Genomic DNA, 55,429 nt, shown 5'->3' with positions numbered 1-55,429 from the left:
GGCGCTCATGACCCGGTCCAGGTGGTCGTTGCCGACGCGGTCCAGCCGCGAGCCGTAGTCTTCCTTCAGGATGCGGGCAAAGCCTTCCACGACGCGCAGCGGCGCGCGCAGGTCGTGCGACACCGAATAGCTGAAGGACTCCTGCTCCACAGCCAGATCCTGCGGCATCGGGGCCGGCGCGGGCGCCGGCGCGACCTCGTCGGGCCGCGCCGTGCCCACGTAGCCGGCGAAATGCCCCTGCGAATCGATGCACGGCAGCCCGCGCAGCCGCCAGCGCGTGACGCCGTCGACGGCCGGGACGAGCAGCTCGGCGAACGGCTGGTGGGCCTGCACGCGCTCGCGCAGTTCCTGCCCCGGCTCAGTGGCCGCGAAGCGCTCCCACAGCAGCTGCGTGCTCAGGCTGGCGCCCACCCAACTGGAGGCCGGCCCACCCTGAGGCGCCTGCCAGCGCACGAGCCGGTGGGTGGCGTCCGTGGCCCATTGCCAGTCGCGCTGCAGCTGGGCCTGCATCAGCAACTGCTGGCGCGCCTCGCGCAGCGGCTCGGCCAGGCGCTGCCGCGTCAGGCGCACGCCGGCATGCCAGCCCAGCGCGGCGGCCACCAGCACCAGGACACCGGTGAAGAATGCCGTCAGCACGAGGGCTGCATGCACGAGGCCGACCTCGCCGCCCCACACCCGCATCAGCGCCAGCACGACCAGCGCGCCGAGCAGCAGCATCAGCAGCGCAGCACCGGCCAGCCCCGCCACCACCAGCCGCATCGACGGTCGCCGCTCCAGGCGGCGCGAAAGCGCGCTGTGGTCGCTCAGGCTGTTCATGCGCGAGATTGTAGGCAGCGGCCCACCGTGCCCCGGTGCAGATGCACCACGGTGTTTGCCCCGCCGAATCTGTGCATTCCTTCGCGTCAGCCCCCCCACCCGCCCGCGCTACATTTGCGGGATACCCCGTGTCCAGTTCTCCATGACCGCGCAACCACCCGCCGACCTGCTCGATCCCGAGGCGATACGACGCCTGCGCGAGCTCGACCCGAGCGGCGGCAACAAGCTGCTGGAACGGGTCGTTGCCGCCTTCGGCAGCTCGCTGGAGCGGCTGCTGCCCGATCTGGCCCGGGCGCGCGAGGGCGACACGCTGGATCTCGTCGCCATCCGGCACGTCAGCCACACGTTGAAGTCGTCTTCCGCCAGCCTGGGCGCGATGGCGCTGTCGGCGCGTTGCGCAGACATCGAAACCCTGGCCCGCGAAGGCCGCAGCGAGGGCATGCAGGAACAGTTGGACGCTATGCTCCAGGACATCCAACGGGTACGCGCGGCGCTGGCCGCGCTGCTCTGACTCGCCGCCCATGCTGCCCACCGGTCAAGCCCTCGACGATCTGCCGTCAAGCCCGCGCGTGCTGCTGGTGGATGACGACGAGGTCAACCTGCTGCTGACGGCAGCCGCCCTGCGTGAACGCGGCTTCGAGGTGACCGAGGCGTCCAGCGGCAGCCAGGCGCTGGCCCAGCTGTCCGTGCGTGCGCCCGACGTCGTCGTGCTGGACGCGCTGATGCCCGAGCTGGACGGCTTCGAGACCTGCTCGCTGCTGCGTGCCACGCCCGGCTTCGAATCCCTGCCGGTGCTGATGCTGACCGGCCTGGACGACGAGGCCTCCATCAACCGCGCCTACCAGGCCGGCGCCACCGACTTCTTCGTCAAGTCCTCGCAGTGGAGCCTGCTGGACGGCCGGCTGCGCTACCTGCTGCGCAGCTCGCGCACGCGCCACGAGCTGGAGCGCAGCAAGGCCAAGCTGGCCCGCGCCCAGGACCTGGCGCGCATGGGCAGCTTCGAGTGGCGGCGCGACGTACCCGGCAGCTTCACGATTTCGGCCGAGGGCCTACGCGTGTTCGGCCGCGGCCCGCAGGACCGGCTGGATTTCCTCAGCGTGCTGCGCATGGTGCCGTCGGACGACCGCCACGTGTTCCTGCGGCTGCTGCGCGACGTCATCGCCCATACCTCCGTCCTGATCACCGATCTGCCGCTGACGTTGCCTGACGGCCGCCAGCGGGTCGTGCACATCGAAGCCGAGCCCGAGTTCAGCGACCAGGGCATCGTCAGCGGCTACACGGGCATCCTGCAGGATGTGACGGACCGCCGCCAGGCCGAGGATCGCATCCGCCAGCTGGCGCATTTCGACGCCCTCACCGGCCTGCCCAACCGCCGCCAGCTGATCTGGCGCGTCGAGCGCGCCATCGAGAGCGCGCGCCGTGGCGGCCACGAGGTGGGCCTGCTGCTGATCGACCTGGACCGCTTCAAGGTCATCAACGACACGCTGGGCCATGCGGCCGGCGACGAGCTGCTGATCGAGGTCGGCCGGCGCCTGCGCAGCTGCGTGCGCCATTCCGACCAGATCATGGAAGGCGTGCTCGAAGGCCTGGGCAACCGCAGCCACCGCGGCCTGGAGGCCGTGGGGCGCCTGGGCGGCGACGAGTTCGTCGCGCTGCTGCCGGAGGTCGCGGATGAGCGCGACGCCGAGCGCGTCGCCCAGCGCGTGCTGGATGCGCTGCGCGAGCCCATCTTCGTCGGCGGCCAGGAATGCTTCGTCACGGCCAGCGTGGGCATCGCCATCTACCCGCGCGACGGCCAGACCATGGCCGACCTGCTGCGCAACTCCGACGTCGCGATGTACGCCGTCAAGAGCCAGGGCCGCAACGCCTCGGCCGTCTACTCGCCGCAGCTGGCCGGCCACGGCAAGCAGAAGCTGGAGCTGGAGAGCGCGCTGCACAAGGCGCTGGAGCGCAACGAGATCGTGCTGCACTACCAGCCCAAGATCGACGTGCGCGCTGCGCGCATGGTGGGCGCCGAGGCGCTGATGCGCTGGCAGCGCGGCAACGTGCTGGTGCCGCCGGCCGACTTCATTCCGCTGGCCGAGGAAACCGGCCTCATCGTGCCGCTGTCCGAATGGGCGCTGAAGGAAGCGGCGCGCCAGGCCAAGCTGTGGTCGCTGCAGTTCGGCTTCGCCGATTCCATCGCCGTCAACCTGCCCAGCCGCCTGTTCGAGCGCACCGATCTGGTCGAGCACATCCATCAGTGCGTCAGCGCCTACGGCGTGCCGCACCGGTCCATCCAGCTCGAAATCACAGAAAACAACCTGATGAAGGACCTGCAGAACGTCATCCCGTCTCTGCACCGGCTCAACGAGGTGGGCGTCGAGATCTCCATCGACGATTTCGGCACCGGCTACTCGTCCCTCGCCTACCTGACCACGCTGCCCATTTCCGAGGTCAAGGTGGACCGCACCTTCGTGCGCGACCTGGGCATCACGCCGCAGAGCTCGGCCGTTGTCACCGCCATCATTGCGCTGGCGCGGGCCCTGGGCCTGCGCGTCATCGCCGAGGGCGTGGAGACGCTGCGGCAGATGGAAGTGCTGCACCGTCTGGGCTGCTCGCTGATGCAGGGCTTCCTGTTCAGCAAGGCGCTGCCCGCGGACGAGCTGGAGCGCTGGATCGCCCAGACCGTGCTGCCGCGCAAGGCGCCGTGGATCACCCAGGCCGACAGCACCGCGGACCTCGCCCGCGGCCAACGCTAACAACCAACCGACTCACCGATGCGCTCTACCCTTGCGCCAGCCCAGCTCGCCAAGGCGGCGCTGCAACGCCTGGCCCAGGCCCGGCTTGAACCCACGCCCGAGAACTACGCCCGCGCCTATGCCATCGAGGCAGGCGGCGAACCTGCCTCGGCCGCCAGCAGCGCGATCCCGGAGAAGCTGCAGCAGCTGATGTTCCGGCTCATCAGCCTGGCGCTGCCGTCGGGCGCCACGCGCCAGGAACTGCAGACGGCGCTGCGCGAGCAGCGCCTGGACGAGTTGCAGCGCCAGGTCGACCGGCTGCTGGACACCGCGAGCCCCGGCGCGCAGGCCGAGGCGCTGGCGCAGGCCATCGAGCGCCTCGTGCGCGGGCTGGAGCGCGGCGGCCGGCACTGGACGCTGGCGCGCAAGAAGGACGGCATCAACCGCGTGCTGGAGCTCAGCCGCGCCGACAGCGGCAAGCTCGTCAAGCGCCTGTCGCAGCTCATCACCAGCTGGGACAAGGACGGCGACGGCAGCGAGGTCGAGACCGATGACGACGGCGGCACGTCCAGCCAGCTGTTCGCCGACAGCGCCTTCGTGGACTCGGACTTCCGCGACAGCAGCGGCTTCGGCGAGGCCAGCCGCACCGGCCTGCGCGACGCGCCCGCCACCGATCTCACCCCGTGGCACGACGTCAGCGGCGAGCTCAACGGCACCGTGCGCCACGCGCTGCGCTCGGCGCAGACCGAGGCCACGCCGGCCGACGCGTTGATGCGCGACCTGGAGGCTGCGCAGGACGAACTCAGGCTCGGCGGCGCCAGCCCCGAGCGCGTCACGCAGATGGCCGCGCTGTGCCTGCGCGCCCGCCACCTGCTGGACCACCGCCGCCACCTGTTCGACGAGCTGGGCGGCCTGTGCCGCGAGCTGTCGTCCAGCCTCGTGGACCTGGCTGAGGACGACTCCTGGGCGCTGGGCCAGGCCGAGGCCATGAGGAACACGCTGGCGCAGGGCCTGTCGGGACGCGGCGTGCGCACGGTGTCCGAGCTGCTGGCCGGCACGCGCGATCGCCAGCGCACGCTGCGCGACGAGCGCTCCAAGGCGCGCGACGCGCTCAAGGGGCTGATCCAGCGGATGCTGTCCGAGCTGGGCGAGCTGGGCCAGCACACCGACCGCTTCCAGAACAGTGTCGGTCGCTACGCCGACGCCATCGAGCGGGCCGACTCGCTGGAAAGCCTGGCCGGCACCGTGCGCGAGATGGTGGAGGAGAGCCGCAGCGTGCAGGGCCTCGTCGCACAGACTCAGCAGCGGCTGACGCTGGAGCATGACCGCGCCACCGCACTGACACAGCGCGTGGAGGAGCTGGAGGGCGAGCTGCGCCGGCTGTCCAACGAGGTGCACACCGACCAGCTCACGCAGGTGGCCAACCGCCGCGGGCTGATCCAGGCTTTCGGCATCGAGCAGGCCAAGGCCGAGCGCGAGGCCACGCGCGTGGCGCTGGCGCTGCTGGACATCGACAACTTCAAGAAACTCAACGACAGCCTGGGCCACCACGCCGGCGACATCGCGCTGAAATCGCTGGCCGAGCGCACGCAGGCCTCGCTGCGGCCCGGCGACATGGTGGCGCGCTACGGCGGCGAGGAGTTCGTGCTGATGCTGCCCAACACGCCACTGGACGAAGCCCAGCAGGTGCTCGTGCGGCTGCAGCGCTCGCTGTCGTCGGCGCTGTTCAACCATGATGGCAAGGACGTGTTCGTCACGTTCTCGGCCGGCGTGACGCTGTACCGGCCCGGCGAGACGCTGGAGGCTGCGCTGGATCGCGCCGACGTGGCGCTGTACGAGGCCAAGCACACCGGCAAGAACCGGGCTTGCATCGCCGAATGACCGGCGCAGGGCCTGGCTGGCTGCCACCCGCCGGCGTGCTGGCCGCGCTGTTGGCAGCGCCTGGCGCCGCTCATGCCCAGGCCGCCACCATGGTGCCGCTGTGCTTCACCGACTTCCCGCCCTACGTCAGCGCCGATCTGCCCGACGGTGGCAGCCTGGGCGCGCTGGCGCGGCGCGCCTTCACGGCCGCCGGGCTGACGGTGCAGACCATCAAGGCGCCATGGGCACGGGCCTACACGATGGCGCGCAACGGCGAATGCCTGCTGATGGCCGTGTGGCGAAATGACGAGCGGGATGCGCTGCTGCGCTACTCACTGCCCGTGGCGCGCATGCAGCTGGGCTTCTTCGTGCGCGCCGAGCGCGGCACCGAGCCACTGGCCGCGGACGCGCAGGTGGCGGTGGAGCGCGGGGCCTACCTGCCTGCCGAACTGGCCGGCGGCAGCTACCGCCTCCACCCTGTCGTCGACCGGCGCCCGGCGCTGCAGTTGCTGAAGCTGGGCCGTGTCGACGCCGTGTTCTCCGAACGCGCGTCCTTCGAGTACCTGCTGGCGCGCGATGCGATGACGGAGCTGCGCTGGCTGCCCCCGGCCGTCGAGCTGAAGACCACCTACATGGCCCTCAGCAAGCACCATCCGCATGCGGACGCGTGGCTGGAGCTGCTGAACCGCGAGATCCGGCTGTCGGTGAAGAACTGAGCGTCAGAAGTTGAACGCCAGCCGCAGGCCACCCCAGTGCCGGCCGTTAACGACGATGGGTGCCGTCGCCTCCTTGAGCACGACGAAGCGGCCGCCGCCCATGTCGCGGCGATAGGTCTGGAGCAGGAAGGGCCGCGTGTTGCGCGCCGAGGCCAGGCCCGTACGGTCGTTGAAGATGCGACGGTAGCGGCTGTTGGCCGTGTTCCAGACCGTGTCACCCGGGCGCTGCGGCTGGCAGTACTTGCGGTTGTGGGTGGCGATGTAGCCGTTGCGGTCGGCCGCGATGCAGAAGACGATCTTGTCGCTGAAGCCCAGCGCCTTCTCCTGCACGGCCGGGAACAGCTTGTCGCCCAGCGCGCAGAAGCGCGTCGTGTGCTGCTGCGGGTTAGTGCCGTCGATGGGGCGGTACTGCTCGTCGAAGAGGTCGGCCTCGCTGATCTGGCCGTTGCGCAGCGCGTCCTCCAGCAGCGCGCCGATCTCGGCCGCCGCCGACTGCGCAGTGCGGATGAAGGGCATGTCGTCGACCTCGACGCCGCTCTCGGCGATCTGCTCGATCAGTTCCTCGGACATGCGCAGGAAGCGGTCGCTGCCATCGAACGCGACCTTGAGGCCATGGGTGGCCTCGGACACCTCACGCTCCAGCTCGTGCGCACGCTCATTGAGCAGGCTCATCTGCTGGCCGCTGTCGGCGGCGGACGCCGAGATGCGCTGCACGTCCTGCTCCACCTCGCTGAACGCGGCATGGATCTGGCTGGGCTTGGCGGCGTTCTCGGTCAGCTCGGTGCTGAAGCGGTCGATGCGATCCTGCAGCGTCGCGATGGCGGTGACGATGGCCTTGGACGACGACTCCACCTGGCCCGCCAGCGCCTTGACGGCCTCGGCAACGACGGCGAAGCCGCGCCCTGCGTCGCCCGCATGCTTGGCCTCGACAGCCGCATTGAACGCGACCAGCCGCGTCTGCAAGGAAATCTTGGTGATCTCGGCCGCCGCGTCCGACACCTGGGCCAGCGTGGCGGACATGCCCACCACCTCACCGCCGACGACGCCCAGAGCGCCGCGCGCGCGCTGAACCGCAGCCGCGCTCTGGGCGGTGGCGGTGGCGATGGATCGCTGGGCCTCGCCAATCTGGCTGAGCTGACGGGCCAGCGCCTGCATCGCCTGGCTCTGAGCCTGCACGACGCGCTGCGTGTCTTCGAGCGCGCCGCGCACTTCGGCGGCGTCCTTGCCCACGGTGGAGATGGAGCGGGACAGGCGCTTGACGACGTTCAGCGCGGCACCGTCCTCACGGCGGCCTCCCTCTTCACGCGGCGTGACGGCAGCCGCGGCGGTCGAATAGCCGGCCTTCTTCCATCCGAACATGCGCTTGTCCCCTGCTTATGAGCTGGGGCAGCTGCCGTCGGCGTGCCCCGCGATTCACCAGTCACGCAGCTTAACGCGCAACCTTGCGATGGACTGGCTGTGCAGTTGACAGACGCGCGACTCCGTGACCTTGAGCACGGCTGCAATCTCTTTGAGATTCATGTCGTGCTCGTAGTACATGCTCATCACGAACTGCTCGCGCTCGGGCAGGTTCTTGATGGCGGCCACCAGCGCCTCCCGCATGCGATGGTCCTGCAGCAGGGCGACGGGGTTGCTGGCCTCATCGGCCACGTGGCGGTCGAGGTAGTCCTCGTCGCCCTCGTCGCCGGACATGTCTTCCAGGTAGACCAGTTGCGTGCCGCGCACCTTGCCGAGCAGTTCCTGGTACTCCGCCAGCGGCAGGCCCATCTCGGCGGCAATCTCTGCCTCGCTGGGCGCGCGTCCCAGGCGCTGCTCGACCTTGTGGACGGCGGCCTCGATCTCGCGCTGCTGGCGGCGCGTGCCGCGGCTCATCCAGTCGCCGCCGCGCAGCTCGTCGAGCATGGCGCCGCGGATGCGCTGCGTCGCGAAGGTCTCGAACTGCACGCCCTGCCCCGCATCGAAGCGCGACAGCGCGTCGGTCAGGCCGATGAGGCCGACCTGGATGAGGTCGTCCACCTCCACGTTGGCCGGCAGCTTGGCGATCATCTGGTGCGCCAGGCGTCGCACCAGCGGGCTGTACTGCTTGATCAGCGTGCTGTTGTCGAGGCGGCCTTTGGGCGTGTACATCGTGAACTCCGGCAGTTCAGTGTGCTGCGAGGAACGGTGACGACACCGCGCGCGCCGGGCGCAGCGGAGTCGCATCAGAGGCGGCGTCCAGCGCCGAGCCGGGCGGCGACGCCAGCAACAGCTCGCGGGCCAGGTGACGCAGCTCGGGCGTCAGCGGCGCATGCTGGGAGGCGCGGGGGTCTAGGCAGGCCCAGTCGCGCAGCACCGCGCCGAGGAAGCCGTCGGCGCAGGAATGAAGCTGTTGCGCGATGCGGGTGGCCACGCGCAGCTGGGGATGGCAGGCCATCAGCAGACTGTAGACCATCAGCCCGGCGCGTTGTGTGAGCCATTTCATGCCCGCGTACGCCTCGGTGACGCTCAGCGGGTCGGTGTCGGCCAGCAGCAGCGGCCGCACCTCGCGCGACGCGACGACGCGCGCCAGTTCGGACGCGGGCGCGTGCAGCAGGATGACGTCGGCCTCGGGCGCCGCGGCGGCCACCGCTTCCAGGAAGGCCGCGGCCGAGCCCTGGGCATTGATGTGACGCAGCGGCAGGCCACGCGCCGCCAGGTACGAGACCCGCGGCGACAGCCGCTCGATGCAGTTGGACAGGTCCACCTGCGCCAGCTCCGACGGTGCCGGGGAGTGCTCGCCGGCGTCGACCACCAGCGTCTGCAGGTTGAGCTCGGCGAAGGCCGCACACAGACCTTCCAGCAGCACGCCGGCGCCCATCACGCGCGGGTTGCTGACGACCGGCACGAAGCGCGTCTTGGAGGCCGCGAACAGGCGGCGCAAACCGTGGGCTTGATCCATCATGTTTGCCCCTCGTCCAAGGAGGACCTTGGCCGGGACCGCTCTGCGGCCAGTGGCCGCAGAGCTTCGGCAGGCACAGGACGCCCGCTGGGCGCCCTGTGTCCGGCCTCAGCCCCCGCGGGGACGGCGATGCTTGCGGCATCGAGCCGCAAGCACATCGCCATGACGGGCCGGCTTGGGAGCGGCCCAGCGCTCGGCCCGCTCAAATGAAGAGGTGTCGTCGACATCAGTGGATGGCCCTCAGGCCGGCGTCGGTCAGCGGCGCGCCGGCGAAGATCAGGTTCACGTCGGTGTTGTCCATGCGCCAGGCGCCGGCGGCGGGGCTCTTCAGCGCGCGCTGCACCAGCGCCACGCTGGGCAGGCGGTGCCAGTCTTCCGGCACGCGCTGGCCGTTGGCCACACCCAGCACCTTGAGCTTGTGGCGGATCAGCGTGTCCAGCGCCGGGGCCAGCTTGACGGCCTCGTCGATCTTGCTGAGCACGACGCCTTCGCAGGCCGCGCCCTTCCAGGCGCCGACGACGTCTTCAATCGTCTCGCCCTGCTGCGCGGCGTTGATGACCAGCAGCTTCTTGATGCTGGGGTGGGCCAGCATCTCGAGCAGCTCCTGCGTGCGGCTGTCGCGCTGGGCCATGCCGGCGGTATCGATGAGCACCAGCTTCTTGCTGGCGAGCAGGTCCAGCAGGTCGTCCAGCGACGCGCGGTCGTGCGCGGTGTGCACCGGCACGCCGAGGATGCGGCCGTAGGCGCGCAGCTGCTCGTGGGCGCCGACGCGGTAGGCGTCCAGCGTAATCAGGCCGAGCTGGCCGGCACCGTATTTGGTGGCGAAGTGGGCGGCCAGCTTGGCGGTGGTCGTCGTCTTGCCGACGCCGGTGGAGCCGATCAGCGCGAACACGCCGCCGCGGTCCTCGATGGCCGGGGCGGCCTCGTCGGTCTGCAGATTGCGCGACAGCACGTGGGCGGCCCAGGCGGTCTCGTCGGCGGGGTCATGGGGCGAGCCGGCCTTGAAGTCGGACGGGCAGCTCTCGGCCAGCTTGCGCACCAGCGCGGGCGAGAAGCCCAGCTCCAGCAGCTTCTGCGTCAGGCGCGCCTGCACGGGCTGGCGCTGCAGCTTCTCCATGAAGGCCAGCGACGAGAAGCGCTCCTCGATGAGGCCGCGCATCTGGCGCAGCTCGGCGGCCATGTCCATCTGGTTGCGCTGGGACGCGGTGGGCTGGCCGGGCAGCGGCTGCGGCTCCATGCCGGCGCCCTGGCCGATGTCACCGAGCTGCGGCACCGCGCGCTGCGTCGCGGGCACGGCAGCGGTGGGGATGCGGATTTCGTCGCGCAGCACCGGCGGCATCGGGCGGGGCTGGGCCGGTGCCGGGCGCCGCGGGGCCAGCGCGGCCATCGCTTCGGCCGCGCGGCGCTCACGCTGGGCGCGCACGGCGTCCAGCGACACCGCTGGCGGCTGCTGCGGCGCGGGGGCCGGCTGCGACAGCACGGGGTCGGGCTGGCCGGCCATCTCGGCCTGGCGGCGGCGCAGCACGCGCTCGCGCACGTAGTCCTGGAAGCTCAGCGTGCTCATGGCCAGCTGCTCGACGTCGTTGCGCACCTCGGGCGCGCCGAAGCTGGGCTCCTGGCGCGAGCGCTCGGCAAAGCTGGCGCGCTGCGGCGGCTGGGCCGGTGCCAGCTGCGCGGCCGGGCGGGCCACGGTGCGCGGCGCGGTCTGGGCCATCTGCTCGATCTGGCCCATGCCTTCTGGCGCCATGGCCAGCACTTCCACGCCTTCGGGCACGTTCTTGTTGGACAGCACGACGGCGTCGGGACCGAAGGCCTGCTTGACGAGGGCAAGAGCTTCTCGCGATGTCCTCGCGGTGAATTTGCGAACGTTCATGGAGCCTCCTGCCGAGCCGCCTCAAAGGAGGCGAGCGCCCCCTCGGGGGGCAGCGAATGAATATGAGCGTGGGGGCACATCGGAGCCTCCTGCCGAGCCGCCTCAAAGGAGGCGGGCGCCCCCTCGGGGGGCAGCGATTGAATATGAGCGTGGGGGCACATCAAGCTGTACCTCCGATGATGGAGCCGATGCGGATGGTGTGGGTCTCAGGGATCTCGCTGTGGCCCAGCACCTTGAGCCGGGGCGCGGCGCGCTTGAGCAGGCGGGCCATGGGGGCGCGGATCAGGTCGGGCACCAGCAGCGTGGCGGGCACGCCGCGGTCTTCCTGCTTCTGGGCCGTCTCGGCCGCGCTGCGGGCCAGCGTGTCGGCCACGCCGGGGTCCAGCGCGGCGCCATGCGGCGAATTGAGGGCCTGGGTGACGAGGCGCTCCAGCTCCGGCTCCAGCGCGATGACGTCCAGCTCCTTCACGCTGCCGTAGATCTGCTGCACGATGGCCGGCGCGATGTGGGTGCGGATGCGGCGCGCCAGTTCCTGCGGGTCGGTCACGGCGGCGGCGTTCTCTGCCAGGCACTCGACGATGGAGCGCATGTCGCGCACATGCACGCCCTCTTCCAGCAGCAGCTGGAGGACTCGTTGCAGGGTGGCGATGCTGACCATCTTGGGAATCACGTCTTCGATCAATTGCGGCGCCTGCTTGGTGAGGTGCTCCACCAGCGCCTGCGTCTCCACGCGGCCCAGCAGCTTGGCCGCGTGCACTTGCATCAAGTGTGAAAGGTGGGTGGCCACGACGGTCGAGCAATCAACGACCGTAAACCCGTTCATTTGGGCCATCTCCTTCTGCCGCTCGTCGATCCACACGGCCGGCAGGCCGAAGGCCGGGTCGGTGGTCTGCGTGCCGATGAGCTTCTGCGTCGCGTGGCCCGGGTTGATGGCCAGCCACATGCCGGGGAAGGCCTCGGCCTCGCCGACGACCGCACCGCGCAGCGAGATGCGGTACTGGCTGGGCCGCAGCTCCAGGTTGTCGCGGATGTGCACCGGCGGCGGCAGGAAGCCGACCTCCTGCGCGAACTTGCGCCGCACGCCCTTGATGCGGGAGAGCAGGTCGCCCTCGCGGGTCTTGTCCACCAGCGTGATGAGGCGGTAGCCCACCTCCAGACCCAGCGTGTCCACCGGCACGAGGTCCTCCCAGCTGGCCTCGCCGGCGCCCTCGCTGGGCGGCATGATGGGCTTGACGGCCTTGGCGGCCTCCATCGCCTGCTCCTTGGCGCGCAGCCAGTACGCCAGATAGCCCAGGCCGGCCGCGATGAGCAGGAACACGACGTGCGGCATGCCCGGGATCAGCCCCAGCGCCCCGACGACGCCGGCGGTGATGGCGATGCTCTTGGCCGAGCCGAACACCTGCTTGCCGATCTGGCTGCCGATGTCCTTGTCCGTGCCCACGCGCGACACAACCATGGCCGCCGCCACCGAGATCAGCAGCGCCGGCACCTGCGCCACCAGCGCGTCGCCCACGGCCAGCAGGATGTAGCTGTTGGCCGCGTCACCAGCGGAGAGACCGTGTTGGGCGATGCCGATGATGAAGCCGCCGACGATGTTGATGGCCAGGATCAGCATGCCGGCCACGGCGTCGCCGCGCACGAACTTGCTGGCACCGTCCATGGAGCCGAAGAAGTCGGCCTCGTCGCCCAGCTCGGCGCGGCGGCGCTTGGCCTCGGCCTCGTTGATGAGGCCGGCGTTCAGGTCCGCGTCCACGGCCATCTGCTTGCCGGGCATGGCGTCCAACGTGAAGCGCGCGCCGACCTCGGCGATGCGCTCGGCACCCTTGGTCACCACGATGAAGTTGATGACGACGAGGATGGCGAAGACGATCAGGCCCACCGCGAAATTGCCACCGATCAGGAAATGGCCGAAGGCCTCGATGACCTTGCCGGCCGCGCCGGTGCCGGTGTGCCCCTCCAGCAGCACGACGCGCGTGGACGCGACGTTCAGCGACAGCCGCATCAGCGTTGTCAGCAGCAGCACGGTGGGGAAGGCCGCGAAGTCCAGCGGCCTCACCATGTTCGCTGCCACCATCATGACCATCACGGCCATCGCGATGTTGAACGTGAACAGCAGGTCCAGCGCGAACGGCGGCAGCGGCAGCACCATCATCGACAGCACCAGCAGCACGGCGATCGGCGCACCCAGAGCGGCGATGACGCCCGAGCGCGGGCCCAGCAGGGCTTGGAGTTTGGCGGTGAGCTGGTTCATGCGGCAGTTCGGGTCTCAGCCGCATTCTTCGCGGCGAGGCGCAAAACTTGAGTCGGAGTAGCGGCAGGAAAACCGCCCTGTTCGGGCGCCTGCCACCGTGACCTATTCCGCGAAGTCCTCGTCGGGCTCGGGCCGCCAGCCCGGCTTGTTGTGCGGGTCCAACTCGGGCGGCACATGCGGCTTGGGCATGTCCGGCCGGGCGACATGGCGAGAGGCCAGCGCGGCGCGCAGCTGGTACACATAGGCCAGCACCTGCGCCACGGCGCCGAACAGCGCGGCGGGAATCTCGTGGTCAACCTTGGCGTGCGCGTACAGCGCACGGGCGAGAACCGGCTGCTGCAACACGGGCACCTTGCTTTCCTTGGCTAGGTCGCGGATCTTCATCGCCAGCAGGTCGGCACCCTTGGCCACCACCTTGGGCGCAGACATCTTGCCTTCCTCGTACTTCAGCGCGACGGCGTAGTGCGTCGGGTTCATGACGACGAGGTCGGCCTGCGGCACGGCGGCCAGCATGCGGCGCTTGGCCATTTCGCGCATGCGGGCGCGCATCTTGGCCTTGACCTCGATGTTGCCCTCGACCTCCTTCATTTCCTGCTTCGCCTCTTCGCGCGTCATGCGCATGCGGCGCAGCCACAGCTGGCGCTGCAGTGGCACGTCGATGGCGGCGAACACCGCCAGCGCCAGGGCCAGCAGCCCCAGCCCTCCCATCAGCTGTCGGCCCGCGTAGGCCAGCGCCGACGGCAGCGGCACCGACATGATGCTGACGTAGGCCGCCAGCCGGTCCTTCAACGCCAGCGCACCGATGACACCCAGCACCAGCGCCAGCAGCACGGCCTTCAGCGCCGTGCCCAGGCCCTGGCCGGTGAACAGCCGCTTCAGGCCGCCCAGCGGGTTCAGGTGCGAGAACTTGGGCGCCAGCGGCTTCATCGTCCAGTTCCAGCCGCCGCTGGCGAGGTTGCTGGCGATGCCCACCAGCACCAGCAGCGCGGCGATGGGGCCCATGACCAGCGCGAAGTCCAGCGTCATCTCCACCAGACGCTCACCCATGAAGCCAGGCCGCGCCAGCAGCCGCGCATCGAAGTGCAGGCCGTGGATCAGCGTCTGGCGCAGCTTCTCGACGATCTGCGGCCCGCCGATCGCCAGCGCCGCGCCGCCCGCCACCATCATGGCGAAGTGCGGCAGGTCACGCGAACGCGGCAATTGCCCCTCCGCCCGGGATCTCTCGATCTTCTTGGGCGAGGCGGGTAGGTTGCGGTCTTGTGCGTCTTGGTCGGCCATGGCGGGGGCGCGCCGGGAAAGGCGCCAGGCAGGATTGTTGAGGGCCGCCCCCTGGCGCCTGAGCCTGAAAAACGGGCCGAAGCCCCCCCTGATCCACCACCGGGCGGCCAGCGACGCTCAAGGCGTGACCTTGACCCATCGCAGGCGCGACGTCGACCCGCGGTCACCCCGTTTTGCCGATCCAAGGCCGGGTCATCCCCGTGACGTAGACAACCCAGTCCACCACCGGGCGGCCAGCGACGCTCAAGGCGTGACCTTGACCCATCGCAGGCGCGACGGCGGCCCGCTGTCACCCCGTTTTGCCGATCCAAGGCCGGGTCATTCCCGTGACGTAGACGACCCGGCTGGCGGATTGCCCAGCGGGCAACGGTGTGCTGCTCCAGCCTCACGTCTGCCCACGGGCCCATCAGGTTCACCGTCGGTGAACGAAGGCATTTCCTTCACGCCGGGCAGCCGCCAACCCAGTGGCTGGCGTGCGTGAGCGCAGGCGGAAACCAGCGAGTGGAACGACGGATCGCCGGTCCTGGCCAGGTCGGGCGCCCCTCGTTCGCCAGGCTCACGCACGCCATTGCGTCTGGGATAGCGCCACGCCACCAAGCAAAACGGGGAGCGTGCAACACACGCTCCCCGTTCTTGTGGCGTTTGCCGGCCTCAGAACCCGAGGCTCGCGAGCAGGTCGTCGACCTCGCCCTGGTTGGTGACCACATCGGTGCGGCCCTCGGCGTTGACGACGGGGCCCTGCAGGATGGTCGGGTCAACCTTCTCGCGCTGCTCGGGCGGCACCACCTGCACCAGCAGCTTGACGAGGCTGTCCTCCAGATCGTTGGCCAGGTTCACGACCTTGGCAACCACCTGGCCGGTCAGATCATGGAAGTCCTGCGCCAACATGATGTCGGTCAGGTGGCTGTCGATGTTCTGTGTGCGGCTTTCAACGTCTTTGACGAAGTTCATCACCGCGCCGCTGGCGACGGCCCGCACCGGGTCGGCCACGATGGCTGCGGCCAGCTCCTTCGTCGCCTGGCTGATGCCGGCATGTTCAGCCTTGGCCTGGTCGACGGAGTTCAGCACCTTCTCGGCGGCGGCAGCCGTCTTGGTGGCGATATAGCTCAGGCGGCTGCGCGCATCGGGCAGGCCGTCGGTGGCCACCTGCAGCTTGGGCATGACGCCCAGGCGCTGCATGGTGTCATGCAGGGTGCGGGTGATGGTGCCGAGCTGCTGGAAGACCTCGGGCGAAACGAGCAACGGCTCCTGAGCCTTGGCCAATTGGTCCAGTTGATCCATCGACATGGCAGTCCCCTATTGTTTTGTTGTCAGGCGGCGGCAGCCAGCTTCTGCATGATCTTGAGAACCTTCTCCTCCAGCGTCGCCTTCGTGAAAGGCTTGACGATGTAGCCGGCCGCACCGGACTGGGCCGCCAGCACGATGTCTTCCTTGCGGGCTTCGGCCGTGACCATCAGCACCGGCAGGTGCTTGAGGTTGGGGTCTTCCTTGATGGCCTTCAGCAACTCGAAGCCCGTCATGTTGGGCATGTTGATGTCGCTGACGACGAAGTCGAACTTGGCGCCCTTGAGCATGTTCAGCGCTTCGACGCCGTCTTCGGCCTCTTCGCAGTTGTTGTAGCCGATCTCCTTCAACAGGCCGCGAACGATGCGGCGCATGGTGGAGAAGTCGTCAACGACCAGGAATTTCATGTCAGCGCTCATGGCGATCCTCTCTGTAGGCAGGCGGGGATTTCAGGGGTCAGCCCGCAGTCTAGTTTCTAGCGGGCCGGCACCACAGGCTGAGTTTGCGGCATTTTGCCGGTCTCGGCCGCTGGCGTGTCTGCCTCGGGTTCTTCCACCACATTCTTCAGCACGGCGTCCTCGGCATCGCGGTTCATGACGATGATGCTGATGCGCCGGTTCAGCGCGCCGTTGGGGTCTTTCGCATCCAGCAGCTTGCTGGCGGCCAGCCCCTGCACGCGCAGCATGCGCGCCTCGGACAGCCCGCCCGCCACCAGCTCGCGGCGCGATGCGTTGGCGCGGTCGGCCGACAGTTCCCAGTTGCTGTAGCCCTTGTCACCGCCGGGGAAGGGCTGGGCATCGGTGTGCCCCTCCACCGTGAGCCGGTTCGGCACCTCGGTGAGGACGCTGCCGAGTTCGCGCAGCAAGTCGCGCATGTAGGGCTTCACGACGGCGCTGCCGCTGTCGAACATCGGGCGGTTGCCCTCGTCGACGATCTGGATGCGCAGGCCCTCGCGGGTCATGTCCAGACGGATCTGGCCGCCCAGGGCGGCGAGCTTGGGGTTCTCGGCCAGCACCTCTTCGACCTTGGTCTTGAGCTGCTCCAACCGCGCCTTCTCCGCCTTGCGCTGCTCTTCCTTGAGAGCCCGCAGCGTGTAGCTGGAGCGCTTGGCACTGCTCTCGCCTTCCTTGACCTGGCCGGTCTCGCGCGTGAGGTCCTTGCCGCCACCGCGCACGACGCTGGAGGAGTCGCCCGAGCCGGAGCCGCCCAGCATGGCCACCTTCAGCGGCGACTGGAAGAACTCGGCGATGCCTTTCTTGTCGCCCTCGGTCGTGGATCCCAGCAGCCACATCAGCAGGAAGAAGGCCATCATGGCCGTGACGAAGTCCGCATACGCGATCTTCCATGCGCCGCCATGCGCCGCATGGCCGCCCTTCTTCACCTTCTTGATGATGATGGGCTGGAGCTTTTTCGCGTCACCGGCCATTCAAGGCTCCCGCGAAACCGCGCTGCGTTGCCAGGGCGACCGCCACGTCACTTCTTCTTCACGTGGGATTCGAGCTCGGAGAAGCTCGGCCGGTCGCCCGAGAACAGCACCTTGCGGCCGAACTCGATGGCCACCTGCGGGGCGTAGCCCTGCATGCTGGCCAGCAGCGTGGTCTTGATGCACTGGAATTCCTTGCCGGCGTCTTCCACCTTCTGCTCCAGCAGGCCCGCCAGCGGCTCGGCGAAGCCGTAGGCCAGCAGAATGCCCAGGAAGGTGCCGACCAGCGCGGAGCCGATCATGCCGCCCAGCACGGCCGGCGGCTGGCCCACCGAGCCCATGGTGTTCACCACGCCCAGCACGGCAGCCACGATGCCGAAGGCCGGCAGGCCGCCGGCCAGGCGCTGCAGCGCGGCGACCGCGGCATGCTCCTCCTGGTGGTGGGTCTCGATCTCGCTGTCCATCAGCGACTCGATCTCGTGTGCGTTCAGGTTGCCCGACACCATCATGCGCAGGTAGTCGGTGATGAACTCGGTGACGTGGTGGTCGTTGCCCACCACGGGATATTTCTGGAACAGCGGCGAGCTGTGCGGGTCCTCGACGTCCTTCTCGATGGACATCAGGCCTTCCTTGCGGGCCTTCTGCAGGATGTCGTACATCAGCGCCAGCAGCTCCATGTAGCGCGCCTTGCTGTACTTGCTGCCCTTGAAGCACAGCCCCAGGCCGGCGGCCGTCGCCTTGACAACCTTCATCTGGTTGTTGGCCAGGAAGGCGCCGATGGCGGCACCGAAGATGGTGATCATCTCGAAGGGCAGCGCGTGCAGGATGACGCCGATGTTCCCGCCGTGGGCGATGAACACGCCGAAGATGCAGGCCATGGAGACGGCCCAGCCGATGATGACGAACATGGGTGGTCGCGTTGAGGGTGTTCAGGCCATATCGGCCCGATGCCGGGGGGCTTGAGAAAGTATGCCGAAACGGCGCCGCCGTGAAGGCATCAATTGGGCAGCTTTGACACCACAGTCCGCTGCGGGCGGTAAAGCCACACGAACTGGCCGTTGCCGAGTTGCCAGCTCGCCACCGGTGCGGCGCCCGGCACGGCGAAGTCCAGGCTGACCAGCCAACCGCCCGGCGCCATCTCGGCGCAGGCCTTGGCCCAGGCGCGCGGCATGGACTCGGGGCGCTGGAACAGGTAGACCAGCGCGAACGGCGCCCAGTCGTCGGCCCACAGGTCGCCCCGGCGCACGGTGGCGCCGCGCACGCGCCAGCGCGCGGCCAGCGCCAGCGGCCGGCTCCATTCCACGCCCTCCACGCGGGCCTCAGGGTAGGCGCGCACCAGCTCGCGCAGGCCGTCGCCCACGCCGCAGCCGGCGTCCAGCACCCGTGCACCGGGCGGCAGCGGCGCCTCGGTGGGCAGCCTCGAGAGCGCGCCAGCGGGCGTGGGGAACAACGGCGCCTCGCTCCAGCTGCGTCGCGGGTACAGCCACCACAGCAGCGCCAGCGGCAGCAGCCACAGCAACGGCGGCGCGCCGCCCTGCCAGCCGAGCAGCAGTGCCGACAGCGGGAAGCCCAGCGCCGCAATGAGCCGGCGCCAACGCTCGCGATACAGCAGCGCCAGCGCGCCGCCCAGCACAGCCCCGGCGACGACAGCCGCCTCGCGCCCCAGCCCCAACAGCAGCGCATGGCAGGCCCAGGCCGCCAGCCAGACCAGCAGCGCCGACAGCGGCCACGTCGTGGCGAGTCGCCTCATGCCGGCGACGATCACGGCCACGGGTGAGCGGCGCGCACGGCGACAGCCTCGGCTGCGCGGCCGGTGCCGTCCAGCACGACGGCCAGGTTGTGCGCGGCCAGCCAGCTGCCGCGGCCCGCCACGGCGCCCGGCTGCTCAGGGTGCTCGCCCAGCGCCAGACAGCGCCGCCACGCGGCCTCGGCCATGGGCAGCGCGTCGGCCGCCTGCGCGGGCTGGGACGCGGCCAGGTCCAGCATCACGTCGCCCACCGCGAAGAAGAAGTCCGGCGAGCCGGCGCACTCGTCCATCTGCGTCTGCGCAAAGTCCACTGCGTCGGCATGGCGGCCCAGGCATTTCAGCGCGAAAAGGCGCCGCGAGACGAGGTCCAGCCACCAGGGCGCGCTGGCCACCGCGGGCAGCGCGCAGGCGTGCTCGAAGGCGGCCTCGGCGGCGGCGTGCTCGTCGTAGACGGCGCAGTCCTTGCCCAGCTGATACCAGAGGTAGGCATCGCCCGGCGACTCGGCCAGCGCCTGCTCCAGCAGGCGGCGGTTGCGGCCGCGCTTGTCCGCCAGCCGCTCGCTGACATAGCCGTCATGCCCCACCACCAGCGGCAGCCGCCGCACCGGCAGCGCATGTTGCGGCTGCTCGTGCACGCGGCCGGCGTAGCGCACCGCACCGGGCAGCACCCGGCTGAGCCATGCGATCGCTTCGGCCTGCTGACCGGGCGCCTGGTCGAAGCGGTCGCGCAGCTGCAACACGCCGACGAATCCCGGCGCCGTGTTGCGCAGCGCCTGCAGCGCCTCGCCGCCGTCGATCAGCCACTCGTCGGCGTCCAGCACCAGGTGCCAGTCGGCGCCGGCCAGCGCCAGCGCCTGATTGCGGGCGGCGGAGAAGTCGTCGCACCATGCAAACGCCTGCACGCGTGCGCCATGCGCGCGGGCGACGCGCACGGTGTCGTCCCGCGAGCCTGTGTCCAGCACCACCATCTCGTCCACCCAGGGGCGCACGCTGTCCAGCAGCCGCCCGATGCGGGCCGCCTCGTCTCGGGCGATGACGACAAGGGCCAGGCGGCGCGGTGAGGCGGTCATGCGCGCATTGTGTTCACGCCGCGGCGGGCCATGGAGCATTTCAGGGCCGGATTTCCCCTGCTCCACCGGGTTTCGGCAAGCCGGCTGGCGGCCTAGAGTGGCAGCTCTTCCACCGTCCGCGAGGCTTCCCCATGATCCCCCGCACCCTGCACGTGATCTGGGTGGGCGACGAATCCAAGCGCCCCGACAACTGCATCGCCACCTGGCGCCAGCACAACCCCGACTGGACCGTGCGCGTCTGGGGCAACGACGACCTGGCCAGCTATGGCTGGGTCAATGCAGCGCACATGCGCGAGATGTCCAGGCGCGAGCTCAACGGCGTGGCCGACCTGATGCGCTGGGAGATCCTGTATCACGAGGGCGGCTTCGTCGTCGATGCCGACAGCATCTGCAAGCGCCCGCTGGAGCCCTGGCTGTTCGAGGGCGAGGCCTGCGCCTGCTGGGAGAACGAGCTGATCCGCCCCGGCCTGATCGCTGCCGGCTACGTGGCCTCCGTACCCGAGAACCCCTTCTTCGGCCAGATCATCCTGGACTTGCAGAAGGAAACCACCGTCGTCGACCGCATGGCCTGGCAGAGCGTCGGGCCGCTGCTGCTGACCGAACAGGTGCGCATGCAGCGCTATGCCAACCTGACCATCTGGCCCAGCCACTTCTTCATCCCGCGCCACTTCACCGGCCTGGAATACACCGGCGGCGGCCCGGTGTTTGCCGCGCAGGAATGGGGCAGCACGCTGGGCAAGTACGACGAACTGCACAAGAGGAAAGTGGCATGAGCGCGGTATTGGCCACGGAGCGCAAGACCATGGACGACCTGCCCGTCTCCCCGCTGGAATACGCGCATCAGAAGTACTTCGTGCAGAAGGTCAAGGTCGGCGAGGACTTCGTCGGCGTGCCACGGCTGGACGCCTTCGTCGCGCTGTGCGCGGACAAGCGCGTGCTGCACGTCGGCTGCGTGGACTGGCCCATCACCGACCTGAAGCGCTCGCTGCACCTGCAGCTGGACGAGCATTGCCAGCTCGACGGCTTCGACATCCACGGCGAAGCCTTCCCGCTCATGCAGCCGCACCTCAAGGGCCGGCTGTTCAGCGACTGGGCCGACGTGACCGAGCGCTACGACACCGTGCTGGTGCCCGAGGTCATGGAGCACGTGCCGGACGTGCAGGGCTTCCTGCAGCAGCTCGATGCGCTGGGCGCCGGCCAATACATCATCACCGTGCCCGATGCGTACTCCTGCTTCCGGCGGCATTTCGACTACAACAGCGGCGCGCAGACCTTCGTCGAGGTGGTGCATCCCGACCACAACTGCTGGTACACGCCGTTCACGCTCGCCAATGTGATCCGCAAGTACACGCCGTGGCAGCTGGACGGCATGTTCTTCTTCAACGGCATGTCGCTGCTGGCGGTCGCCAGCCGACCCCAGCCCGCGTGACGACGCCCGCCGCGTTGCGCAGCCAGGCCGAGGCGCTGCGCCATGCCGGCCGCGCCGTCGAGGCCATCGACCTGCTGATGCAGGCGCTGGCGCTGGCACCCACCGAGGTCGACACCTATCTGCAGCTGGGCTTCGCGCTGCAGGCGCTCGGCCTGCACAGCCAGGCCGCGGAGGCCTTGCGCACGGCAGCCATGCTGGCGCCGCACAGCGTGATGGCACAGGGCTACCTGATCCACGCCGCTCAGAAGGCAGCCGACTGGCGTGAGTTCGACGCCGACCTCGCCGCGCTGCGCGCCGCACTCCAGGCCAGCCCCGACGACGAGTTCGGCATGCCGTTCGCCTTCGTCGGCCTGCCGCACACGCGGGCCGAGCTGAAGCGGGCCGCGGCCATGGCCAGCCGGCACGTGGCACGGGGCCTCAAGCCGCTGCCGCGGCGGCCGATACGCGCACGCGAGCGCGTGCGTGTTGGATATCTGTCGGCCGACTTCCACGCCCACGCCACCGCGGCGCTGATGGCCGAGCTGCTGGAGCGGCACGACCGCGAGCGCTTCGACATCCGGCTGTACTCGCACGGGCCCGACGACGGCTCGCCGATGCGCCGGCGCATCGTGGCCGCGGCAGAGACGTTTGTCGACGTGGCGCCGCTGAGCCTGGCCGCGCTGGCCGAGCGACTGCACGCCGACGAGCTGGACATCCTCGTGGACCTCAAAGGCCACACCGCCGGCAGCCGCATGGCCGCCCTCGCCTGCCGACCGGCGCCCGTGCAGGTGAGCTGGCTGGGCTTTCCCGGCACCAGCGGCGCGAACTTCATTGACTACGTCATCGGCGACCCGGTCGTCACGCCGCTGGACCATGCGGCCGACTACAGCGAGTGCATCGCCCAGCTGCCGCACTGCTACCAGCCGCAGGACGGCCGCCGCATGCCGGGCAACGCGCCGGCGCGCGCCGCGCTGGGTCTGCGCGATGACGCGCTGGTGCTGCTGGGCGCCAATGCCGTCTACAAAATCACGCCGCCGCTGTGGGCGGCCTGGATGGACGTGCTGCGCCGCCTGCCCGCGGCGCAGCTGTGGCAGCTGAGCGGCGGCGAGCAGGCCGACGCGCGGCTGCGCGCGGCAGCCGGCGATCTCGCCGAGCGAATCGTGTTTGCGCCGCCGGTGGACATGGACACGCACCTGGCCCGGCTGCAGGTGGCCGACCTGGCACTGGACAGCTGGCCCTGCAACGGCCACACGACCACCAGCGACGCGCTGGCGGCCGGCGCGCCGGTCGTGACGCTGATGAACGACAGCTTCCCGGGCCGCGTGGCGGCCAGCATCCTGGCGGCGGCGCGGCTCGATGCCTGCATCACGCAGGATGCCGGCGACTACGTCGAGCGCATCTGCGCGCTGGGCCGCGATGCCGCAGCACGCCAGTCACTGCGCGATCGCATCGCCGCGCGGCCCGCAGGCCTGTACGACATGGCCCGCTTCGCCCGCGACCTGGAGTCGCTGTACGCGCGCATGTGGGACCGCGCGCTGGCGGGTCAGCCACCCGCCGCACTGGCGGCGTGAACAACAAGGGGGCCCATGGCCCCCTTGGTTTCAATGCATCTGGATGGAGCCCTGGGCGCGCCCCTTGCCGGCGCGCGCCGGCGGGTTGCACAGGCCGCAGACGAAGTGACGCGACATCTCGTGCGGGTGCGTCACGAATTGGCCGCTGCACTTGGAGCACTTGGTCAGCGTCAGCATGCCGTTGTCGACGAACTTCACCAGGCGCCAGGCGCGCGTGACGGAGAGCATCGCCTCCAGGCCCTGCGCCTGGGTCTGCTCCTGGTAGAGCTGATAGGCCTTGATGACGGTGTCGATCTCGTCCATCTCGGCGGCCTTGTTCAGGTACTCGTGGATGTTCAGGAACAGGCTGGCGTGGATGTTGGGCTGCCAGGTCATGAACCAGTCGGTCGAGAAAGGCAGCTGCCCCTTGGACGGGGACTTGCCGCTCACCTCCTTGTACAGGCGCAGCAGGCGCTCGTAGGACAGGTCGGTCTCGGACTCCAGCACCTGCAGGCGCGCGCCGAGGTGGATCAGCTGAACGGCACGTTCGATCTGCTTGGCTTCGGTGAGGATGCTCTTGACGCGCATGGTGGTCTCCTGGAATCGGTGTGAGTTCGGTGTTCTGTGCTGCGGGCGAGCGCCGGGCCGCTCCCAAGCCGCCCGCCTAAGCGCATGTCGCGAAGGGGCCAGCCCCTGAGCGACCCCCACCCCCTCGGGGGGGCAGCGGCGCGGTCCCGCGCCGCCGGGGGCTTCATGCATGCTCGTGGCGGCCGGCCATCAGGATGGAGGCGTGCAGGCGGCTGACGCTTTCGTTCGCGCCCGGCTTGCTGTGGTTGGTCAGCAGGCCCCACACCAGGTCGTCGCTCATGCGGAAGGCGCACAGCAGCGTGTTGCCGGCGGCGATCTTCATGATCTGGGCCGGGCTCAGCGTGCCGATCAGCGTGGCCGTCTCCTCGCTGATACCCAGGCGGTACAACGCCTGCTCACGGTCCGCGCGGATGAGGCTCTGGGCCAGCATCAGGTAGGACAGGTTGGCTTCACGGATCTCGGCGAGCATTTGGTCGGCGTTCATGGCGGGCTTCCGTTTCAGAGCTGTAGGGGTGTTCGGGATCAGTGAAACGGATTGTGTTGAAGCCTCTTTTCCCGCGATATCAGGCTGCGTCGGTGCGCTGCGTCACCGCGGCAGGAAGCGTCTGTCAGGCAAATTCCTACAGCCGCGTCAGGGCTGAAAACACCGAGGCCCCGCAGCTTGCACTGCGGGGCCTCGGTGTTGGGCATCAATGGGTATGGCGGGCGAGCGCCGGGCCGGGGTTCACCGCGTCCTGCGCAGGCGCTCCAGCTCGATCATCGCCACGGGCACCAGCTCCGGCGCCTCGGCCTGCAGGCTGTCGCGGCCGGCGCCCTGCTGCAGCTCGGTCAGCACGCCGATGGCACGGTCCACCTCGCCGCGGCCGGACAGCGAGAACGCCAGCGTGTACAGGCTGGGGCCATGCAGCGGGCAGGCCTGCAGCGCGCGGTCGGCGTAGGCGCCGGCGTGCTCCAGCTTGCCGGCGGCCAGCAGCAGCGCCGCCATGTCCGACAGCAGGTCATGGCTCATGGGCTCATCCTGCAGCGCGTCGTACAGCATGCCCAGGCCGCCGCCGAGATTGCCCTTGGCCGCCTCGGCAAACGCCGCGTTGCGGGCACGGGCCAGCAACAGCTTGGGATCGTTGGCCGGCGCGGCAACGGGGCGGTGGACGTTCTTGCGGGGCGACGAAGACAGGGCTCGCATGGCGGGACTCCAGGGCCGGCACAGGGTTCGGCCGGGATGTGCCGCACTTTAGGAAGCGGCCACCGCGCCAATCTGCTGAAAAGCCCCGGCTTTCGGGCGCGCTTTTCGCGCCGGACGCTGATCCGAAGAACAGGCTGTTGCAGCCCCTTTTATTCAAAAGATCACGGCCTTGACAAATCGGGCTAAAGAAACTTGTCCGCCACACCGATAGCCAATCCAACGGCGCTGCAAACAGTTCCGTGGTCCGGCTGGAAGGCCGAGAAGTTGTGACATTGCTCACGGGTAGTGACGCAGCCTCTCGACCAACCGGCGCCGGGCGTCGCCGCAACGGCCTGCCGCGAGGGGGGTTGGTGCGGAGCACGGGTGCCGCACCCGGGCACCTGGATCTTCGTCCGGCGCTATTGCCGGGTTCTCTCTAGCTGAAAAGGAAGCGCATCATGGCCTCGGTCATCAATACCAATCTGCTGTCGCTCAATGCGCAGCGCAACGTGTCCGCGTCGCAGTCATCGCTGTCGACGTCGCTGCAACGCCTGTCCTCGGGTCTGCGCGTGAATTCCGCACGCGACGACGCCGCCGGCCTGGCCATCTCCGAGCGCCTGAACGCTCAGGTGCGCGGCTCCAACGTCGCCATCCGCAACGCCAACGACGGCATCTCGCTGTCGCAGACGGCGGAAGGCGCGCTGGCCAAGGTGGGCGACTCGCTGCAACGCATGCGCGAACTGGCGGTGCAGTCCCGCAACGCGACCAACACCAGCGCTGACCGCACCTCGCTGGACAAGGAGTTCGGTGAACTCGCCAAGGAAATCCAGCGCGTGCTGGGCGGCACGACCTTCAACGGCCGCGCCGTGCTGGCTGGTGACTCGGGCACGCAGACCTTCCAGGTCGGCGCCAACGTGACCAGCAACGACCGCATCGACGTCGCCACGACCAACATGACGACCGACACCACCGTCACCGCCGTCGCAGGCACCGACAACACGGGCGCTGGCCGTGCGGTCATCACCGCTGCCGCCGGTTCCGAGTCGGCGATCGACACGGTCATCACCGCCATCGACACCGCGCTGGACAAGGTCAACGGTGAGCGCGCCACGCTGGGCGCGTCGCAGAACCGCCTGGATCAAGTCATCTCCAACCTGCAGATCTCGGTGGAGAACCAGAGCGCCGCCAAGAGCCGCATCACGGACGCCGACTTCGCGCAGGAAACCGCCAACCTGTCGCGAGCGAACATCCTGCAGCAGGCCGGCAACGCGATGATCGCCCAGGCCAACCAGATCCCGTCCCAGGTCCTGTCCTTGCTTCGATGACGCCGGGCCAGCAACGCTGGCCCTGAGTGAAACGTCCACGCTGAAGACGGAAGTCCTCACGCCACCAGCACAAGCACCTTGAACGCCGCTCCGCCCCCGGCGGGCGGCGCTTTTAAGGCGCCGTGCAAAAAGGATTCAAGTCAATCCATCGTCACGACGATAAGCATCTCAACGGGTTCGCGATTCATTCGAGGACTTCGTACCAGACGCCTCGTCACGAAAGGATTGAACCATGCCTCAAGTCATCAATACCAACCTCGCTTCGCTGAATGCCCAGCGCAACACGGCGATGTCTCAATCGTCGCTGGCTGTCTCCATGCAGCGTCTGTCCTCCGGCCTGCGTGTGAACTCGGCCAAGGACGACGCTGCGGGCCTGGCCATCGCCGAACGCATGAACGCCCAGGTGCGTGGCTCGCAGGTCGCGATCCGCAACGCCAACGACGGCATCTCGCTGGCGCAGACCGCCGAAGGCGCGCTGTCCAAGGTGGGCGACTCGCTGCAGCGCATGCGTGAGCTGGCCGTCCAGTCGCGCAATGCCACCAACACCAGCGCCGACCGCGCGTCGCTGGACAAGGAATTCGGCGAACTCGCCAAGGAAATCCAGCGCGTGCTGGCCGGCACCACCTTCAACGGCAAGGCGGTGCTTGCCACGTCCGACGCCGGCACCCAGACCTTCCAGGTCGGCGCCAACGTCACCGCCAACGACCGCATCGACATCGTCACGACCGACATGACCACCGACAACACGATCACCGTGGTGGCCGGCACCGACAACACGGGCGCAGGCCGCGCCGTCATCACGGCCGCCGCCGGCTCGGAAGCGTCGATCGACACCGTCATCACCAACATCGACCTGGCGCTGGACAAGGTCAACGGCGAACGCGCCACGCTGGGCGCCTCGCAGAACCGCTTCGACGCGGTCATCTCCAACCTGCAGGTGGCGGTGGAGAACCAGAGCGCCTCGCGCAGCCGCATCATGGACGCCGACTTTGCGCAGGAAACGGCCAACCTCAGTCGCGCGCAAATCCTGCAGCAGGCCGGCAACACCATGGTGGCGCAGGCCAACCAGCTGCCCCAGCAAGTGCTGGCCCTGCTGCGCAGCTGAAGCAAACCGCACCGGGCGGCGACGCCCTTTCCGACGAGGCACCGGCCGCGGTGCCAGCCCAGGCAGGCACCGCGGCGGCACCCAACACATCTCTTTCGACACCGGCCTGCAGAGGCATGGAATAGCCGTGGTTTGGCCCGTTGATCGGGCTTTTGCCGACGGCACGCACTTTCAGAATTCAGCCCATCGGACCGACGCTTCATTCGGTCCGGACTGATTCCCGAGGAGTGCGTCAATGCCCCAGACCATCAACACCAACATCGTCTCGCTGAATGCGCAGCGGAACCTGAACGCGTCGCAGTCGTCGCTGTCGACGTCGATGCAACGCCTGTCGTCCGGCCTGCGCGTGAACTCGGCCAAGGACGATGCTGCCGGCCTGGCCATCGCTGAGCGCATGAACACCCAGGTACGCGGCATGAACGTCGCCATCCGCAATGCGAACGACGGCATCTCGCTGGCGCAGACGGCAGAAGGCTCGCTGGGCAAGGTCGGCGACATGCTGCAGCGCATGCGTGAGCTGGCCGTGCAAGCCTCCAACGGCACCAACAACACCCAGGACCGCGCGGCGCTGAACAACGAGTTCACGCAACTGCAGACCGAGGTGGGGCGCCTGATGCGCAACACCAACTTCAACGGTTCGCCCATCCTCACCGGCTTCGCGGGCGGGACCAGCGCGTCGTTCAGCTTCCAGTGCGGCGCCAATGCGACGGCTGACGACCAGATCGTCATCACGCAGAGCGACATCCTGGGCACCACGCTGGGCGCCACGGGCACCCCCACCGGCAACGACGGCGCGCTGGAGGCTGCCGTCAACAAGACCAAGATCAACATCCTGGGCGCCGCCGGCAGCAGCAACGCGGGCCTGCCGCCGACCGCCGCGGTGGACTTCGCCGCCGCCACGCTGCCCGCCCCCGGCGGCCCGGCCGGCGACGAGGGTGACCCGCTGGTGGCCGTTCAGTTCCTGGACTTTGCGCTGGCGCAGGTCAACCTGGCACGCTCCACCTTCGGTGCCACGCAGAACCGCTTCGACGCCGTCATCTCCAACCTGCAGGTCGCCGTCGAGAACCAGACCTCGGCCCGATCCCGCATCATGGATGCCGACTTCGCGCAGGAAACCTCCAACATGAGCCGGGCGCAGATCCTGCAGCAGGCCGGCAACGCGATGGTGGCACAGGCCAACCAGCTGCCGCAGCAGGTGCTGTCGCTGCTGCAACGCTGAAAAAAAACTCGTCCGGGCCTAAAGTTCCGGAACCACCGGCCGATATCGCCTTGGCATATCGGCTTTTTTCGTTGGTGAAACACGCCCGCATCTCCGACGCTTGCGGGCAGCATCCCTGATCTTCCATACAGCATGGCAACCATCAGCTCGGCCGGTCTCGGCAGTGGACTCAATGTTGACGACATCGTCAGCAAGCTGGTCGCGCTCGAGCGCACGCCCATCACCCAGATCAGCAAGAAGGTCGACGGGCTCAAGACCGAGCTGTCGTCCTACGGCAAGGTGCAGAGTGCGCTGTCCGCGCTGCGCGACGCGGCCTCCAAGCTCACCTCCCCCAGCAACTGGGCCGGTTCGCTGGCCACGTCCAGCGACGCCACGACCGTGTCGGTTTCGGCCGGTGCCGGTGCCGCCACCGGCAACGTGTCCGTGAAGGTGGAAGCGCTGGCCCAGGCGCAGACGCTGGTCAGCGGCACGTCGTACGCCAGCTCCACCACCACCGTGGGCCAGGGCAGCCTAACCATCACGCTGGGCAAGTGGGCCACCGACGGCGGCGACCCGCCGACCTACACCGGCTTCACCGACAAGGCCGGCGCCACGCCCATCACGGTCAACATCGGCGCAGGCCAGGACACGCTGGCCGGTATCCGCGACGCCATCAACGCGGCCGGTGCCGGCGTGACTGCTGCCATCGTCAACGATGCCAACGGCGCCCGGCTGACGCTGCGCTCCACCGCCAGCGGCGAGACCAACGCGTTCCGCATCGATGCCGGCGGCGGCCTGAGCGACCTCGGCTACGACCCGCGGGTGGGCGTCACGTCGCTGATCCAGACGCTGCCTGCGCAGAACGCCCGTGCGCTCATCAACGGCATCGACGTCAGCTCCGAGTCCAACACGCTGAAGGAGGCCATCGACGGCCTCAACATCACGCTGCTCAAGACGTCCACCATCCCGGCCAGCATCGCCGTCAGCCAGGACAAGGACTCCATCAAGAAGCTCATCACCGACTTCACGACCGCCTACAACGCCGTCAACGCGCTGCTGCGCGAGCAGACCAAGTACGACGCCGGCACGAAGACGGCCGGCCCGCTGCAAGGCGACGCCACCGCCAATGGGCTGCAGAGCCAGCTGCGCAGCATCATCGGCGGCACCACGTCGCTGGCCGGCAGCATCGGCCGCCTGGCGCAGATCGGCCTGGAGGCGGGCACCGACGGCAACATCAAGGTCACCGACGCCAAGCTCAACACCGCCCTGAGCGACCTGGACAGCGTGAAGAAGCTGTTCATGGGCCTGGACGGCACCAACAGCAGCAACGACGGCTTTGCGCAGCGCATCCGCAGCTATGTCGACGGTGCGCTGAGCACCGACGGCCGCGTCAGCGCCAAGCAGGCCGGCCTGCAAAAGCTCATCGACAGCAACAACAAGAGCATCGACAAGCTCGAAGACCGCGTCGCGCTGACCGAAGCGCGGCTGCGCGCCCGCTACACGGCGCTGGATACCCAGATGAGCAAGCTCAACGGCCTGTCCAGCTACGTGACGACGCAGATGAACAAGCTCAACAGCAGCGGTTCCTGACGCACGGATGCGCCCCGCCCCCGCGCACGGCGACCTCTGGGTCGCCGTTGTCGTTTGCGGTGGCCTGAATAGACGCAAAGTCCCGCACATGTTCCGGTGAAGACCGCCTCAAGTTCCCCCCGGTGGAGGCCGAAAAACAGTCAACACGACGCCACCTCCCCGAGACACCATGTACGGCAACATGTCCTCCCCCTTCGCAGCCCGCAACCAGAGCGCCACCTTCTATGCCAAGGTCGGCCTGGAGACCGACGTGCAGGCCGCCAGCCCGCACCGCCTGGTCGCCATGCTGTTCGACGGCGTCTTCGATGCGATGACCCAGGCCACGCAGGCCATCCAGGCCGGCAACGTCGAGCTCAAGGGCCGGGCGCTGGGCCGCGCGGTGCGCATCCTGGACGAAGGCTTGCGCGCCGGCCTGGACCTGTCGGCCGGCCAGTTGGCCACCGACCTGCGCGACCTGTACGGCTATGTCTGCACCCGGCTCACGCAGGCCAACCTGCGCAGCGACATCGCCGCCATCGAGGAGTGCCAGCGCCTGCTCGGCCCCGTCCGCGAGGCCTGGGCCGCCATCAGCCAGACCCCCGCCGCGATGGGCAGCACTGCCCGCGCCGCCTGAGCGTCTCGTCCCCGCCCACTTCCGGTGACCCTGCAATGAATTCCGAACTGCTGAATTACTACGAAGCCATCGAGCAAGCCAGCGCCGACATGCTCTCTGCGGCCCGCACCGGCAACTGGGACGAAGTCGTCAAGCTCGAAGGTGCCTGCGTGCTGCTGATCTCCCAGCTCAAGGCCGCGGCCCACCAGAACCAGCTCAGTGCCGGCGAATCTCAGCTGAAGACGCGCATCATGCAGCGCATCCTGCTGAACGACGCCGAGATCCGCCACCTGGCCGAGCCGTGGCTGGAGGACCTGGACCATGTGCTGAAGGGCAAGAGCCGGATGGTGCACTGAGGCCCCTCGTCCGGCTCGCACCGGCTGAACGCCGGCGAGCCAGCCGGTCCCCCGAGGGGACGGCGATTGACCGGGCATCGAGCCCGGTCAACATCGCCAGACGGGCCGGCTTGGGGCGGCCCGGCGCTCGGCCCGCAAATCCGTCGGCGAGACCGTGAACGGATGCCGGCCGCACACTGTCCCGCGACTGGCGCCGCGACTACCATCTCCCGCATGAGCGCCCCCGAAGCCGCCCCCGAAGAATTCCGCGTCGCTGCACCGGCCGAGATCACGGCCTACCTGCACGAGCTGCAGCGCGACAACGCCACCGTGCTGCTGAGCGGCCCGCCCAGCCAGAGCCTGGCCAGCCGCATCACGGCGCTGGACGCCGCCGCTGACGTGCTGGGCCTGGCCATCGGCGCCGACCCCGACGGCATCAGCCAGGCGCTCGTGGCGAGCGGCGAGATCACTGCCGTGGCCTACCTGGGCGCGGTCAAGCTGCAGTTCGAGCTGGATGGCGCCGTGCTCGTCAGCGGTGACCAGGGCACGGTGCTGCGCGCCGGCCTGCCCACCCGCCTCTACCGCTTCCAGCGCCGCCAGGCCTACCGCGTGCAGCCGGCGGGCAGCGTCTACCCGCGCGTGGTGCTACCCGGTGGCGACGTCGCCGGGCGCGCACTGCGCGTGCTGGACATCAGCATCGGCGGCCTCGCCCTGGCCGCACCGCCTGGCACGCCGCCACTGCCGCTGGGCCAGGCCACCACCGGGCTGGTGCTGGAGCTGGACCGCCTCACCGCGCTGCGTGTGAGCCTGCTGCCCCACCACGCCAGCCCCATCGCCGGCGACGCGCTGGGCGCCCAACAGATGGGCTGCGCCTTCGTCGACCCGGACGCCGTCACGACACGCGCGCTGCAGATGTACGTGGACCAGACGCAGAAGCGCCGCCGGCTGCTGAAGCTCGACGCATGAACCGCGACCGCCGTCCCACGCCGCGCGGCTTCACGCTCATCGAGGTGATGGCCACGATGGTGGTGCTCACCATCCTGCTGGCTGCGGCCGTGCCCAGCTACAGCGCCCACCTGGCGCGGCAGAAGCTGCGTCACGTCGCCGAGCTGCTTGAGCTGGACCTGCGCCGCGCCCGCGAGCTCAGCGTCAACGAGAACCGCAACCTGCACGTCAGCTTCCACAGTGGCCCGCAATGGTGCTGGGGCGTCAGCCGCGAGCAGTCCTGCGACTGCGCCACCGGTGCGCCGCGCTGCGAGCTGGGCGGCGTGTCCTGGCGCGATCACAAGGGCCACCTGCTGCAGTCCGGCCAGGGTGTCGTCTTCCAGGCCGGCATGGGCCGCGCGCTGGACTGGACGCGCATCGGCATCTCCAACGACCGCAACCAACAGCTCTACATCGACCTGAACCCGTTGGGCCGCCCGTCCATCTGCGGCACCGACGCCCGCAAGGGAAACTGTTGACCCTGGGGCCGAGCGCCGGGCCGCTCCCAAGCCGGCCCGTCTGGCGATGTGCGAGCGGGGCACGCCCCGCGAGCATCGCCGTCCCCTCGGGGGACCGGCCGGGCTCGCTGCGTTCAGCAGGCGAGACCGGACGAGGGGCCCATCACACCTGCATGTTCATGATCTCGGCATACGCCGAGACCAGCCGGTTGCGAACCTGCAGCGTCGCCTGGAAACCGATCTGCGCCTTCTGCATGGCGACCATGGTCTCTTCGAGGCTGACGGTGGGGTTGTCCAGCTGCACCTCGCGCTGCAGACGCGTCGCCTCGCTCTGCTGCGCGCTGACGCTCTTCAGCGCCTGGGCCATCGCGTCGCCAAAACTGGCGCCGGTCGTGGCAGCGGGCTTGGGCGCGAGCGGCGTGCCGTTGACCGCCAGCCCCGCCCGGGCGGCGGCCTGAGCGAAGTCAAAGGGGCGCAGCTTCATGTCCATGGGGCCGCACTTTGGCAGCAAGCCGCACGCTCAAAGCACCGAGATGCGCGGGCGGGGTCGGCTACTTCGGCGCTTTCTTGAGGGCCCCGGCCCGAATAATTTGCGCCATCGCCGGATCTCCCGGCCCCGCCGTACCCGCCCACCCGATGGACAACGCCCTGAGCGCCCCCGCAGCCACCGCACCGGCCCTGATCACGCCGGTGGAGCCGCCCAACTTCGCACAGCGCCTGAATGGCCTGCCGCTGCGCAGCAAGCTGACGATGGGCGCCGGCCTGCTGGCGCTGGCCGGCGCGGTGCTGGCCATCACGCTGTGGTCCAGCCAGGGCGACTTCCGCCCGCTGTTCACGGGCCTGTCCGACAAGGACGGCGGCGCCGTCATCGGCCAGCTGTCGGCGCTGAACGTGCCCTACAAGCACGAGGCCGGCGGCACCATCCTCGTGCCGGCGGGCCAGGTCTACGAGCTGCGCATGAAGCTGGCCGCGCAAGGCCTGCCCAAGGGCGGCGGCGCCGGCAACGCAGTGGGCTTCGAGCTGATGGACAAGTCCTCCATCGGCCAGACCCAGTTCGCCGAGCGGCTGAACTTCCAGCGCGGCCTGGAGGGCGAGCTGGCGCACTCCATCAAGACCACCAACGACGTCGCCGACGCGCGCGTGCACCTGGCCATCCCGCAGCAGAACGGCTTCTTCCGCGAGCAGCAAAAGCCCAGCGCCTCGGTCGTGCTGACGCTGCGCGGCGGCCGCACGCTGGACCGCAGCCAGGTGGCCGGCATCGTCCACCTCGTCTCCAACGCCGTGCCCGAGCTCAACCCCAAGGCCGTCAGCGTGCTGGACCAGACGGGCTCGCTGATCTCCCAGACCGGCTCCGACGCGGCCACCGGGCTGGACACGCAGCAGCTGCTCTACAAGCAGCAGGTGGAGGCCGGCTACAACAAGCGCATCTTCGAGCTGCTGGAGCCGGTGGTGGGCCACGACAACCTGCGCGCCACTGTGACGGCCGACGTGGACTTCTCGCAGACCGAGGCCACCGCCGAGGAATACCGCCCCAACCAGGGCCCGAACACGCAGGCTGCGGTGCGCTCCGCGCAGAACAGCGAGAGCACCAACGCCAACGCCGCGCCGCCCACCGGCGTGCCGGGCGCCGCCACCAACCAGCCACCCGTGCCGGCCACGGCACCCATCAACGGCGCCAGTGCGCCGCTGCAGGCCGCCCAGGGCGGCGCCGGCCTGAACAGCAGCCGCAAGGAGCAGGTCACCAACTACGAGGTCGACAAGACCGTGCGCGTGACGCGCGGCGCGGTGGGCAACGTGAAGCGGCTGAACGCCGCCATCGTCGTCAACCACCGCTCGGTGACCGACGCCAAGGGCAAGACCACGCAGCAGCCGGTACCGGCCGAAGAGATCACGCGGCTGACCGACCTCGTCAAGGAGGCCATGGGCTTCAACGCCGACCGCGGCGACTCCGTGAAGGTCGTCAGTGCGCCCTTCGTCATCGACAAGACCGAGCCGGTGGACGTGCCGATCTGGAAGCAGCCGTGGCTGCTGGACATCGCCCGCAGCGCCATCGTGCCGCTGGCCTTCGTGGCCATCGCGCTGATCGCCGTGTTCGGCATGATCCGCCCCGCCATCAAGGCCGCCGCGCCTCTGCCGCCGGAGGAAAAGCCCGAGACGGTGGACGAGGTGGTCGACGACACCGAGCTGCTGCCGGGCGCAGAGGGCATGCCCAAGCTGGAAGCACCGCTGCACAGCGAAAAGCTCGACCGCGCCCGGGCGCTGGCGCGCGACAATCCGGTGGCCGTCGCGAACATCATGCGCGACTGGATGGAAGGGCAGACAGCATGAGCGTGAGCCCCTCGTCCAGTCTTGCCACGCTGAACGCGGGCAAGCCTGGCCGGGACCGCGCAGCGGCCAGCGGCCGCTGCGCTTCGGCAGGCACATCGAGCCCACTGGGCTCAATGTGTCCGGCCGAAGCCCCCGAGGGGACGGCGATGCATTCGGCATTGAGCCGAATGCACATCGTCCGCGGGCCGGCTTGGGGCGGCCCGGCGCTCGGCCTGCGAGGCAAGACCCCACGCGTCGGGTAAGGTTCAGCCATGGACGACAAAGGCTTAGAGAACGCTGCAATCCTGTTGATGTCGCTGGGCGAGGAAGAGGCCAGCGAGGTCTTCAAGCATCTGTCGCCCAAGGAGGTGCAGGCGCTGGGCGAGACCATTGCCAAGCTCAAGGTCATCAAGCGCGCCCAGGTGGAGCAGGTGCTGGAGAAGTTCGACGCGGTGGCCGAGACGCAGAGCACGCTGGTCACCGACACCGACGAGTACGTGCGCGCCGTGCTGCGCAAGGCACTGGGCGAGGACAAGGCCAACCTGCTGCTGGACCGCATCCTGCAAGGCAGCGACGTGTCATCCATCGAGAGCCTGAAGTGGATGGACGCGGCTTCGGTGGCCGAGCTGCTGCGCAACGAGCACCCGCAGATCATCGCGGCCATCTTGGCGCATCTGGACTTCGACCAGACCAGCTCCGTGCTCAAGCTGTTCACCGAGCGCGGCCGCAACGAGGTGCTGATCCGCATTGCGACGCTGGACGGCATCCAGCCCACCGCGCTGAAGGATCTGAACGAGGTCATGAGCCAGATCCTGGCCGGCGGCGAGCGCATGAAGAAGAGCTCGCTGGGCGGCGCCAAGACGGCCGCCGAGATCATCAACATGATGGGATCCAGCGTCGAGGCCTCGGTGCTGGACTACATCCGCGAGGCCGACGCCGACCTGGCGCAGAAGATCATGGACAACATGTTCACGTTCGACGACGTGAACAAGATCGACGACAAGGGCATCCAGGCCGTGCTCAAGGAAGTGCAGAGCGAGAGCCTGGTCGTCGCGCTCAAGGGCGCCAGCGCCGACCTGCGCGAGAAGGTCTTCCGCAACATGTCCAGCCGCGCCGCCGAGACGCTGCGCGAAGACCTCGAGACCCGCGGCCCGGTGCGGCTGTCGGAGGTGGAGGCGGAGCAGAAGGAAATGCTCAAGATCGTGCGCCGCCTCGTCGACGAAGGCCAGATCGTGCTGGCCGGCGGCGGCGACGACCAGTTCGTGTAGCCCATGAAGCCCCTCGTCCAAGGAGTACCTTGGCCGGCCCCCCGAGGGGACGGCGATGCTTGCCGGATCGACCGGCAAGCACATCGCCATGACGGGCCGGCTTGGGAGCGGCCCGGCGCTTGGCCCGAAATGCAACGCCCGGACAACTGACATGGTCACGCGACAACCACCCCGGCAAGTCCCCCCGCCCGACCGCCGCGAAGGCGAGCGGCGCGGCAGCTACGCCCGCTTTATCCCCGGCGAGGAAGTCCAGGGCGCCAAGGCCTGGAGCCTGGACAGCCTGGGCGACACCGCGCCCTCCCCGTTCGCGCCGATGCGCCCGGGCGTTCAGCCCCCGCCCCCGCCGGCCGCGGCCGCGCCGGTGCAGCCCCCTCCTCCGCCCGAGCCCAGCGTGCAGGAACAGCTGCACGCCGCCCGCCAGAGCGGCTACCAGGACGGCTACCGCGACGGCATGGCCGCGCTGGATGCCTTCAAGCACAGCTTCGCGCAGCAGATCAGCGCGCAGGTCGGCGCGGTCGTGAAGAGCTTCGACGCCGAGCTGCAGGCGCTGGAGGGCGACATGGCCCAGTCCGTCGCCCGCATCGCCGTCGAGCTGGCCCGCCAGGTGGTGCGAAGCGAGCTCACGCAGCGGCCGGAGCTGATCGCCCGCGTCGCGCATGACGCCGTCGAGGCGCTGCAGCTCTCCGCCCGCCATGTGCGCGTGCGCGTGCACCCCGATGACTTCCCGCTGGTGCAGGACGGCGCGGGCCAGGAGCTGCAGGCCCGCGAGGCCCAGCTCATCCCCGACGCCGACGTGGCGCGCGGCGGCGTCAAGGTGGACGCCGACATCGCCAGCGTCGACGCGACGATCAGCGCCCGCTGGCAGCAGGCCGTCTCGGCCATCGGCCAGCAGTCCATCTGGGAAGACCGCCGGGCGGAGGACGAATGACGTCCGCGCGTACCGAGCGCTGGCAGCGCTACCTGGCCGACCTGGAAACGCTGGCCGGCAACGCCGCGCCGCTGGAGTCGCAGGGCAAGCTGGTGCGCGTGGCCGGCCTGGTGCTGGAGGCCACGGGCATCAAGGTGCCGCTGGGGTCGGTGTGCCGCATCCAGATGCCCAGCTCCGGCAACTCGCCACGCCGCGGCTTGGCGCCGGTGAATGCCGAGGTGGTGGGCTTCTCGGGCGACCGCGCCTACCTGATGCCCACCGACGAGGTGCAGGGCCTGTCCAGCGGCGCCACCGTCGTGCCGCGCCACCTGCCGCCGCTGGCGCCCCAGCTGGGCCAGCCGCTGCACCCCTGGCGCCGTGGCGAGGACCGCGGCCTGCACCTGCCCATGGGCGACGGCCTGCTGGGCCGCGTGGTGGACCCGCACGGCCACCCGCTGGACCGCGGCGGCGAGCTCGCCGACATCCACAACGAGCCCATGGTGCGCCGCCCCATCAATGCGATGGACCGCGACCCGGTCCGCATGCCGCTGGACACCGGCGTTCGCGCCATCAACGCGCTGCTCACCGTCGGCCGCGGTCAGCGGCTGGGGCTGTTTGCCGGCACCGGCGTGGGCAAGAGCGTGTTGCTGGGCATGATGGCCCGCTACACACAGGCCGACGTCATCGTCGTGGGCCTCATCGGCGAGCGCGGCCGCGAGGTGAAGGAGTTCATCGAGGACATCCTCGGCGAGCAGGGCCTGCAGCGCAGCGTCGTCGTGGCCGCACCCGCCGACGCACCGCCGCTGATGCGCATGCAGGGCGCGCACTACGCCACCGCCATCGCCGAGCACTTCCGCGACCAGGGCCGCCACGTGCTGCTGCTGATGGACTCGCTGACCCGCTACGCGATGGCGCAGCGCGAGATCGCGCTGGCCATCGGCGAGCCGCCGGCCACCAAGGGCTACCCGCCCAGCTGCTTCGCCAAGCTGCCGCAGCTGGTGGAGCGCAGCGGCAACGGGCTGCCGGGCGAAGGCTCCATCACGGCCTTCTATACCGTGCTGACCGAGGGCGACGACCCGCAGGACCCGATCGCCGACGCGGCGCGCGGCATCCTGGACGGGCACATCGTGCTCAGCCGCGAGCTGGCCGAGGCGGGCCACTACCCGGCCATCGACATCGAGCGCTCCATCTCGCGGGTGATGACCAGTGTTGCACCCCAAAACCAGGTCGATTCCGCGCGTCGATTCCGCCAACTTCTGGCGAAATACAACAAGGCCCGCGACCTGATCCAGCTCGGCGCCTACGCCCCGGGCGCGGACCCCGAGCTGGACCTGGCCGTTCGCCTGCACGCCGACATGACGCGGCTGCTGCAGCAGGACATGCACAGCCCGGCACTTCTTCACGCCAGCGTCAGCCAGTTGCAGGCCGTGGTCCAGGGCGCCTAAACCCCCGGGTGGCGCCCGCCGATAACGACTGAGCGTCGGGCCGACGGGCCTGGTGCTGCGCTGGAGCCGCCGATGACCGCCACTGCCACCGATACCCTGAGCCTGCTGCTGGAACGCGCCGAAGGCGAGCGCGACGCCGCGGCCCGCGCGCTGCACACCGCCGGCGCGCAGGCCGAGGCCGCCCGCGCCCAGCACGGCGAGCTGGCCGGCTATCGGCAGGACTACCAGCAACGCTGGACGCAGAGCTTCGCTCAGGGCACGACGATGAGCCTCGTCGGCTGCTACCAGAGCTTCGGCCAACGACTGAACCAGGCCGTTGACACCCAGGGCCACGTCGCCAACCACGCCGACCAGCGCCTGCTGCGCGCCCGCGAGGCGCTGCGCCAGGCCGAACTGCGCGTCGCCGCGCTGCGCCAGCTGATCGCCCGCCGCCAGGCCGACGCTGCCAAGGCAGCCCAGCGCCGCGAACAGCGCGCCACCGACGAGTTCGCCGCCCGCGCCCACCTGCGTCGCACCGCGCACGCCTGACGCCATGCTTGCCCAGAACATCGCCCCCAAGCCTGCCGCGCTGCCGCCGGCACCCCAGGCCGCAGCCCAGCCGCCGCAGGCTGCCGGCCCGAGCTTCGCGCAGTTCCTGACCAGCCAGGCCCCGCCGCCCGCCCCACCCGAAGCCGACAACGCGGCGGACGAGGCGAGCTCGGCGCAGGCCGCCGCCCGACGCCGCCCGGCACAGCCCGCCAAGCCCGCGCAGCAGCGCCCGGCAGAGGCCGCCCCCAAAGCCGAGGCCAAGGCACCGGCCGACAAGACTGACGCCGAAACCACCACCGACGCCGTGACGGCCTGCGCCGACGAGGACGACACCGCCGACACGCCGGAGCTGAAGGAGTTCACGCAGTTGCTCGGCATGACGACCGCGCAGCCCGAGGCCCTCGCCAGGAACGATACGCACCGCAGCCGCAACGCCGCCGCCAGCGACGACGACGCGCCCACCGGCCGCACCGGCACGCGCGGCGTGGCCGCCGACGGTGGCCGCGGCCCGGTCGAAGCCGCCGCTGCCGCGCCGGCCCGGGCCGGCGACCTTCGCGCCGATGCCGGCAAGGCCGCGCGCGCCGACACGGAGGCGCTGCAGACGGCCGCCGCATCGCAGCCTGCCAGCGAGCCCGCGCCCGCTACGCCGGCCCCGGCCTCGCCCAGCTTCGCCGCGGTGCTGGCGCAGGCGCTGCCCGCACCCGCTGCAACGGCCAACGCCGCGCCCGCCACCGCCTACGCCGGCGTGCAGGCTCCCTTGCACAGCCAGGCCTTTGCGCCCGAGCTGGGCGCCCGCGTCAGCCTGCTGGCCGTGGACGGTGTGCAGCAGGCGCAGTTGCAGCTCAACCCGGCCGACATGGGGCCGGTGTCGGTACAGATCACCGTGGACGGCAACCAGGCCCAGGTGTCCTTCCACGCCGTGCAGGCCGAGACGCGCCAGGCACTGGAGCAGAGCCTGCCCGACCTGGCGGCCGCGCTGCAGGGCCAGGGGCTCACGCTGGCCGGCGGCGGCGTGTTCCAGCAGGCGCCACGGGACGCCGAGCAACGCGGCGAGCCAGCCGACGACGGCGGCACGGCGCGCGGCTCGCGAGCCGGCGGCGGCCGCATCGATGCCACGGCCACGCCCGCGACGCCGCCGGCCCGCCGCAGCGTGGGCCTGCTCGACACCTTCGCCTGAGCCTGAAGTGGAAATAGCCACGGCAGGCGCCACCTAATCCCGGCTTGTCAGGCCGACCCGACGTCAATAATCGGGCATAGAAACGTCCACCGCATGCCGTGGGCGTGCTGTTCAAGGAGTTCTCATGGCGACTGCGCCGGCTGCCGAAGAGGCCGCGCCCAAGGGCGGCGGCAGCAAGAAGCTGATCATCATCCTGGCGGCCGTGCTCGTGCTGGTGCTGGGCGGTGGCGGTGCGGCCTTCATGCTGCTGAAGAAGAAGCCCGCCGAGGACGGCGAGGACGGCGAGCACGCCGCCGAGGAGCACGCGCCCAAGGCCAAGGCCAAACCCAAGAGCGACCACCCGCCCACCTTTGTGCCGCTGGACCCGTTCACGGTCAACCTGGCCGACAAGGACGTGGACCGCTTCGCGCAGATCGGCATCACGCTGGAGGTCGAAGACCCCAAGTTCGCCGAGCAGATCAAGGCCTACATGCCGGCCATCCGCAGCAACGTGCTGATGGTGCTGGCGCACAAGACGGCGGTTGAGCTGCTGACGCGCGAAGGCAAGGAGAAGCTGGCCCGGGACATCATGCGCGAGTCCGTGCGACCCATGGGCATCGAGCTGGAGGACGAGGACGAGGAGCCGCCGGCCGACGCGCCGAAAAAGAAGAAGAAGAAAAAGAAGGCGGCCGTCGAGAGCCCCATCACGCAGGTGCTCTTCTCCAACTTCATCGTGCAGTGACCGCAGGTCCGCCATGAATCAGCAGATCCTGTCCCAAGACGAAGTCGATGCACTGCTCCAGGGCATCACCGGCGAGAGCCAGAAGCTCGAAGCCGAGGAGGAGCAGGTTGGCGGCATACGCGAGTACAACCTCGCGAGCCAGGAGCGCATCGTCCGTGGGCGCATGCCCACGATGGAGATCATCAACGAGCGGTTCGCGCGCAACATCCGCGTGGGCCTGTTCAACTTCATCCGCAAGAGCCCGGAAGTCGCCATCGGCGGCATCAAGGTGCAGAAGTACAGCGCCTTCCTGCGCGAGATCGTCGTCCCGACCAACTTCAACATCGTGTCGGTGAAGCCGCTGCGCGGCAGCGGCCTGATCGTGTGCGACCCGACGCTGGTGTTCGCCGTCATCGACAGCCTGTTCGGCGGCATCGGCAAGTTCCACGCCCGCATCGAGGGCCGCGACTTCTCGCCCACCGAGCAGCGCGTCATCACCCGCATCGTCGAGGTCATCCTCGCGGAATACCACAAGGCCTGGAAAGGCATCTACCCGCTGGAGCTGGAGTACCAGCGCTCGGAGATGCAGCCGCAGTTCGCCAACATCGCCACGCCCAGCGAGATCGTCGTGTCGACGTCGTTCACGCTGGAGATCGGCGAGACCAGCGGCACCATCTACTTCTGCATTCCGTACTCGACGCTGGAGCCCATCCGCGACGTGCTGTACTCGACGACGGTGGGCGACTCCTCCGAGCCCGACCGCCGCTGGATCAACCTGATGAAGACGCAGATCCAGGCCGCCGAGGTGGAGCTGGTGGCCGAGCTGGGCACGGCGCCGGCCACGGTGGAACAGCTGCTGGCGTTCAAGCCCGGCGACTTCATCGAGCTGGATCTCGACCCGCTGATCCAGACCAAGGTGGATGGCGTGCCCGTCTTCCAGTGCCACTACGGCACGTCCAACGGGCGCTACGCCCTCAAGATCGACAAGATGCTGACCGGCTCTCAGGAGAGCTGGCTGGGAGCCAAACATGACACCTGATTCACCCAGCCAAGAAGAACAGGACGCGATGGCCGCTGAATGGGCCGCGGCGCTGGCCGAGGCTTCTGCTGCGGCGCCCGCGTCCACCGAGGTGGTGGCCGAGGTACCGGAGCAGGTCTCCACGCCCAGCTTCGCGAACTTCACGCCGACCACCGCGGGCGGCCCGGCGGGCGACATCAACATGATCCTGGACATCCCCGTCCAGCTGACCGTGGAACTGGGCCGCACCCGCATCCCGATCAAGAACATCCTGCAGCTGGCCCAGGGCTCCGTCGTCGAGCTGGACGCGCTGGCCGGCGAGCCCATGGACGTGCTGGTCAACGGCTACCTGATCGCCCAGGGCGAGGTGGTGGTGGTGAACGACAAGTTCGGCATCCGGCTGACGGACATCGTCACGCCGTCCGAGCGCATGCGCCGGCTGTCCAAGGCCGCGTAAACGGCCCACCCCGTACCGGCTTCGCCGGCCCCCTCAAGGAGGCAACGCCAGCTGAGCGGCAAAGCCGGATCAGCGGCTGCCTTGATGTCGCCGCGCCTTCGGCGGCGGCGGTCGGCGGACTACCGCAGGTTTGGCCGGCCATTTAGGCGGTTCGGGGGCTCAAGTCGCTCCGCAGAATGCCGAGGCATGAACGCTTCCGGCCTGCTCCCCTTCCTGTGGTTCCTCGGGATCATCGCGCTGATCCCCGTCGCGCTGTGGCTGCTCAAGCGCACGCCGATGGGCGGCGCGGCGGCGGCGGGCGTGCTGCGCGTGGTCGCGCAGCTGCCCACGTCGCCCAACCAGCGGCTGTTGGTCGTCGAGGTGGGCCAGGGCGAGGACCGACGCTGGCTGGTGCTGGGCGCGACAGCCCAGAGCATCACGACGCTGCACACGCTGCCACCGCAGGCCGAGCCCCCGGCACCGGCCACGTTCGCCACGCTGCTGAAGAAGGAGCGCGGCGATGCGGCCTAAGCACCTGATCGGCCTGGCGCTGCTCGCCGCAGGCAGCGCCATCGCGCAGACGCAGAGCCCGCCAGCCACGCTGCCGCTGCTCGTCGGCCAGGGCGCGGGCGGTAGCTACTCGGTACCCATCCAGACGCTGCTGTTCTTCACCGCGTTGGGCTTCCTGCCCGCGGTGCTGCTGATGATGACGGCGTTCACGCGCATCGCCATCGTGCTGAGCCTGACCCGCCAGGCGCTGGGCACGCAGGCCTCGCCGCCCAACCAGGTCATCGTGGGCCTGAGCCTGTTCCTGACCTTCTTCGTCATGAGCCCGACGCTGGACAAGGTCTACGCCGAGGCCTGGCAGCCCTACAGCGCCGGGCAGATCCAGTTCGACGAGGCCCTCAAGCGCGCCGAGGTGCCGATGCGCGGCTTCATGCTGAAGCAGACGCGCCAGGCCGATGTCGCGTTGTTTGCGCGGCTGGCCAAGCTGGACAACGGCATCAAGCCCGAGGACGTGCCCTTCAAGGTGCTGGTGCCGGCCTTCGTGACCAGCGAGCTGAAGAGCGCCTTCCAGATCGCCTTCCTGATCTTCATCCCCTTCCTGGTCATCGACATGATCGTGGCCAGCGTGCTGATGAGCCTGGGCATGATGATGCTGTCGCCCGTGCTCGTGTCGCTGCCCTTCAAGCTGATGCTGTTCGTGCTGGCGGATGGCTGGAACCTGCTGCTGGGCTCGCTCGCCGCCAGCTTCGTCACCTGACCGCCATCGCCTCGCCAACACCATGGACGCACAACAAGTCTTCACCTTCGGCCAGCAGGGCCTGTACATGCTGATGCTGGTCTCTGCCCCCATCCTCATCGTCGTGCTGCTGGTGGGCGTGGTCATCAGCGTCATCCAGGCCGCCACGCAGATCAACGAGGCGACGCTGTCCTTCGTGCCCAAGGTCATCGCCGCCGTGCTGACGCTGGCCGTCGCCGGGCCGTGGATGGTCACGCAGCTGGTGGAATACATCCAGCGCACGCTGATGACCATCCCGTCCGCAGTGGGCTGAGCCCGCGGGCGCGATGTTCACCGTCACCGAAGCCCAGCTGCTGGCGTGGTTGAACCCGCTGCTGTGGCCCTTCATCCGCACACTGGCGCTGTTCGCCGGCATGCCCACGTTCAGCCAGCGCAACGTGCCGCTGCGGCTGCGCATCGGCCTGTCGCTGTTCATCGCCGTGGCGGCCCAGCCGTCGCTGCCCGACATCCCGCCCACGCCGCTGGACTCGCTGCCGATGCTGACGCTGCTGATCGCACAGCAGCTGCTGATCGGCCTGGCCATGGGCTTCGCGGTGCGCATCGTGTTCGCGGCGCTGGAGTTCGCCGGTGAAATCATCGGCCTGCAGATGGGCCTGAACTTCGCCGGCTTCTTCGACCCCGGCACCGGCGCCCAGGGCACCGCCAGCGCGCGCTTCTTCGGCAGCATGGTGGCCTTCCTGTTCATCGCCATCAACGGCCACCTGCTGCTCATCAACGCGCTGGTACAGAGCTTTCACGCCTTCCCGGTCGGCGCCGAGCCCTTCGCCTTCCTGCGCGTGGCGCAGCCGCACAAATGGGGCGGCGAGATCTTCAACATCGGCCTGTGGATCGCGCTGCCGCTCATCACGATGCTGATGTTCGTGAACCTCGTGCTGGGCGTGATCTCGCGCGTGGCGCCGCAGATCGGCGTGTTCTCGGTGGGCTTCCCGCTGACCGTCAGCGTCGGGCTGATCGGCATGGTGGCCACGCTGCCGCTGATGCAGACGCCCTTCACCGTGGCGCTGGAGCGGCTGCTGGCGGCGTTCACCTGAGGCGCCGCTTCATGGTGCCCGGTAGACGTTCACGGACTGGTCCGGAGCGGCTGCCATGAGGCGCAAGAACCAGTCCTGCGGTGCCATGGCGCCGGCCAGAACACGATGGACAGTCTCGCCCAGCGACGCCCAGTCGGGCGAGTCCTCGGAGACCTCCAGCCAGCGCTCACCCGGCCCCTGGAACGACAGGCAGAGGCAGTCGCCGATGTACGCATCCCGCCGGTAGGCTTCAACGCGCTGGATGTCATGCCAGACGAGGCGGTCGGCGCCACAGCCGATGCCATCGGCATCGACGACAACCGCCGCCAGTTCGGGGCGCTGGCCTTGCAGACGCGCCAGCAAGCGCTGGAAGTAGCGAGTCATCATGCCCACCGGGACATTGCCATCGCGTCATGCACCTTGCTTTGCATGCCCCGTCGGTCAGCACCCACAGAGCTCCAGCGTCACGCTACACGCCCGGCCGGCTTACGTCGCGCGGCGGCGCAGCGCCGCCAGCCCCAGCAGGCCTGCCGCCAGCATCGCGTAGCTGGACGGCTCCGGCACCGCACTGACCGTCAGGCCCGACAGTGTGCCGTTGTAGGTGCCGATCAGCGTTGCCGCGCCGGTGCCCAGGTTGATGCGGTAGATGCCCGTGGCCAGCGAGGTGCCGGCGTCAACGTTCAGGGCTGCATAGGCCTCGCCGTTGCCCAGCACCTCGAAGCCGTTGGCCTTCAGCACGTCCACGCCCAGCGCGCCCACGGTGGTGATGGTGGGCGTGTTGAACGCCGACGGCGCCATCGCCAGCGTGTCGGTGGCCGCGTCGATGTAGTACAGCGCGGTGCTCGCCGGCGCGGCGGTGGGCCTCAGCGTCGAGTTCGTGTAGGCCACGCCCGTGAAGCCAGCAGCGATCTTGTTGGCCGCGTTGCCGACCGCGCCCGTGGCGGCGTTGATCGCGAAGTTGTCGCCCGCCGAGCTGACCAGCCGCAGCGAGGCGCCGGTGCCGAAGTCCGCCACCGGGTTGAAGTCGATGCCGTAGCCCAGGTTGGCCTGCACCACCGGAGCGCTCAGCGCGGCCACCCAGGTCGCCGCGCCGGTCATCTCGTTGACGGTGTAGAGCTGGTTCATCGTGCTGACGCCATAGACCTTGCCATCCTTGGGCCGCGTGTCGATGCCCACGAGGCGGTCACCGGCCATCAGGCCGGTGATGTCCACATTCGTCGCGCCGGCGATGTCCGTGGTGGCGATGCGGCTGATCTGGCCCTGGCTGTTCAGGCCGACCAGCGTGACCGCCTGGGCCGAGGCGGCCGTCAGCAGCGCTGCCGTGGCGAGCGCCGTGCGAGAGAAGAACGTCATGGGAAGTGCTCCTGGTGAAGGTGATGGACGGGGAACGTCCTCACCTACGACCAGGCGCCGGCGCCAGATGCGCGGCGCGCAGCGCTCCCCCTAACTTGAGCTCAGGCCTCGCGCAACGCCGTCGTCACCGGGAGGCTGGCCGCGCGCACCGCCGGGAACAGGCCACCGACGAAGCCGATGGCCAGCGCCCACTTGATGCCCTCCCACAGCAGCTGCGGCGACACGGCCAGGTTGAAGCTCAGCTTGCCCACCGCGCCGGCCGACATCGTCGACGCCTCGAAGCCGTTGAACAGCAGCCACGCGACGAAGCCGCCGATCGCGCCGCCCAGCAGCGCCAGCAGCGTCGTCTCCAGCATCACCGCCACCACCACCGGCAGGCCGCGGAAGCCGATGGCGCGCAGCGTCGCGATCTCGCGGGCCCGGCTGGCCACGGCGGCGAACATCGTGTTGAGCGCGCCGAACACCGCGCCCACGGCCATGATGGCGCCCACCGTGATGCCGATGATGCGCAGGATCTGCGTCATGCGCTCGGCCTGCTTGGAGAAGAACGCCAGCGTCGTCGTCGCCTTGACCTTGAGCTGCGGGTTGCCCTCCAGCGCCTCGCTGAAGGCCTTGATGGCCGCGGGGTTCTCCAGCTTGACCGTCGCCGAGTTGCGGCCGCCGCCGCGCTTGTAGGCGTCGTTGACGACGTTGGCATCGGCCCACAGCTCCGACTCCATTGCGTCGCCCGACGCGAACACGCCCACCACGGTCCACGGCTGGTTGCCCAGCTTCAGCGTCGCGCCGACGGTGAGGCCGTCGAACTGCCGCACCGCGCCCTTGCCGACGATGAGCTCGCGCAGGCCCGCCTGGAAGCTGCGGCCCTGGACGATCTTCACCTGGGGCCGCACCGCGAACGCCGCCTCGCTGATGCCGCGCACCTGCGCGCTGCCGGTGTCGCCCGTCTTGCTGCCCCTGACGGGCAGGTTGGCAGCCACCACGGTCTCCGCCGACAGGATGGGCTCGCCCTTGGCGTTGCGGGCAACGCCGGGTGCCTGCTCGATCTGCACGATGTCCTCGCGGCTCAGCGACGACGACACCTCGTTGGCCGACGCGCCGCGCATGACGATGGCGGTGTCCAGGCTGCCCGAGTTGCGCTGCGTGCGCGCATAGCCTTCGGCCATCGCCAGCAGCGACACCAGCACCCCCACGACGCCGGCGATGCCCACGACGATGACGGCCGACGAGCCCAGCCGCTGCGTCAGCGTGCTGAGGCCCACCGACGCCACCGAACGCGCCTGCGCACCGGTGCGGAACAGGAACATCCACGCCGCCAGCAGTGCCGCCAACGCGAGCGCGCCCCACCAGGGAAGCATCACCCAGCCGGCCAGCAGCACGGCCATCAACAGCACGAGGCCGAGGTTCTTCAGGAGCTTCATGGTCAGGCCCTCCCGGCCAGTGCATCGGTGATGTTCACGCGCATCGCCCGCAAGGCCGGGAATGCGCCCACCAGCAGGCCGAACAGCAGCGCCAACCCGCCTCCCACCAGCCAGCTCGTCAAACCGGCGGCCGGCAGGTTCAGCGCGCCGCCGCTGCCAGCGCTGACGGCGGGGCCGATGACACTGGCCAGCAGCAGGCCCACGCCGCCGCCGATCAGCAGCAGCAGCACCGACTCGGCCAGCACCATGGCCAGCACGCTGCCGCCCGAGAACCCCAGCGTCTTCAGCACGGCGATCTCGCCGGTGCGCTCGCGCACCGCCTGCATCATGGTGTTGCCCGCCAGCAGCAGGAGCGTGAAGAACACGGCGCCCATGATGGAGGTGACGATGAGGTTGATGTCGGCCAGTTGCCGCATCCACGACGACATCGCGGCCTGCTCGGTCTGCGTGCGCGTCTCGTGATCGGAGTTCGCCGAGATCTCGTCGATGGCCTTGAGCACGCGGTCGGCCTGGTTGACGTCCTTCACGCGCGTCACGTACCAGCCCACCTGGCCCTGGTTCCACGGCGTCGTGTCGTCGAAGTACTTCCAGTTCAGCAGCAGCATCTGGTCGTAGAACGCGCCGCTCTTCTTGTCCGGCACCTTGATGAGGCCGGCGATCTTGAACGGCCAGTTCTGGCTGCCGTTGCGGTCCGGAAAGATGGTGGATTGCATCGGGATCTGGTCGCCCACCTTCCAGCCGAACTTCTTGGCCAGCCCCTCGCCGACGAGGACGCCGTCCTTGGTTTCGGCGAACGCCTTGCGGTGCTCGGCCGAAACGTCCATCTCGGGGTAGACGTCCAGGTAGTTGGGCGACACGGCGAAGCTGAACACCTGGTTCTCGGGCTTCTGGTACGCGCCGCCGAACCAGTTCGCGAAGGCCACGTCCTTCACGCCGTCGATCTGCGCGATGCGCGCGCCCAGCGACATGGGCAGCAGCTGGATGAAGCTGAGCCGCGCGCCGGTCTGCAGCCGCTGCGCGCCGTTGGCGCTTTTTCCCGCCTGGTCGAAGCCCACGCGTACCGCGTCCAGCAGCCCGAACAGCAGGAAGGCCGTGATGATGGACACCAGCGTCAGGAAGGTGCGGCCCTTGCGCCGGAACAGCGCGGCCCAGATGAGATGGAGGTATTTCATGTCGGCCTCCCGGGATCAGGCCATGGCCTCGGCGGCCGACACCAGCGTGCCCTTGTCCAGATGCAGCGTGTGGCTGGCGCGCGCCGCCGCGCGCGGGTCGTGCGTGACCATGACGATGGTCTTGCCATGCTCGCGATTCAGCGCCTGCAGCAGGGTCAGCACGTCCTCCGCACTCTGGCGGTCCAGGTCGCCCGTGGGTTCGTCGCAGACCAGCAGCGTGGGGTCGGACACGATGGCCCGCGCGATGGACACGCGCTGCTGCTGGCCGCCGGACAGCTCGGTGGGCTTGTGCGACGCGCGGTCCGACAGCCCCACCAGTTGCAGCGCAATGGCGGCGCGCTTCCTGCGCTCGGCGGCCGACAGCTTGGTCAGCAGCAACGGCAGCTCGACGTTCTTCTGCGCCGACAGCGACGGCATCAGGTTGTAGAACTGGAACACGAAGCCCACCTTGGCGGCCCGCCAGCGGGCCAGCGCGGCGCCCGACAGCCTGTCGATGCGCTCACCGCCCACCGAGATGGCGCCGCCGCTGGGCGCGTCCAGCCCGCCCATCAGGTTCAGCAGCGTCGTCTTGCCCGAACCCGACGGGCCCATCAGCGCGAGAAAGTCGCCCTGCGCCACGTCGAGGTTGATGCCGTGCAGCACTTCCACGGTCTGCTTGCCGCGGGTATAGGCCTTGGACAGGTCCCGGACTTCGATCAAAGCGCTCATGCTCATTCCTTGTTGGAGACGGTTGAACCTTGCTTGAGTTCCGCGGGCGGCGAGACGACCACCGTCTCCCCGGCCTTCACCCCTTCGGTGACGAGGTGGAACTTGCCCACGCTGGCACCCTGCTTGAACGTGCGCTGCTGCGCGCGGCCATCGGCCACGACGAACACCACCGGCACGCCGTCCCGTTCGGTCACCGCGTCCGGCGGCACCAGCACGCCGGGCACCGGCTTCGCATCCACCGGCGCCTTGGCCGCCAGGAAGCTCACGCGCACGCCCATGTCGGGCACGACGCGCTCGTCCTTCTGCTCCAGCGCCACGCGCACCTTGACGGTGGCCTTGCCGCGGTCGGCGCTCGGGATGACGGCGACGACGTGGGCCGGGATCTTCCAGTCCGGGTAGGCGTCCAGCACCGCCTCGCAGGGCATGTCGGCCCTGACCTGGGCGATGTAGGCCTCGTTGACGTCGACGCTGACCTCCAGCGAGTCCATGTCGACGATGGTGCCCACGCCGGTGCGCGTGAAGCCACCGCCGGCGGACAGCGGCGAGATGATCTCGCCCACCTGCGCCGCGCGCGCCGTGACGATGCCGTCGAAAGGCGCCCGCACCGTGGCGTAGTCGTAGTTCACGCGCGAGGCCCGCGCCTGCGCCTGCGCCGCCTCGACCTGGCGCTGCGCCGCCTCCAGCTGCGCCGCCACCGTCTTCACGGCCGTCGCCGCCTGCTCGCGCGACTGCCGCGTCGTCATGCCGGCGGCGTTCAGCTCGGCCTGGCGGCGTTCATCGGCCTGCGCCTGCGCGAGCTGGGCGCGCAGCTGGCCCAGGTTGGCCTCCGCGGTGCGCACCTGCGCCTCGGCCGCCGCCAGCCCGGCCTTCAGGCCGGTGTCGTCCAGCCGCGCCAGCACCTGGCCTTTCTTGACCTTGAAGCCCTCGTCGATGAGCACCTCGGTCAGCGTGCCGGTGATCTGCGCGGACACGGTGGCCATGCGGCGCGCCGTCACATAGCCGGTGGCCTGCAGCACCGCGTTGGGCGAGACGCCCTGGCCGTTGGCCTTCACGGCGACGGTCTGCACCGACACGGCCTTGTTGGCGTTGAGATACCACCAGGCGCCGCCGCCCGCCGCGGCCAGCAGCACGGCAGCGCCGGCCAGCCCCCACACCCACTTCGGCGTGCCACCGCCGCGGTCCTCGCGCTGCGCGCCGTCGATGCGCAGTTCCTTCAGCATTCCGGTATCGATGACGCACTCCTGGAAGAAGGTTCACCGGGCCGGCCAATGCCGCACCCGCTCGAAAACGGGCAAATTCTGCACAGCGAGCGCTACCAGCGCCCAGGCTTTCGACCAACGGTCGCCGGCGATGGCGAATCGACAGCCAGCCGGGATGAATGGCGGCTGACCGGGGCGAACGGCCCTAGGGAGGGTCTGCAAAAACCCCTGTGGGCCGCGTTTGCGACAGCACCGGCCCGCGAGTAGGCGCGTCGCGAAGCTGGGGCTGGCCGCCCCAGCGAGCGGTGCAACACCCGCGCGGGCCGGCGTTGTCACAAACCCGCAGGGGCGTGGCTTTGCCGGCGCGGGGCGGCGTTGCGAACCTTGCCCAGGCACGAGCCTGGGCGGCGGTCCGCGCCTTGCCCCGCATCCGGCAAAGACCTCGCCGCGGCCCGCAGGGGTTTTGCAGACCCTCCCTAGCTGGCCACCAGCCCGTTGCGGATCGCGTAGACCGTCAGCTCGGAGTTGTTCGTCAGGCCCAGCTTCTCCAGCACACGGGCGCGGTAGACGCTGACGGTCTTGGGGCTGAGCATCAGTTCCTCGGCGATGTCCGACAGCCGCCTGCCCGACGCGATCATCACCAGCGTCTGCAACTCGCGGTCCGACAGCTTCTGGTGCGCCAGCTCGGTGACCGGCGCCGTCAGGCTCTCCACCAGCATCTGCGCGATCTCGGGCGTCACGTATTTGCGGCCCTGCGCCACCGTGCGCACGGCCTGCACCAGCGTCGCCGGGTCGCCGCCCTTGTTCACGTAGCCGTAGGCACCCGCCTTCAGCGCACGGATGGCGTACTGGTCCTCCGGGTACATCGACACGATCAGCGTGCGCAACGGCGAGCCCTCGTCCTTGAGCACGTGCAGCACGTCCAGTCCCGAGCGGCCGGGCATGTTGATGTCCAGCACCAGCACGTCGCAGGGGTCGCTCTGGCCCAGCTTGTGCAGCAGGCCGCGCAGCTCCGTGTAGTCGCCCGCCTCGCCCACCACCTCGATGTCGTCGGCATCGGCCAGCGTGTCGCGGATGCCGCGACGGATCAGGCCGTGGTCGTCGCAGAGGATGACGCGGATCACAGTCGCCCCCAGATGGATTGGCCGACGTCGTCGCGGCCGAAGTCGGTCGTGTCATCCAGCGCGTCGATGGCGTCGGCGTCCAGCGGCACGGTCAGGATCAGGCTGGTGCCCTGCCCCGGCGTGCTGGACAGGTCCACCCAGCCGCCCACCGTCGCCGCCCGCTCGTGCAGGCCGCGGATGCCGAAGCTGCGTTCCTTGGCCAGGTCTTGCGCCGCCACGCCGCGGCCGTTGTCACGGATCTCCAGCGTCAGCACGCCAGAGTCCAGGCTCAGCTCCAGGTCCACCCGGGTCGCGCCGGCGTGCTTGGACACGTTGGTCAGCGCCTCCTGCGCCGTGCGGTAGGCCACCAGCGGCACGCCGGTCGGCAGGGCCAGGCGCGCCTCGCCGATGCGCAGCCCCGCCTCGATGCCCGTGCGGCGCTCGAAGCGTGCCGTCATCCACTGCAGCGCGGCCACCAGCCCCTGCTCCAGGATGGCCGGGCGCAGGTTGTGCATGATGCGCTGGCTGGCGTCGATGGCCGAGCTGACCGTCTCCAGCGCCGCCGCCACGCGGGCACGCACCTCGGGCTCCTGGGCGTGGCGGTCTATCCAGGCGAGGTCGAACTTGATGGCCGTGAGCGAGCCGCCCACGTCGTCATGGATCTCGCGCGCGATGGCCGCTCGCTCCAGCTCGACGCTGGTCTGCAGATGCCCGGCCAACTGATGCAGGCGCTGCTTGGAGCGCACCAACTCGTCCTCCGACGCGCGCCGCGCGCGTTCGCTGTCAGCGGCCTCGATGGCATGCAGCAGCGCCGGCGCCAGCCGGGCCAGGTTGTTCTTGAGCAGATAGTCGGCCGCGCCGTTTCGCATCGCCGCGACCGCCGCGTCCTCGCCAATCTCGCCGGACACCAGCAGGAAAGGCGCCAGCAACTGGCGGTCCTTGACGGCCTCCAGCACCTGCAGACCCGTGAAGCCCGGCAGGTTGAAGTCGGAAATGATGGCGTCCCAGGGGCGGTCCAGCGCCGCGAGCACGGCCGGCAGCGCATCCAGCCGCTCCATCTCCAGACTCAACCCGGCGCGAGCGAGCTGCGTGAGGATGAGATGGTGGTCGAGGTCGGAGTCCTCGACATGCAGCACGCGCAGGACTCTGCCGGCCTGTTCGACACCTGGAATCGTCATGGGCCCGCAGTATGCCCCGCCCGGCAACGGCGCCACGGCGCCACGCTCAACGCCTGCAAGAGCGGTAATACCGCTCGTTCTCACAACATCTCAAGGTCGACAGCTGCCGAAAATGCGGTGAACATGCAATGATTGATTTGCCCTGATCAGATCCACAGGGGCATGGGACAAGAAGCAGCATCCCCTCGCGGAGACACGATGCAGACAGACACCTCCACCGCAGCCGAACTCGACGACGTCGTGGCCGCCATGCCGCTGCTGGCGGCTGCGGAACTGCAGGATCACCTGATGACGGTGACCAACGACCTCGAGCGTCTGCAGCGCCTGCTTGACGACGCCGGCGAAGCCTTGTCCACGCACTTCTACAGCGCGTCCAACCAGACCATGTCGCTGCTCAGCGGCAGCGATGGCGGGCCCGCGTCGGAAGGTCTGAAGCAGATCATGCAGGACATCGCCGGCGCCATCACCGCGCTGCAGTTCCAGGACATGGCCACGCAGTTGATCGCCCACACCAGCCAGCGCCTGCGCAACTGCGCCGACCAACTCGCCCGCGACACCTTCGGCATGGACGACGAGGACGGCGTGGCCGTCGTCGAGATCGCGCCGCTGCGACCCAACCCGGTCACGCAGGACGAGATGGACGCCGGCTCCATCGAACTTTTCTGAACCCCCCGGTCCAACTCAGCCCCAGGCAACCACGCTCTCTCGGAGAAAACTCAAATGCACTCAATCCTCGCTGTCGACGATTCGGCCTCGATGCGCCAGATGGTGGCCTTCACGCTCAAGAACGCCGGCTTCAACGTGGTGGAAGCGGTGGACGGGCAGGACGCCTGGGAAAAGTCCGGCCAGCGCGATTTCGACCTCGTGCTGACCGACCAGAACATGCCGCGCATGGACGGCATCAGTCTGACCAAGAAGTTGCGCGAGAACCCCAAGTTCAAGACCACGCCCATCCTGATCCTGACCACCGAGTCCAGCGACGCGATGAAGCAGGCCGGCCGTGCCGCTGGCGCCACCGGCTGGCTGGTCAAGCCCTTCGACCCGGCCAAGCTGATCGAAGTGATCGGCAAGGTCATCCGCTGATTCCGGTTCCAGGGGAGCACCATCCATGGGTGACATGACCACTGAAGGCGCCAGCATCAGCGCCGGCATCGACCTCAGCCAGTTCTACCAGGTCTTCTTCGAGGAAGCCGGCGAGAACCTCGACAACATGGAGCAGTTGCTGCTCAACGTGAACGTCGAGGCGGCGGACGACGAGGAGCTGAACGCCATCTTCCGCTGCGCCCACTCCATCAAGGGCGGTGCGGCGACCTTCGGTTTCTCCGACGTCGCCGAACTGACCCATCAGATGGAGACGCTGCTGGACAAGCTGCGCCGCCATGAACTGCAACCCAACGCCGCGATGGTGGACGTGCTGCTGCAGTCCGGCGACGCTTTGCGAGCGCAGCTGGGCCGCCACCAGGGCTCGGGTGCCGACCCCTTCGACACGACCGAACTGCTGGTCAGCATCAAGAGCTTCGTCGAGGGCGGCGGCGCCCCGGCACCGGCGCCGGCCCCCAAGGCGGCACCTGAGCCGGCACCCGCGCCGGCTGCGGCCGCTCCGGCCTCCGCCAAACCCGGCGCACGGCTGCTGGAGCTGCAGGTGGGCCCCCTGAACGATCCCGGCGTCGCCGACAACCTCGTCGAGCTGTTCAAGGAGATCACTGACCTGGGCACCATCGAGCCGCTGGACGCCGGACAGAGCTCCGACGGCATGCGCCGCTTCAAGGTGCTGACCAGCTCCTCGGACAACGACCTGCTGGACCTCTTCACGTTCCACGTTGCCCGCGACCAGGTCAAGCTGATGCCGCTGGGCACGGGCTTCGGCTTCTACGAGGGTGCGCCCGGCGCACCGCCGGCGGAGGCGCCGTCCTCCGACCCCGGCTACGGCTTCTTCGACGACGCGCCCGGCGTGCCCGCCGGCGCAGCCCCCGAGGCCGCGCCCGCACCTTCGGCAGCAGCCCCCGCGCCAGCCGCCATCGTGCCCGCCCGCCCCGCCACGCCGGCCAAGGCCGAGGCCAAGCCTGCCGCCGGCGGCATGGACCAGACGACGCTGCGCGTGTCCATCGAGAAGGTCGACCAACTCATCAACCTCGTCGGCGAGCTCGTCATCACGCAGGCCATGCTGGCGCAGAACAGCCGCGAGCTCGACCCGGCGCTGTACCAGCAGCTCACTTCGGGCCTGGCCGATCTGGAGCGCAACACACGCGACCTGCAAGAGTCCGTGATGTCGATCCGGATGATTCCGATGTCGACCGTGTTCAACCGCTTTCCGCGCATGCTGCGCGACCTGGCGGCCAAGCTGGGCAAGAAGGTGGAGCTGGTCACGCAGGGTGAGGCGACCGAGCTGGACAAGAGCCTGGTCGAGAAAATCACCGACCCGCTCACCCACCTGGTGCGCAACAGCTGCGACCACGGCATCGAGATGCCGGCAGACCGCGTCGCCAAGGGCAAGCCCGAGCAGGGCACGATCACGCTGGTGGCCTCCCACCAGGGCGGCAGCATCGTCATCGAAGTGCGCGACGACGGCCGCGGCCTGAACCGCGAGAAGCTCATCAAGAAGGCCCGCGAGAAGGGCATCGATGCGCCGGACACCATGACCGACGCCGAATGCTGGAACCTGATCTTCGCGCCCGGCTTCTCCACCGCCGAGCAGGTCACCGACGTGTCCGGCCGCGGCGTGGGCATGGACGTGGTCAAGAAGAACATCACGTCGCTGGGCGGCACGGTCGAGATCGACTCCGCCGAGGGCTACGGCATGAAGGTGTCCGTGCGCCTGCCGCTCACACTCGCCATCATGGACGGCATGAGCGTGGGCGTGGGCGACGAGTGCTACATCCTGCCGCTGAGCAGCGTGGTCGAGTCCTTCCAGGTGCAGTCCGACACCATCAAGACCGTGGCCGGCTCCGG

General features: G+C 69.3%; 55 protein-coding genes and 2 pseudogenes (2 of these 57 cut by a window edge). 31 read left to right on the top strand and 26 right to left on the bottom strand.

Going from position 1 to position 55,429, the window contains the following annotated elements:
- Positions 1–816, bottom strand: the 5' portion of a protein-coding gene (locus tag ACG04Q_RS09815; protein WP_394510723.1) for a sensor histidine kinase. It extends 513 nt beyond the left edge of the window; the window shows 816 of its 1,329 coding nt (coding positions 1–816); its start codon is at positions 814–816; its stop codon lies off the left edge, out of view.
- Positions 817–958: 142 nt separating this feature from the next.
- Between ACG04Q_RS09815 and ACG04Q_RS09810 the strand changes: the two genes are divergently transcribed.
- From ACG04Q_RS09810 to ACG04Q_RS09795, 4 genes are read left to right on the top strand one after another with little or no spacing between them, the layout of a single operon-like run.
- Positions 959–1,327, top strand: coding sequence for an Hpt domain-containing protein (locus ACG04Q_RS09810; RefSeq protein WP_394510722.1), 369 nt, complete (start codon positions 959–961; stop codon positions 1,325–1,327).
- 10 nt (positions 1,328–1,337) lie between these two features.
- The gene (locus tag ACG04Q_RS09805) at positions 1,338–3,557 is read left to right on the top strand and encodes a putative bifunctional diguanylate cyclase/phosphodiesterase (protein ID WP_394510721.1); all 2,220 of its coding nucleotides are present in this window, start codon (positions 1,338–1,340) and stop codon (positions 3,555–3,557) included.
- A gap of 18 nt (positions 3,558–3,575) precedes the next feature.
- Positions 3,576–5,417, top strand: coding sequence for a GGDEF domain-containing protein (locus ACG04Q_RS09800; RefSeq protein WP_394510720.1), 1,842 nt, complete (start codon positions 3,576–3,578; stop codon positions 5,415–5,417).
- Positions 5,414–6,112 (top strand): substrate-binding periplasmic protein, encoded by a 699-nt coding sequence (locus tag ACG04Q_RS09795; protein WP_394510719.1) that lies wholly within the window; start codon positions 5,414–5,416, stop codon positions 6,110–6,112. The genes ACG04Q_RS09800 and ACG04Q_RS09795 overlap by 4 nt, the downstream gene beginning before the upstream one ends.
- 3 nt (positions 6,113–6,115) lie before the next feature.
- Here the strand turns inward: ACG04Q_RS09795 and ACG04Q_RS09790 are convergent, their stop codons facing one another.
- From ACG04Q_RS09790 to ACG04Q_RS09735, 12 genes are all read right to left on the bottom strand, one after another.
- Positions 6,116–7,471 (bottom strand): methyl-accepting chemotaxis protein, encoded by a 1,356-nt coding sequence (locus ACG04Q_RS09790; RefSeq protein WP_394510718.1) that lies wholly within the window; start codon positions 7,469–7,471, stop codon positions 6,116–6,118.
- 54 nt (positions 7,472–7,525) lie between these two features.
- Positions 7,526–8,239: an RNA polymerase sigma factor FliA gene (locus ACG04Q_RS09785; protein ID WP_394510717.1), complete on the bottom strand. Its 714-nt coding sequence runs from the start codon at positions 8,237–8,239 to the stop codon at positions 7,526–7,528.
- A 16-nt stretch (positions 8,240–8,255) separates the two neighbouring features.
- Positions 8,256–9,032 (bottom strand): flagellar biosynthesis protein, encoded by a 777-nt coding sequence (locus tag ACG04Q_RS09780; RefSeq protein WP_394510716.1) that lies wholly within the window; start codon positions 9,030–9,032, stop codon positions 8,256–8,258.
- 223 nt (positions 9,033–9,255) lie between these two features.
- On the bottom strand, positions 9,256–10,902 hold the full coding sequence (gene flhF / locus ACG04Q_RS09775; protein ID WP_394510715.1) for a flagellar biosynthesis GTPase FlhF: 1,647 nt from the start codon (positions 10,900–10,902) through the stop codon (positions 9,256–9,258).
- A 160-nt stretch (positions 10,903–11,062) separates the two neighbouring features.
- Positions 11,063–13,153 (bottom strand): flagellar biosynthesis protein FlhA, encoded by a 2,091-nt coding sequence (gene flhA, locus ACG04Q_RS09770; protein WP_394510714.1) that lies wholly within the window; start codon positions 13,151–13,153, stop codon positions 11,063–11,065.
- A 102-nt stretch (positions 13,154–13,255) separates the two neighbouring features.
- The gene (gene flhB / locus ACG04Q_RS09765; protein ID WP_394510713.1) at positions 13,256–14,431 is read right to left on the bottom strand and encodes a flagellar biosynthesis protein FlhB; all 1,176 of its coding nucleotides are present in this window, start codon (positions 14,429–14,431) and stop codon (positions 13,256–13,258) included.
- 651 nt (positions 14,432–15,082) lie between these two features.
- Complete coding sequence (locus ACG04Q_RS09760) at positions 15,083–15,712, bottom strand: protein phosphatase CheZ (RefSeq protein ID WP_394511341.1); 630 nt, start codon at positions 15,710–15,712, stop codon at positions 15,083–15,085.
- Between the two features lie 29 nt (positions 15,713–15,741).
- A complete protein-coding gene (gene cheY / locus ACG04Q_RS09755) occupies positions 15,742–16,134 on the bottom strand; it encodes a chemotaxis response regulator CheY (RefSeq protein ID WP_119043331.1) in 393 nt (130 codons plus the stop codon).
- A gap of 56 nt (positions 16,135–16,190) precedes the next feature.
- Entirely contained in the window at positions 16,191–17,141 is a 951-nt protein-coding gene (gene motB / locus ACG04Q_RS09750) for a flagellar motor protein MotB (RefSeq protein WP_394510712.1), read from the bottom strand.
- Positions 17,142–17,188: 47 nt separating this feature from the next.
- Complete coding sequence (gene motA, locus ACG04Q_RS09745; protein ID WP_394510711.1) at positions 17,189–18,046, bottom strand: flagellar motor stator protein MotA; 858 nt, start codon at positions 18,044–18,046, stop codon at positions 17,189–17,191.
- Between the two features lie 89 nt (positions 18,047–18,135).
- Positions 18,136–18,888: a class I SAM-dependent methyltransferase gene (locus ACG04Q_RS09740; RefSeq protein WP_394510710.1), complete on the bottom strand. Its 753-nt coding sequence runs from the start codon at positions 18,886–18,888 to the stop codon at positions 18,136–18,138.
- A gap of 11 nt (positions 18,889–18,899) precedes the next feature.
- On the bottom strand, positions 18,900–19,955 hold the full coding sequence (locus ACG04Q_RS09735) for a glycosyltransferase family 2 protein (protein ID WP_394510709.1): 1,056 nt from the start codon (positions 19,953–19,955) through the stop codon (positions 18,900–18,902).
- 131 nt (positions 19,956–20,086) lie between these two features.
- Between ACG04Q_RS09735 and ACG04Q_RS09730 the strand changes: the two genes are divergently transcribed.
- The 3 genes from ACG04Q_RS09730 to ACG04Q_RS09720 are packed head-to-tail and all read left to right on the top strand — an operon-like array spanning position 20,087 to position 22,934.
- Positions 20,087–20,728: a glycosyltransferase family 32 protein gene (locus ACG04Q_RS09730; RefSeq protein ID WP_394510708.1), complete on the top strand. Its 642-nt coding sequence runs from the start codon at positions 20,087–20,089 to the stop codon at positions 20,726–20,728.
- Positions 20,725–21,384, top strand: a complete 660-nt coding sequence (locus tag ACG04Q_RS09725) for a methyltransferase domain-containing protein (protein WP_394510707.1) — start codon at positions 20,725–20,727, stop codon at positions 21,382–21,384. Before ACG04Q_RS09730 ends, ACG04Q_RS09725 begins: the two co-directional genes overlap by 4 nt.
- Complete coding sequence (locus tag ACG04Q_RS09720; protein ID WP_394510706.1) at positions 21,381–22,934, top strand: O-linked N-acetylglucosamine transferase, SPINDLY family protein; 1,554 nt, start codon at positions 21,381–21,383, stop codon at positions 22,932–22,934. The genes ACG04Q_RS09725 and ACG04Q_RS09720 overlap by 4 nt, the downstream gene beginning before the upstream one ends.
- Before the next feature lie 30 nt (positions 22,935–22,964).
- Here the strand turns inward: ACG04Q_RS09720 and flhC are convergent, their stop codons facing one another.
- The 3 genes from flhC to ACG04Q_RS09705 form a co-directional block, all read right to left on the bottom strand.
- Positions 22,965–23,501: a flagellar transcriptional regulator FlhC gene (gene flhC, locus ACG04Q_RS09715; protein ID WP_394510705.1), complete on the bottom strand. Its 537-nt coding sequence runs from the start codon at positions 23,499–23,501 to the stop codon at positions 22,965–22,967.
- Between the two features lie 163 nt (positions 23,502–23,664).
- The gene (gene flhD, locus ACG04Q_RS09710) at positions 23,665–23,985 is read right to left on the bottom strand and encodes a flagellar transcriptional regulator FlhD (protein ID WP_394396766.1); all 321 of its coding nucleotides are present in this window, start codon (positions 23,983–23,985) and stop codon (positions 23,665–23,667) included.
- A gap of 240 nt (positions 23,986–24,225) precedes the next feature.
- Positions 24,226–24,684 carry a hypothetical protein gene (locus ACG04Q_RS09705; RefSeq protein ID WP_394510704.1) on the bottom strand — a complete coding sequence of 153 codons (459 nt, stop codon included), beginning with the start codon at positions 24,682–24,684 and terminating at the stop codon, positions 24,226–24,228.
- A 437-nt stretch (positions 24,685–25,121) separates the two neighbouring features.
- Between ACG04Q_RS09705 and ACG04Q_RS09700 the strand changes: the two genes are divergently transcribed.
- The 8 genes from ACG04Q_RS09700 (at position 25,122) to ACG04Q_RS09665 (ending at position 32,271) form a co-directional block, all read left to right on the top strand.
- Complete coding sequence (locus ACG04Q_RS09700) at positions 25,122–25,988, top strand: flagellin N-terminal helical domain-containing protein (RefSeq protein WP_394510703.1); 867 nt, start codon at positions 25,122–25,124, stop codon at positions 25,986–25,988.
- A gap of 232 nt (positions 25,989–26,220) precedes the next feature.
- Positions 26,221–27,093 carry a flagellin N-terminal helical domain-containing protein gene (locus tag ACG04Q_RS09695; RefSeq protein ID WP_394510702.1) on the top strand — a complete coding sequence of 291 codons (873 nt, stop codon included), beginning with the start codon at positions 26,221–26,223 and terminating at the stop codon, positions 27,091–27,093.
- A gap of 235 nt (positions 27,094–27,328) precedes the next feature.
- Complete coding sequence (locus ACG04Q_RS09690) at positions 27,329–28,312, top strand: flagellin N-terminal helical domain-containing protein (RefSeq protein WP_394510701.1); 984 nt, start codon at positions 27,329–27,331, stop codon at positions 28,310–28,312.
- A gap of 132 nt (positions 28,313–28,444) precedes the next feature.
- The gene (fliD, locus tag ACG04Q_RS09685) at positions 28,445–29,881 is read left to right on the top strand and encodes a flagellar filament capping protein FliD (RefSeq protein WP_394510700.1); all 1,437 of its coding nucleotides are present in this window, start codon (positions 28,445–28,447) and stop codon (positions 29,879–29,881) included.
- 181 nt (positions 29,882–30,062) lie between these two features.
- Positions 30,063–30,494: a flagellar export chaperone FliS gene (fliS, locus tag ACG04Q_RS09680; RefSeq protein ID WP_394510699.1), complete on the top strand. Its 432-nt coding sequence runs from the start codon at positions 30,063–30,065 to the stop codon at positions 30,492–30,494.
- 35 nt (positions 30,495–30,529) lie between these two features.
- Positions 30,530–30,829, top strand: a complete 300-nt coding sequence (locus ACG04Q_RS09675) for a flagellar protein FliT (RefSeq protein WP_394510698.1) — start codon at positions 30,530–30,532, stop codon at positions 30,827–30,829.
- A 213-nt stretch (positions 30,830–31,042) separates the two neighbouring features.
- The gene (locus ACG04Q_RS09670; RefSeq protein ID WP_394510697.1) at positions 31,043–31,774 is read left to right on the top strand and encodes a flagellar brake protein; all 732 of its coding nucleotides are present in this window, start codon (positions 31,043–31,045) and stop codon (positions 31,772–31,774) included.
- A complete protein-coding gene (locus ACG04Q_RS09665; RefSeq protein WP_394510696.1) occupies positions 31,771–32,271 on the top strand; it encodes a pilus assembly FimT family protein in 501 nt (166 codons plus the stop codon). Before ACG04Q_RS09670 ends, ACG04Q_RS09665 begins: the two co-directional genes overlap by 4 nt.
- Positions 32,272–32,413: 142 nt before the next feature.
- Here ACG04Q_RS09665 and fliE read toward each other — a convergent pair whose 3' ends face one another.
- Positions 32,414–32,740 carry a flagellar hook-basal body complex protein FliE gene (gene fliE / locus ACG04Q_RS09660; RefSeq protein WP_394510695.1) on the bottom strand — a complete coding sequence of 109 codons (327 nt, stop codon included), beginning with the start codon at positions 32,738–32,740 and terminating at the stop codon, positions 32,414–32,416.
- Between the two features lie 146 nt (positions 32,741–32,886).
- Here fliE and fliF point away from each other — a divergent pair, with 146 nt between their 5' ends.
- The 13 genes from fliF (at position 32,887) to fliR (ending at position 44,370) form a co-directional block, all read left to right on the top strand.
- Positions 32,887–34,578 (top strand): flagellar basal-body MS-ring/collar protein FliF, encoded by a 1,692-nt coding sequence (gene fliF / locus ACG04Q_RS09655; RefSeq protein WP_394510694.1) that lies wholly within the window; start codon positions 32,887–32,889, stop codon positions 34,576–34,578.
- A 251-nt stretch (positions 34,579–34,829) separates the two neighbouring features.
- On the top strand, positions 34,830–35,825 hold the full coding sequence (gene fliG / locus ACG04Q_RS09650; RefSeq protein WP_394510693.1) for a flagellar motor switch protein FliG: 996 nt from the start codon (positions 34,830–34,832) through the stop codon (positions 35,823–35,825).
- A gap of 151 nt (positions 35,826–35,976) precedes the next feature.
- Positions 35,977–36,753, top strand: coding sequence for a FliH/SctL family protein (locus ACG04Q_RS09645; RefSeq protein WP_394510692.1), 777 nt, complete (start codon positions 35,977–35,979; stop codon positions 36,751–36,753).
- On the top strand, positions 36,750–38,177 hold the full coding sequence (gene fliI / locus ACG04Q_RS09640) for a flagellar protein export ATPase FliI (protein ID WP_394510691.1): 1,428 nt from the start codon (positions 36,750–36,752) through the stop codon (positions 38,175–38,177). Before ACG04Q_RS09645 ends, fliI begins: the two co-directional genes overlap by 4 nt.
- A gap of 72 nt (positions 38,178–38,249) precedes the next feature.
- Positions 38,250–38,705, top strand: a complete 456-nt coding sequence (fliJ, locus tag ACG04Q_RS09635; protein ID WP_394510690.1) for a flagellar export protein FliJ — start codon at positions 38,250–38,252, stop codon at positions 38,703–38,705.
- Between the two features lie 4 nt (positions 38,706–38,709).
- Positions 38,710–39,882 carry a flagellar hook-length control protein FliK gene (locus ACG04Q_RS09630; protein ID WP_394510689.1) on the top strand — a complete coding sequence of 391 codons (1,173 nt, stop codon included), beginning with the start codon at positions 38,710–38,712 and terminating at the stop codon, positions 39,880–39,882.
- 124 nt (positions 39,883–40,006) lie between these two features.
- Entirely contained in the window at positions 40,007–40,603 is a 597-nt protein-coding gene (locus ACG04Q_RS09625) for a flagellar basal body-associated FliL family protein (protein ID WP_394510688.1), read from the top strand.
- A 13-nt stretch (positions 40,604–40,616) separates the two neighbouring features.
- A complete protein-coding gene (gene fliM / locus ACG04Q_RS09620) occupies positions 40,617–41,621 on the top strand; it encodes a flagellar motor switch protein FliM (protein WP_394510687.1) in 1,005 nt (334 codons plus the stop codon).
- Positions 41,611–42,057 (top strand): flagellar motor switch protein FliN, encoded by a 447-nt coding sequence (gene fliN, locus ACG04Q_RS09615; RefSeq protein ID WP_394510686.1) that lies wholly within the window; start codon positions 41,611–41,613, stop codon positions 42,055–42,057. Before fliM ends, fliN begins: the two co-directional genes overlap by 11 nt.
- Positions 42,058–42,243: 186 nt before the next feature.
- Positions 42,244–42,567 (top strand): FliO/MopB family protein, encoded by a 324-nt coding sequence (locus tag ACG04Q_RS09610; RefSeq protein WP_394510685.1) that lies wholly within the window; start codon positions 42,244–42,246, stop codon positions 42,565–42,567.
- Positions 42,557–43,300: a flagellar type III secretion system pore protein FliP gene (gene fliP, locus ACG04Q_RS09605; protein WP_394510684.1), complete on the top strand. Its 744-nt coding sequence runs from the start codon at positions 42,557–42,559 to the stop codon at positions 43,298–43,300. The genes ACG04Q_RS09610 and fliP overlap by 11 nt, the downstream gene beginning before the upstream one ends.
- Before the next feature lie 22 nt (positions 43,301–43,322).
- The gene (gene fliQ / locus ACG04Q_RS09600; protein ID WP_394510683.1) at positions 43,323–43,592 is read left to right on the top strand and encodes a flagellar biosynthesis protein FliQ; all 270 of its coding nucleotides are present in this window, start codon (positions 43,323–43,325) and stop codon (positions 43,590–43,592) included.
- A gap of 13 nt (positions 43,593–43,605) precedes the next feature.
- A complete protein-coding gene (gene fliR / locus ACG04Q_RS09595) occupies positions 43,606–44,370 on the top strand; it encodes a flagellar biosynthetic protein FliR (RefSeq protein ID WP_394510682.1) in 765 nt (254 codons plus the stop codon).
- 9 nt (positions 44,371–44,379) lie between these two features.
- Here fliR and ACG04Q_RS09590 read toward each other — a convergent pair whose 3' ends face one another.
- From ACG04Q_RS09590 to ACG04Q_RS09550, 9 genes and pseudogenes are all read right to left on the bottom strand, one after another.
- Entirely contained in the window at positions 44,380–44,733 is a 354-nt protein-coding gene (locus ACG04Q_RS09590; RefSeq protein ID WP_394510681.1) for a hypothetical protein, read from the bottom strand.
- 102 nt (positions 44,734–44,835) lie between these two features.
- Positions 44,836–44,922 (bottom strand): annotated as a pseudogene (locus ACG04Q_RS09585) (PEP-CTERM sorting domain-containing protein); the annotation flags it as partial.
- 24 nt (positions 44,923–44,946) lie between these two features.
- Positions 44,947–45,702, bottom strand: a pseudogene (locus ACG04Q_RS09580) (DUF4394 domain-containing protein); the annotation flags it as partial.
- 101 nt (positions 45,703–45,803) lie between these two features.
- Positions 45,804–47,120, bottom strand: coding sequence for an ABC transporter permease (locus ACG04Q_RS09575; RefSeq protein WP_394510680.1), 1,317 nt, complete (start codon positions 47,118–47,120; stop codon positions 45,804–45,806).
- Between the two features lie 2 nt (positions 47,121–47,122).
- Positions 47,123–48,292 (bottom strand): ABC transporter permease, encoded by a 1,170-nt coding sequence (locus ACG04Q_RS09570; protein WP_394510679.1) that lies wholly within the window; start codon positions 48,290–48,292, stop codon positions 47,123–47,125.
- 15 nt (positions 48,293–48,307) lie between these two features.
- On the bottom strand, positions 48,308–49,006 hold the full coding sequence (locus ACG04Q_RS09565; protein ID WP_394510678.1) for an ABC transporter ATP-binding protein: 699 nt from the start codon (positions 49,004–49,006) through the stop codon (positions 48,308–48,310).
- Positions 49,003–50,220: an efflux RND transporter periplasmic adaptor subunit gene (locus ACG04Q_RS09560; RefSeq protein WP_394510677.1), complete on the bottom strand. Its 1,218-nt coding sequence runs from the start codon at positions 50,218–50,220 to the stop codon at positions 49,003–49,005. Before ACG04Q_RS09560 ends, ACG04Q_RS09565 begins: the two co-directional genes overlap by 4 nt.
- Positions 50,221–50,675: 455 nt before the next feature.
- The gene (locus tag ACG04Q_RS09555) at positions 50,676–51,323 is read right to left on the bottom strand and encodes a response regulator (RefSeq protein WP_394510676.1); all 648 of its coding nucleotides are present in this window, start codon (positions 51,321–51,323) and stop codon (positions 50,676–50,678) included.
- On the bottom strand, positions 51,320–52,480 hold the full coding sequence (locus ACG04Q_RS09550) for a hybrid sensor histidine kinase/response regulator (RefSeq protein ID WP_394510675.1): 1,161 nt from the start codon (positions 52,478–52,480) through the stop codon (positions 51,320–51,322). The genes ACG04Q_RS09555 and ACG04Q_RS09550 overlap by 4 nt, the downstream gene beginning before the upstream one ends.
- Positions 52,481–52,678: 198 nt before the next feature.
- Between ACG04Q_RS09550 and ACG04Q_RS09545 the strand changes: the two genes are divergently transcribed.
- The 3 genes in view from ACG04Q_RS09545 to ACG04Q_RS09535 are tightly spaced (at most 54 nt apart) and all read left to right on the top strand, a layout consistent with a single transcriptional unit that may run on beyond the window.
- Positions 52,679–53,146, top strand: a complete 468-nt coding sequence (locus ACG04Q_RS09545) for a hypothetical protein (protein WP_394510674.1) — start codon at positions 52,679–52,681, stop codon at positions 53,144–53,146.
- Between the two features lie 54 nt (positions 53,147–53,200).
- Positions 53,201–53,563 carry a response regulator gene (locus tag ACG04Q_RS09540; RefSeq protein WP_056199337.1) on the top strand — a complete coding sequence of 121 codons (363 nt, stop codon included), beginning with the start codon at positions 53,201–53,203 and terminating at the stop codon, positions 53,561–53,563.
- 25 nt (positions 53,564–53,588) lie between these two features.
- On the top strand, positions 53,589–55,429 hold the 5' portion of the coding sequence (locus ACG04Q_RS09535) for a chemotaxis protein CheA (protein ID WP_394510673.1). 295 nt of this gene lie beyond the right edge of the window; only the first 1,841 of its 2,136 coding nucleotides appear in the window; it begins with the start codon at positions 53,589–53,591; its stop codon lies off the right edge, out of view.

The sequence above is a fragment of the Pelomonas lactea genome (genome assembly GCF_043555885.1).
GTDB lineage: Bacteria > Pseudomonadota > Gammaproteobacteria > Burkholderiales > Burkholderiaceae_C > Pelomonas > Pelomonas lactea.
Note: the sequence above shows the minus strand (reverse complement) of the source record. Positions and strands in the feature narration are given on the sequence as shown.

Coding starts and splice junctions, on each gene's coding strand:
- ACG04Q_RS09810 (WP_394510722.1), top strand. CDS start 959: ATGACCGCGCAACCACCCGCCGACCTGCTCGATCCCGAGGCGATACGA.
- ACG04Q_RS09805 (WP_394510721.1), top strand. CDS start 1,338: ATGCTGCCCACCGGTCAAGCCCTCGACGATCTGCCGTCAAGCCCGCGC.
- ACG04Q_RS09800 (WP_394510720.1), top strand. CDS start 3,576: ATGCGCTCTACCCTTGCGCCAGCCCAGCTCGCCAAGGCGGCGCTGCAA.
- ACG04Q_RS09795 (WP_394510719.1), top strand. CDS start 5,414: ATGACCGGCGCAGGGCCTGGCTGGCTGCCACCCGCCGGCGTGCTGGCC.
- ACG04Q_RS09790 (WP_394510718.1), bottom strand. CDS start 7,471: ATGTTCGGATGGAAGAAGGCCGGCTATTCGACCGCCGCGGCTGCCGTC.
- ACG04Q_RS09785 (WP_394510717.1), bottom strand. CDS start 8,239: ATGTACACGCCCAAAGGCCGCCTCGACAACAGCACGCTGATCAAGCAG.
- ACG04Q_RS09780 (WP_394510716.1), bottom strand. CDS start 9,032: ATGATGGATCAAGCCCACGGTTTGCGCCGCCTGTTCGCGGCCTCCAAG.
- flhF (WP_394510715.1), bottom strand. CDS start 10,902: ATGAACGTTCGCAAATTCACCGCGAGGACATCGCGAGAAGCTCTTGCC.
- flhA (WP_394510714.1), bottom strand. CDS start 13,153: ATGAACCAGCTCACCGCCAAACTCCAAGCCCTGCTGGGCCCGCGCTCG.
- flhB (WP_394510713.1), bottom strand. CDS start 14,431: ATGGCCGACCAAGACGCACAAGACCGCAACCTACCCGCCTCGCCCAAG.
- ACG04Q_RS09760 (WP_394511341.1), bottom strand. CDS start 15,712: ATGGATCAACTGGACCAATTGGCCAAGGCTCAGGAGCCGTTGCTCGTT.
- cheY (WP_119043331.1), bottom strand. CDS start 16,134: ATGAGCGCTGACATGAAATTCCTGGTCGTTGACGACTTCTCCACCATG.
- motB (WP_394510712.1), bottom strand. CDS start 17,141: ATGGCCGGTGACGCGAAAAAGCTCCAGCCCATCATCATCAAGAAGGTG.
- motA (WP_394510711.1), bottom strand. CDS start 18,046: ATGTTCGTCATCATCGGCTGGGCCGTCTCCATGGCCTGCATCTTCGGC.
- ACG04Q_RS09740 (WP_394510710.1), bottom strand. CDS start 18,888: ATGAGGCGACTCGCCACGACGTGGCCGCTGTCGGCGCTGCTGGTCTGG.
- ACG04Q_RS09735 (WP_394510709.1), bottom strand. CDS start 19,955: ATGACCGCCTCACCGCGCCGCCTGGCCCTTGTCGTCATCGCCCGAGAC.
- ACG04Q_RS09730 (WP_394510708.1), top strand. CDS start 20,087: ATGATCCCCCGCACCCTGCACGTGATCTGGGTGGGCGACGAATCCAAG.
- ACG04Q_RS09725 (WP_394510707.1), top strand. CDS start 20,725: ATGAGCGCGGTATTGGCCACGGAGCGCAAGACCATGGACGACCTGCCC.
- flhC (WP_394510705.1), bottom strand. CDS start 23,501: ATGCGCGTCAAGAGCATCCTCACCGAAGCCAAGCAGATCGAACGTGCC.
- flhD (WP_394396766.1), bottom strand. CDS start 23,985: ATGAACGCCGACCAAATGCTCGCCGAGATCCGTGAAGCCAACCTGTCC.
- ACG04Q_RS09705 (WP_394510704.1), bottom strand. CDS start 24,684: ATGCGAGCCCTGTCTTCGTCGCCCCGCAAGAACGTCCACCGCCCCGTT.
- ACG04Q_RS09700 (WP_394510703.1), top strand. CDS start 25,122: ATGGCCTCGGTCATCAATACCAATCTGCTGTCGCTCAATGCGCAGCGC.
- ACG04Q_RS09695 (WP_394510702.1), top strand. CDS start 26,221: ATGCCTCAAGTCATCAATACCAACCTCGCTTCGCTGAATGCCCAGCGC.
- ACG04Q_RS09690 (WP_394510701.1), top strand. CDS start 27,329: ATGCCCCAGACCATCAACACCAACATCGTCTCGCTGAATGCGCAGCGG.
- fliD (WP_394510700.1), top strand. CDS start 28,445: ATGGCAACCATCAGCTCGGCCGGTCTCGGCAGTGGACTCAATGTTGAC.
- fliS (WP_394510699.1), top strand. CDS start 30,063: ATGTCCTCCCCCTTCGCAGCCCGCAACCAGAGCGCCACCTTCTATGCC.
- ACG04Q_RS09675 (WP_394510698.1), top strand. CDS start 30,530: ATGAATTCCGAACTGCTGAATTACTACGAAGCCATCGAGCAAGCCAGC.
- ACG04Q_RS09670 (WP_394510697.1), top strand. CDS start 31,043: ATGAGCGCCCCCGAAGCCGCCCCCGAAGAATTCCGCGTCGCTGCACCG.
- ACG04Q_RS09665 (WP_394510696.1), top strand. CDS start 31,771: ATGAACCGCGACCGCCGTCCCACGCCGCGCGGCTTCACGCTCATCGAG.
- fliE (WP_394510695.1), bottom strand. CDS start 32,740: ATGGACATGAAGCTGCGCCCCTTTGACTTCGCTCAGGCCGCCGCCCGG.
- fliF (WP_394510694.1), top strand. CDS start 32,887: ATGGACAACGCCCTGAGCGCCCCCGCAGCCACCGCACCGGCCCTGATC.
- fliG (WP_394510693.1), top strand. CDS start 34,830: ATGGACGACAAAGGCTTAGAGAACGCTGCAATCCTGTTGATGTCGCTG.
- ACG04Q_RS09645 (WP_394510692.1), top strand. CDS start 35,977: ATGGTCACGCGACAACCACCCCGGCAAGTCCCCCCGCCCGACCGCCGC.
- fliI (WP_394510691.1), top strand. CDS start 36,750: ATGACGTCCGCGCGTACCGAGCGCTGGCAGCGCTACCTGGCCGACCTG.
- fliJ (WP_394510690.1), top strand. CDS start 38,250: ATGACCGCCACTGCCACCGATACCCTGAGCCTGCTGCTGGAACGCGCC.
- ACG04Q_RS09630 (WP_394510689.1), top strand. CDS start 38,710: ATGCTTGCCCAGAACATCGCCCCCAAGCCTGCCGCGCTGCCGCCGGCA.
- ACG04Q_RS09625 (WP_394510688.1), top strand. CDS start 40,007: ATGGCGACTGCGCCGGCTGCCGAAGAGGCCGCGCCCAAGGGCGGCGGC.
- fliM (WP_394510687.1), top strand. CDS start 40,617: ATGAATCAGCAGATCCTGTCCCAAGACGAAGTCGATGCACTGCTCCAG.
- fliN (WP_394510686.1), top strand. CDS start 41,611: ATGACACCTGATTCACCCAGCCAAGAAGAACAGGACGCGATGGCCGCT.
- ACG04Q_RS09610 (WP_394510685.1), top strand. CDS start 42,244: ATGAACGCTTCCGGCCTGCTCCCCTTCCTGTGGTTCCTCGGGATCATC.
- fliP (WP_394510684.1), top strand. CDS start 42,557: ATGCGGCCTAAGCACCTGATCGGCCTGGCGCTGCTCGCCGCAGGCAGC.
- fliQ (WP_394510683.1), top strand. CDS start 43,323: ATGGACGCACAACAAGTCTTCACCTTCGGCCAGCAGGGCCTGTACATG.
- fliR (WP_394510682.1), top strand. CDS start 43,606: ATGTTCACCGTCACCGAAGCCCAGCTGCTGGCGTGGTTGAACCCGCTG.
- ACG04Q_RS09590 (WP_394510681.1), bottom strand. CDS start 44,733: ATGACTCGCTACTTCCAGCGCTTGCTGGCGCGTCTGCAAGGCCAGCGC.
- ACG04Q_RS09575 (WP_394510680.1), bottom strand. CDS start 47,120: ATGAAGCTCCTGAAGAACCTCGGCCTCGTGCTGTTGATGGCCGTGCTG.
- ACG04Q_RS09570 (WP_394510679.1), bottom strand. CDS start 48,292: ATGAAATACCTCCATCTCATCTGGGCCGCGCTGTTCCGGCGCAAGGGC.
- ACG04Q_RS09565 (WP_394510678.1), bottom strand. CDS start 49,006: ATGAGCATGAGCGCTTTGATCGAAGTCCGGGACCTGTCCAAGGCCTAT.
- ACG04Q_RS09560 (WP_394510677.1), bottom strand. CDS start 50,220: ATGCTGAAGGAACTGCGCATCGACGGCGCGCAGCGCGAGGACCGCGGC.
- ACG04Q_RS09550 (WP_394510675.1), bottom strand. CDS start 52,480: ATGACGATTCCAGGTGTCGAACAGGCCGGCAGAGTCCTGCGCGTGCTG.
- ACG04Q_RS09545 (WP_394510674.1), top strand. CDS start 52,679: ATGCAGACAGACACCTCCACCGCAGCCGAACTCGACGACGTCGTGGCC.
- ACG04Q_RS09540 (WP_056199337.1), top strand. CDS start 53,201: ATGCACTCAATCCTCGCTGTCGACGATTCGGCCTCGATGCGCCAGATG.